The 57671-nt window shown below is 61.0% G+C and carries 46 protein-coding genes and 1 riboswitch (2 of these 47 cut by a window edge); of the genes, 14 read left to right on the top strand and 32 right to left on the bottom strand.

The genetic code is table 11. The annotated features are described in order from the left end of the window. A protein-coding gene (locus ACYYKW_RS03530) for an AhpA/YtjB family protein (RefSeq protein ID WP_464989426.1) crosses the window boundary here: on the top strand, positions 1–289 show its 3' portion. It extends 1217 nt beyond the left edge of the window; the window shows 289 of its 1506 coding nt (coding positions 1218–1506); its start codon lies beyond the left edge, outside the window; its stop codon occupies positions 287–289. 363 nt (positions 290–652) lie between these two features. Here ACYYKW_RS03530 and ACYYKW_RS03525 read toward each other — a convergent pair whose 3' ends face one another. From ACYYKW_RS03525 to ACYYKW_RS03485, 9 genes are all read right to left on the bottom strand, one after another. Then, a complete protein-coding gene (locus ACYYKW_RS03525; protein WP_090280706.1) occupies positions 653–1366 on the bottom strand; it encodes a PqiC family protein in 714 nt (237 codons plus the stop codon). Between the two features lie 167 nt (positions 1367–1533). Beyond that, entirely contained in the window at positions 1534–3807 is a 2274-nt protein-coding gene (gene parC / locus ACYYKW_RS03520; protein ID WP_464989425.1) for a DNA topoisomerase IV subunit A, read from the bottom strand. A gap of 7 nt (positions 3808–3814) precedes the next feature. Further along, positions 3815–4339, bottom strand: a complete 525-nt coding sequence (locus ACYYKW_RS03515) for a retropepsin-like aspartic protease family protein (RefSeq protein WP_093105455.1) — start codon at positions 4337–4339, stop codon at positions 3815–3817. Then, positions 4336–5325, bottom strand: coding sequence for an esterase-like activity of phytase family protein (locus tag ACYYKW_RS03510; RefSeq protein WP_464989424.1), 990 nt, complete (start codon positions 5323–5325; stop codon positions 4336–4338). The genes ACYYKW_RS03515 and ACYYKW_RS03510 overlap by 4 nt, the downstream gene beginning before the upstream one ends. Then, positions 5325–7232 carry a DNA topoisomerase IV subunit B gene (gene parE, locus ACYYKW_RS03505; RefSeq protein ID WP_093105463.1) on the bottom strand — a complete coding sequence of 636 codons (1908 nt, stop codon included), beginning with the start codon at positions 7230–7232 and terminating at the stop codon, positions 5325–5327. Before parE ends, ACYYKW_RS03510 begins: the two co-directional genes overlap by 1 nt. Before the next feature lie 41 nt (positions 7233–7273). Further along, positions 7274–7882 carry a YqiA/YcfP family alpha/beta fold hydrolase gene (locus ACYYKW_RS03500; protein WP_464989423.1) on the bottom strand — a complete coding sequence of 203 codons (609 nt, stop codon included), beginning with the start codon at positions 7880–7882 and terminating at the stop codon, positions 7274–7276. A 320-nt stretch (positions 7883–8202) separates the two neighbouring features. Continuing rightward, a complete protein-coding gene (gene cpdA, locus ACYYKW_RS03495) occupies positions 8203–9018 on the bottom strand; it encodes a 3',5'-cyclic-AMP phosphodiesterase (RefSeq protein WP_090280690.1) in 816 nt (271 codons plus the stop codon). Positions 9019–9118: 100 nt separating this feature from the next. Further along, a complete protein-coding gene (locus tag ACYYKW_RS03490) occupies positions 9119–9571 on the bottom strand; it encodes a DUF1249 domain-containing protein (RefSeq protein WP_090280686.1) in 453 nt (150 codons plus the stop codon). Then, on the bottom strand, positions 9562–10179 hold the full coding sequence (locus ACYYKW_RS03485; protein WP_464989422.1) for an NUDIX domain-containing protein: 618 nt from the start codon (positions 10177–10179) through the stop codon (positions 9562–9564). The genes ACYYKW_RS03490 and ACYYKW_RS03485 overlap by 10 nt, the downstream gene beginning before the upstream one ends. A 229-nt stretch (positions 10180–10408) precedes the next feature. Here ACYYKW_RS03485 and ACYYKW_RS03480 point away from each other — a divergent pair, with 229 nt between their 5' ends. Further along, the gene (locus ACYYKW_RS03480) at positions 10409–11155 is read left to right on the top strand and encodes an RsiV family protein (RefSeq protein ID WP_464989421.1); all 747 of its coding nucleotides are present in this window, start codon (positions 10409–10411) and stop codon (positions 11153–11155) included. On the opposite strand, the gene cytX is transcribed toward ACYYKW_RS03480, so the two are convergent. Both cytX and thiC read right to left on the bottom strand, forming a co-directional pair. Next, entirely contained in the window at positions 11124–12416 is a 1293-nt protein-coding gene (gene cytX / locus ACYYKW_RS03475; protein WP_464989420.1) for a putative hydroxymethylpyrimidine transporter CytX, read from the bottom strand. The two genes, ACYYKW_RS03480 and cytX, sit on opposite strands and share 32 nt — an antisense overlap. A 104-nt stretch (positions 12417–12520) precedes the next feature. Continuing rightward, positions 12521–14410 (bottom strand): phosphomethylpyrimidine synthase ThiC, encoded by a 1890-nt coding sequence (gene thiC, locus ACYYKW_RS03470; protein ID WP_464989419.1) that lies wholly within the window; start codon positions 14408–14410, stop codon positions 12521–12523. Positions 14411–14557: 147 nt separating this feature from the next. Further along, positions 14558–14663, bottom strand: a riboswitch (TPP riboswitch). A 206-nt stretch (positions 14664–14869) separates the two neighbouring features. On the opposite strand from thiC, the gene ACYYKW_RS03465 reads away from it, so the two are divergent. Next, positions 14870–16303, top strand: coding sequence for a TolC family outer membrane protein (locus ACYYKW_RS03465; protein ID WP_090280671.1), 1434 nt, complete (start codon positions 14870–14872; stop codon positions 16301–16303). Between the two features lie 54 nt (positions 16304–16357). Here the strand turns inward: ACYYKW_RS03465 and waaA are convergent, their stop codons facing one another. Both waaA and ACYYKW_RS03455 read right to left on the bottom strand, forming a co-directional pair. After that, entirely contained in the window at positions 16358–17632 is a 1275-nt protein-coding gene (gene waaA, locus ACYYKW_RS03460) for a lipid IV(A) 3-deoxy-D-manno-octulosonic acid transferase (RefSeq protein ID WP_464989418.1), read from the bottom strand. 11 nt (positions 17633–17643) lie between these two features. Further along, positions 17644–18540 carry a LysR family transcriptional regulator gene (locus tag ACYYKW_RS03455; RefSeq protein ID WP_464989417.1) on the bottom strand — a complete coding sequence of 299 codons (897 nt, stop codon included), beginning with the start codon at positions 18538–18540 and terminating at the stop codon, positions 17644–17646. Positions 18541–18647: 107 nt separating this feature from the next. Between ACYYKW_RS03455 and ACYYKW_RS03450 the strand changes: the two genes are divergently transcribed. The 4 genes from ACYYKW_RS03450 to ACYYKW_RS03435 all read left to right on the top strand — a co-directional run bounded on the left by ACYYKW_RS03450 (position 18648) and on the right by ACYYKW_RS03435 (position 22079). Continuing rightward, positions 18648–18980: a DMT family transporter gene (locus tag ACYYKW_RS03450; RefSeq protein ID WP_464989416.1), complete on the top strand. Its 333-nt coding sequence runs from the start codon at positions 18648–18650 to the stop codon at positions 18978–18980. Between the two features lie 114 nt (positions 18981–19094). Further along, a complete protein-coding gene (locus ACYYKW_RS03445; protein WP_464989415.1) occupies positions 19095–20270 on the top strand; it encodes an NAD(P)/FAD-dependent oxidoreductase in 1176 nt (391 codons plus the stop codon). Continuing rightward, on the top strand, positions 20267–21079 hold the full coding sequence (locus ACYYKW_RS03440) for an aldo/keto reductase (RefSeq protein ID WP_464989414.1): 813 nt from the start codon (positions 20267–20269) through the stop codon (positions 21077–21079). Before ACYYKW_RS03445 ends, ACYYKW_RS03440 begins: the two co-directional genes overlap by 4 nt. A gap of 31 nt (positions 21080–21110) precedes the next feature. Further along, complete coding sequence (locus ACYYKW_RS03435) at positions 21111–22079, top strand: metal ABC transporter ATPase (RefSeq protein ID WP_090280655.1); 969 nt, start codon at positions 21111–21113, stop codon at positions 22077–22079. A 1-nt stretch (position 22080) separates the two neighbouring features. Here the strand turns inward: ACYYKW_RS03435 and ACYYKW_RS03430 are convergent, their stop codons facing one another. The 7 genes from ACYYKW_RS03430 to msbA form a co-directional block, all read right to left on the bottom strand. After that, a complete protein-coding gene (locus ACYYKW_RS03430; protein ID WP_464989413.1) occupies positions 22081–22881 on the bottom strand; it encodes a hypothetical protein in 801 nt (266 codons plus the stop codon). A 56-nt stretch (positions 22882–22937) separates the two neighbouring features. After that, complete coding sequence (locus ACYYKW_RS03425; protein WP_464989412.1) at positions 22938–23624, bottom strand: hypothetical protein; 687 nt, start codon at positions 23622–23624, stop codon at positions 22938–22940. A 1-nt stretch (position 23625) separates the two neighbouring features. Continuing rightward, the gene (locus ACYYKW_RS03420; protein WP_336355867.1) at positions 23626–24600 is read right to left on the bottom strand and encodes a glycosyltransferase; all 975 of its coding nucleotides are present in this window, start codon (positions 24598–24600) and stop codon (positions 23626–23628) included. Positions 24601–24729: 129 nt separating this feature from the next. Then, on the bottom strand, positions 24730–26151 hold the full coding sequence (hldE, locus tag ACYYKW_RS03415) for a bifunctional D-glycero-beta-D-manno-heptose-7-phosphate kinase/D-glycero-beta-D-manno-heptose 1-phosphate adenylyltransferase HldE (RefSeq protein ID WP_093105520.1): 1422 nt from the start codon (positions 26149–26151) through the stop codon (positions 24730–24732). Positions 26152–26215: 64 nt separating this feature from the next. Further along, positions 26216–27616, bottom strand: coding sequence for a PIG-L deacetylase family protein (locus ACYYKW_RS03410; RefSeq protein ID WP_464989411.1), 1401 nt, complete (start codon positions 27614–27616; stop codon positions 26216–26218). Positions 27617–27620: 4 nt separating this feature from the next. Continuing rightward, entirely contained in the window at positions 27621–28517 is an 897-nt protein-coding gene (locus ACYYKW_RS03405) for a GNAT family N-acetyltransferase (protein ID WP_464989410.1), read from the bottom strand. Beyond that, positions 28511–30331 carry a lipid A export permease/ATP-binding protein MsbA gene (msbA, locus tag ACYYKW_RS03400; protein WP_464989409.1) on the bottom strand — a complete coding sequence of 607 codons (1821 nt, stop codon included), beginning with the start codon at positions 30329–30331 and terminating at the stop codon, positions 28511–28513. Before msbA ends, ACYYKW_RS03405 begins: the two co-directional genes overlap by 7 nt. 125 nt (positions 30332–30456) lie before the next feature. Between msbA and ACYYKW_RS03395 the strand changes: the two genes are divergently transcribed. Then, positions 30457–31110: a protein kinase family protein gene (locus tag ACYYKW_RS03395; RefSeq protein ID WP_090280631.1), complete on the top strand. Its 654-nt coding sequence runs from the start codon at positions 30457–30459 to the stop codon at positions 31108–31110. Positions 31111–31113: 3 nt separating this feature from the next. Here ACYYKW_RS03395 and ACYYKW_RS03390 read toward each other — a convergent pair whose 3' ends face one another. The 11 genes from ACYYKW_RS03390 to glnE form a co-directional block, all read right to left on the bottom strand. Next, a complete protein-coding gene (locus ACYYKW_RS03390; protein WP_464989408.1) occupies positions 31114–32559 on the bottom strand; it encodes a hypothetical protein in 1446 nt (481 codons plus the stop codon). A gap of 59 nt (positions 32560–32618) precedes the next feature. Then, positions 32619–33527, bottom strand: coding sequence for a glycosyltransferase family 2 protein (locus ACYYKW_RS03385; RefSeq protein WP_090280625.1), 909 nt, complete (start codon positions 33525–33527; stop codon positions 32619–32621). Then, complete coding sequence (locus ACYYKW_RS03380; protein ID WP_090280623.1) at positions 33520–35274, bottom strand: carbamoyltransferase family protein; 1755 nt, start codon at positions 35272–35274, stop codon at positions 33520–33522. The genes ACYYKW_RS03385 and ACYYKW_RS03380 overlap by 8 nt, the downstream gene beginning before the upstream one ends. 116 nt (positions 35275–35390) lie before the next feature. After that, entirely contained in the window at positions 35391–36860 is a 1470-nt protein-coding gene (locus ACYYKW_RS03375; protein WP_464989407.1) for a lipopolysaccharide kinase InaA family protein, read from the bottom strand. After that, on the bottom strand, positions 36860–37612 hold the full coding sequence (locus tag ACYYKW_RS03370; protein WP_093105547.1) for a lipopolysaccharide kinase InaA family protein: 753 nt from the start codon (positions 37610–37612) through the stop codon (positions 36860–36862). Before ACYYKW_RS03370 ends, ACYYKW_RS03375 begins: the two co-directional genes overlap by 1 nt. Beyond that, a complete protein-coding gene (locus ACYYKW_RS03365) occupies positions 37609–38343 on the bottom strand; it encodes a lipopolysaccharide kinase InaA family protein (protein WP_090280612.1) in 735 nt (244 codons plus the stop codon). The genes ACYYKW_RS03370 and ACYYKW_RS03365 overlap by 4 nt, the downstream gene beginning before the upstream one ends. Then, on the bottom strand, positions 38343–39149 hold the full coding sequence (gene rfaP, locus ACYYKW_RS03360) for a lipopolysaccharide core heptose(I) kinase RfaP (RefSeq protein ID WP_093105551.1): 807 nt from the start codon (positions 39147–39149) through the stop codon (positions 38343–38345). Before rfaP ends, ACYYKW_RS03365 begins: the two co-directional genes overlap by 1 nt. Continuing rightward, positions 39149–40270: a glycosyltransferase family 4 protein gene (locus ACYYKW_RS03355; protein ID WP_336355873.1), complete on the bottom strand. Its 1122-nt coding sequence runs from the start codon at positions 40268–40270 to the stop codon at positions 39149–39151. The genes rfaP and ACYYKW_RS03355 overlap by 1 nt, the downstream gene beginning before the upstream one ends. Next, entirely contained in the window at positions 40270–41331 is a 1062-nt protein-coding gene (gene waaC / locus ACYYKW_RS03350; RefSeq protein WP_093105561.1) for a lipopolysaccharide heptosyltransferase I, read from the bottom strand. Before waaC ends, ACYYKW_RS03355 begins: the two co-directional genes overlap by 1 nt. Position 41332: 1 nt before the next feature. Continuing rightward, a complete protein-coding gene (gene waaF, locus ACYYKW_RS03345) occupies positions 41333–42367 on the bottom strand; it encodes a lipopolysaccharide heptosyltransferase II (protein ID WP_090280601.1) in 1035 nt (344 codons plus the stop codon). Between the two features lie 176 nt (positions 42368–42543). Then, on the bottom strand, positions 42544–45483 hold the full coding sequence (glnE, locus tag ACYYKW_RS03340; protein ID WP_464989406.1) for a bifunctional [glutamate--ammonia ligase]-adenylyl-L-tyrosine phosphorylase/[glutamate--ammonia-ligase] adenylyltransferase: 2940 nt from the start codon (positions 45481–45483) through the stop codon (positions 42544–42546). A 384-nt stretch (positions 45484–45867) separates the two neighbouring features. Between glnE and aceE the strand changes: the two genes are divergently transcribed. The 5 genes from aceE to msrA all read left to right on the top strand — a co-directional run bounded on the left by aceE (position 45868) and on the right by msrA (position 55970). After that, complete coding sequence (gene aceE / locus ACYYKW_RS03335; RefSeq protein ID WP_090280595.1) at positions 45868–48513, top strand: pyruvate dehydrogenase (acetyl-transferring), homodimeric type; 2646 nt, start codon at positions 45868–45870, stop codon at positions 48511–48513. 11 nt (positions 48514–48524) lie between these two features. Further along, positions 48525–50483, top strand: coding sequence for a dihydrolipoyllysine-residue acetyltransferase (gene aceF / locus ACYYKW_RS03330; protein ID WP_464989405.1), 1959 nt, complete (start codon positions 48525–48527; stop codon positions 50481–50483). A gap of 274 nt (positions 50484–50757) precedes the next feature. Further along, positions 50758–52155 carry an alkaline phosphatase D family protein gene (locus tag ACYYKW_RS03325; RefSeq protein WP_464989404.1) on the top strand — a complete coding sequence of 466 codons (1398 nt, stop codon included), beginning with the start codon at positions 50758–50760 and terminating at the stop codon, positions 52153–52155. A gap of 243 nt (positions 52156–52398) precedes the next feature. Further along, entirely contained in the window at positions 52399–55095 is a 2697-nt protein-coding gene (locus ACYYKW_RS03320) for a putative bifunctional diguanylate cyclase/phosphodiesterase (RefSeq protein WP_203420454.1), read from the top strand. Positions 55096–55304: 209 nt separating this feature from the next. Continuing rightward, entirely contained in the window at positions 55305–55970 is a 666-nt protein-coding gene (gene msrA, locus ACYYKW_RS03315) for a peptide-methionine (S)-S-oxide reductase MsrA (RefSeq protein ID WP_464989403.1), read from the top strand. A gap of 129 nt (positions 55971–56099) precedes the next feature. Here the strand turns inward: msrA and ACYYKW_RS03310 are convergent, their stop codons facing one another. Next, positions 56100–56939, bottom strand: coding sequence for a 23S rRNA (adenine(2030)-N(6))-methyltransferase RlmJ (locus tag ACYYKW_RS03310; RefSeq protein ID WP_464989402.1), 840 nt, complete (start codon positions 56937–56939; stop codon positions 56100–56102). Between the two features lie 332 nt (positions 56940–57271). Between ACYYKW_RS03310 and ACYYKW_RS03305 the strand changes: the two genes are divergently transcribed. After that, on the top strand, positions 57272–57671 hold the 5' portion of the coding sequence (locus ACYYKW_RS03305; protein WP_464989401.1) for a hypothetical protein. The gene runs 17 nt beyond the window's last position; only the first 400 of its 417 coding nucleotides appear in the window; the start codon lies at positions 57272–57274; its stop codon lies beyond the right edge, outside the window.

Below are 57671 nucleotides of genomic sequence, written 5' to 3'. Positions count from 1 at the left end.
CACCCTGCAATTGCAATTGGGCCTGACGCTGGGCGACGAGTTGTTCGGCCTGAGCCAGATCGACCTGCTGCTGACCGATTCGGCGCAGGATGCCCTGGCGCTGTCGCAACACAGCCGCAACCTGCTGCTGGTCGAGCGCAAGATCAGTGACGATGCGCTGATCCGTCAGCGTGCACGGATCCGCCCGATCGCCAGCCCTGAGGGTGCTTGCTGCGTCGAACGGTTGATGGAACCGTATCCGTCGATGCTCGAGCGGCAACTGGCGCGGATGCATGAGCGCCGGGCTTAAGCTTCCGGCCTGAAATACGAAAAGCCCGCAGATGAGGGATTGTCTGCGGGCTTTTTTGTGGGTGGCGTTTGTTAGAGTCTTGTTCATCTCAAAAAGCCCCTCACCCTAGCCCTCTCCCAGAGGGAGAGGGAACTGATTGGGGGATATTCGAGAATGACGCCGACCTGAACGCTTGACTGTGAATCTATATCGCCAAAATCTTTCAGATCGACGTATGACGCAAGACACCTCGGTCAGTCCCCTCTCCCTCTGGGAGAGGGCTAGGCGGGCGGCGTTCCGATGAGGGGCTTTTGATCCTGTCTACCAAACCCCAGACACAACAAAGCCCGCACAAGGCGGGCTCTGTTCTGACTCGAATCAGGCTTAGAAGCGAAACACTTCCATATCCGTACGAATCGGCGATGCCATCGGAATCTTCGGCTGCTTTTCAGCTTCGGCCGCCGGTGCCGCCGGTTTGGCGTCCCGCTTGCGCGGCGCTTCGGCCACCGGTGGCTGATTGGCCAACGGCTTGAGCGCCACCGACAACTGCTCGGCCAGACGCTGCAGCAGGATGCCCTGGGCCTGCACCTGCGACGCGGTGCTGCCGGCATGCAACTCCTGCAGATGAACGATGCGGTTATCGCGCACCTGACCGCGACGGTCGATCAAGCGCCACTGCGCATCGAGAATCGCCGGTTGCTTGGCACCGGAATCCAGTCGCGTGATCGTCAGCAAGACTTGCACATCCGGATTGAAACCGGTCGTCGCCGGCGCCAGCACCACACGCTGGCTGTCCAGATGACCGGCAACCTGACGCATGAGCAACTGATCGATATCCGACGAAAGGCTGCCGGCCCAGCGACCGTCCGTCGCTGCCTGCAGGCTGCCGTCGGGCTGGCGCTGCAGCAAAGTCTCTCGCTGCAGGTAGTCCGCTACGACTACCGGCCCCAGTAAAACCGCCATGCCCGCGCTTTGCGCAGGCTGAGCCGGACTTCCGCTGTCCAGCTGATACAGCGACACCGGCTGGTGTACGCTGCAACCCGCCAGGCCAAGAACGCCGGCAAGCAACAAAAAAAGAGGAAGGCGCAGAGCAGTCATCATCCCGTCCAGGTGGCCGCCACAAGGCTGACCACAGTGAAAATACTCAATAAATATGAAGAACGCTCGGCCACGCCGGCGCTTGAAAGGCCATATCATCCGTGAATATGCGTTCCGACTCCAGCGCCAAAGTGTCGATCTACGCGTTAAATCGTAGATCGAGCTCTCTAGGACGCCTGATTGAGGTTTTCGACGAGCAGCGCATCGACCCTCTGAAAGCCCCTCGGCAGTTTATTTCCGCGACGCCCACGCTCACCTTTGTAGTGTTCGAGGTCATCGGCCTTCAGTGACAGGGTACGCTTGCCGGCCTGCAACACCAGGGTGGCGCCTTCCGGAAGGACGGCGATGTCCGTCACGTATTCCTCGCGGCTGGCGACACGTTCACCGGAGATACCGATGATCTTGTTGCCCTTGCCCTTACCCAATTGTGGCAGATCGCTGATTTTGAAGATCAGCAGGCGACCTTCGGTCGTGACCGATGCCAGCCAGTTCTGTTCACGGTCGGCGACGGGACGCGGGGCGATGACCTTGGCGTTGTTCGGCAGGCTCAACAAAGCCTTGCCGGCCTTGTTCTTGGCTTGCAGGTCTTCGCCCTTGACCACGAAGCCGTAGCCGGCGTCGGAGGCGATCACGTACAGCGCGTCGTCTTCAGGCATCAGCACGCATTCGAACGAGGCACCCGGCGGCGGCGTCAGACGACCGGTCAACGGTTCGCCCTGACCACGGGCCGACGGCAAGGTGTGCGCGGCGACCGAATAGCTGCGGCCGGTCGAGTCGATAAACACCGCAAACTGGTTGGAACGCCCCGCTGCCGAAGTCTTGAAGCCGTCACCGGCCTTGTACGACAGGCCAGTGGCGTCGATGTCGTGGCCCTTGGCCGAACGCACCCAGCCTTTTTCCGACAGCACCACGGTGACTTTCTCGTTCGGCAGCAGATCGTGCTCGGTCAGCGCCTTGGCTTCGGCGCGCTCGACGATAGGTGAACGACGGTCGTCGCCGTAGGTTTCAGCGTCCTTGAGCAGTTCGGTGCGCACCAGCTTCTTCAGCTTGGCTTCGCTGCCCAGCAGCGCTTGCAGCTTGGCTTGTTCCTTGAGCAGTTCGTCCTGCTCGTCGCGCAGCTTCATTTCTTCCAGTCGCGCCAACTGACGCAGACGGGTATCGAGAATGTAGTCCGCCTGGATTTCGCTGAGGGCGAAGCGCTCGATCAGCTTGGCTTTGGGGTGCTCCTCGGTTCGGATGATGTGGATCACTTCATCCAGGTTGAGGTAGGCAATCAGCAAACCGTCTAACAGGTGCAGGCGGCGCTCGACTTTGTCGAGGCGGAATTGCAAGCGGCGACGCACGGTCAGCACGCGGAATTCCAGCCACTCGACCAGCAACGCGCGCAGGTTCTTCAACTGCGGCTTGCCATCCAGACCGATGATGTTGACGTTGACCCGGTAGGTCGACTCCAGCTCGGTGCTGGCGAACAGGTGCTGCATCAGCGCGTCGTGATCGACGCGGCTGTTGACCGGGATGATCACGATGCGGCATGGGTTTTCGTGGTCGGACTCGTCACGCAAGTCAGCGATCTGCGGCGCTTTCGACGGTTTCGCCTGCATCAGCGCGGCGATCTGCTCCAGCACTTTCGCACCGGAGACCTGATGCGGCAGCGCGGTGACGATAATGTCGCCGTCCTCGACGTGGTACACGGCGCGCATGCGCACCGAGCCCTTGCCGGCTTCGTACATCTTCAGCAGGTCGGCACGCGGCGTGATGATTTCCGCTTCGGTCGGATAATCCGGGCCCTGAATATGCTCGCAGAGCTGTTCGACCGTGGCTTTCGGTTCGTCGAGCAGGCGCACGCAGGCGGTGGCGACTTCGCGCAGGTTGTGCGGCGGTACGTCGGTGGCCATGCCCACGGCGATACCGGTGGTGCCGTTGAGCAGAATGTTCGGCAGGCGCGCCGGCAGCACCAGCGGTTCCTGCAGGGTGCCGTCGAAGTTCGGGCCCCAGTCGGCAGTGCCCTGGCCCAGTTCGCTGAGCAGCACTTCGGAATAGCGCGACAGCCGCGCTTCGGTGTAACGCATGGCGGCGAAGGACTTCGGATCGTCCGGCGCGCCCCAGTTACCCTGGCCGTCGACCAGCGTGTAGCGATAGCTGAACGGCTGGGCCATCAGCACCATCGCTTCGTAGCACGCCGAGTCGCCGTGCGGGTGGAACTTGCCGAGCACGTCACCGACGGTACGCGCCGACTTCTTGTGCTTGGAATCGGCATCCAGCCCCAGCTCGCTCATGGCGTAGACGATACGCCGCTGCACCGGTTTCAGGCCGTCGCCGATATGCGGCAGCGCGCGGTCCATGATCACGTACATGGAGTAGTTGAGGTAGGCATTTTCGGTGAAGTCAGCCAGCGACCGGCGTTCTACGCCGTCTAAGCTGTCTGCAAGGATGTCGCTCATGCGGGCCTCATCGGTTCGTTGTCTGGCGCAGCAGCATGGTGCCACCGCGCTGAGTAAATTCAAGTCTGTTCAGGGCGCTCATGCCGAGCAGCACCTGATCGCCATGCAGCCCCGGCGCCACCAGTGCGCGAACGTCGCGCAAAACGATGTCGCCCAGTTGCAGGCGGGCAATTTTGGTTCGGTAGCCCTGGCTGAGGCCGTTGGCCGTGCTCAGGGTCACACCGAAACCTTCTTCCAGTTTCAAACGCTTGGCCAGATCCGCCGGGATCGACACATCGGTCGCACCGGTGTCGAGCATGAACTCCACTGGTTCGCCGTTGATCTGGCCGCTGGCGACGAAATGCCCTTGAGCATTGCTCGCCAGTTTCACTTCGATAAACCCTTCGCCCTGCTCCGACGTGACGACGATGTTCGGATTCTGCTGGCGCTGTTCCCACTGGCCGAAAAAACGCGTGGCCAGAAACAGCGCCGCGCACCAGGCGAGCACCATCAGCACCCGCCCGGCGCGTTTGCCCGGTGGCTGCTGGCTCATGGCCGGGCACCCCAGCCGCCATCAGGCGCGGCGAAACGCCAGACGATCGGGCGGACCTCACCGTCGGCACGCGGTCCGAAATTATTGTCGACGCCTACCCAGGCTCCATCGGCGTCGATGATCAACGCTTCCTCCAGCCCGTAGTTCTGCGAGTAACGGCGATTGGCCTGCAAGAGTTCGGCGGCGTACGACCAGCACTGTTCGACCTTGGCGGTCTGCGCATCGCGACGACAGATCTGGAACGCGTTGCGCTCAAGGGTAAACAGCTTGCCGTTGAACAACGCGATGTCGGAAAAGTCGCGATTCACCGCTCTGGCGTGGGGAAACTGCGGCGGCTGCATCTCTTTGCCGCCCTCGCTGAGCAGCACGCAGCGCCCCTCGCAATCCCACACCGTCTGCTGACGCTTGATCAGCAGCAAACCGCGGCTTTGTCGTTCGGCGGCCAGCCACATCTGATCGCCTGCCGGGTTGATCGCCAGACCTTCGAAAATCGCATTGAAGTGCAGCAACATCCCGCTGGCCCGCGCTTCACGCACCATCAACGGTGAAATCTTCAGCCAGTTGGCGGGGCCGATGAGGGGCACCTGCAAAACCGCCGCATGGCCTTCGCTGACCAGATAGCGATTGCCCGCGCTGTCGCAGCTGATGCCTTCGAAATCCAGATCGCCACCGCGCACGAACGACGCCGCCCAGTTGCGCGAGCGCAATCCCCATGGCAAACCGGTATCCGGCACCAGCGGCACGTCGATGCGCTTGGCTTCGGCCTGCCAGACCTGAGCGCCGGTATCGAGTCGATAGATCTGATCGTCATCGCGATCCGATACCGCCCACAGTGCGTCGCCGCACATCGCCAGCCCCGACAGATTGCCGCCGCGCATGCCCTCAACGGCATGCTCGGAGAGCACGCGCAGCTCCTGCAACGGCTCGGCCGACACGCTCATCGCACTCAGCAGCAACGCACACGCCAGGGCCCAGCCACAACGCATCAGGCCAGCACCTCGGCGAGGTTGCCTTTGGATTCGAGCCAGGATTTACGGTCGCCGGCGCGTTTTTTCGCCAGCAGCATGTCCATCATTTCCGAGGTCTCGGCGAAATCTTCGCCGAGCGTCAACTGCACCAGGCGCCGGGTGTTCGGGTCCATGGTGGTTTCGCGCAGTTGCGGCGGATTCATTTCACCCAGACCCTTGAATCGGGTGACCTGTGGCTTGCCGCGCTTCTTCTCGGCGACCAGACGATCAAGAATGCCGTCGCGCTCGGCCTCGTCGAGGGCGTAATAGATTTCCTTGCCCAGGTCGATGCGGTACAGCGGCGGCATCGCTACGTAGACGTGACCGGCATCGACCAGCGGGCGGAAGTGCTGGACGAACAACGCGCAAAGCAGCGTGGCGATGTGCAGACCGTCGGAGTCGGCGTCGGCGAGGATGCAGATCTTGCCGTAGCGCAGCTGGCTCATGTCCGCCGCGCCCGGATCGACGCCGATGGCCACGGCGATGTTGTGCACTTCCTGGCTGGCGAGCACTTCGCTGCCGTCGACTTCCCAGGTGTTAAGGATCTTGCCGCGCAACGGCAGGATCGCCTGGAATTCCTTGTCCCGCGCTTGCTTGGCGGAACCGCCAGCGGAATCACCTTCGACCAGAAACAGCTCGGACCGCATCGGGTCCTGCCCGGCGCAGTCGGCCAGTTTGCCGGGCAGCGCCGGGCCTTGGGTGACGCGCTTGCGCTCGACTTTCTTGCTCGCCTTGAGGCGACGGCCGGCGTTGTTGATCGCCAGTTCAGCCAGGGCCAGACCGGTTTCCGGGTTGGCGTTGAGCCACAGGCTGAACGCGTCCTTGACCACGCCGGAGACGAACGCCGCGGCTTCACGCGACGACAAGCGCTCTTTGGTCTGGCCGGAGAATTGCGGTTCCTGCATTTTCATCGACAGGACAAAAGCGATGCGCTCCCAGACGTCTTCCGGCGCCAGCTTCACGCCTCGCGGCAGCAGGCTGCGGAATTCGCAGAATTCGCGCATGGCATCGAGCAGGCCCTGACGCAAACCGTTGACGTGGGTGCCGCCCTGCGCCGTCGGAATCAGGTTGACGTAGCTTTCCTGCACCGCGTCGCCACCTTCGGGCAACCACAGCAGCGCCCAGTCGACCGCTTCCTTATTACCGGCGAACGCGCCGCAGAACGGCTCGTTGGGCAGACGTTCGAATTCGCTGACCGCATCGACCAGATACGAGCGAAGGCCGTCTTCGTAATGCCATTCGACTTTTTCGCCGGTGCCTTTGTCCTCGAAGCTGACCAGCAGCCCCGGGCACAGCACAGCCTTGGCCTTGAGCACATGCTTGAGGCGGCTGATGGAGAATTTCGGTGAATCGAAGTATTTCGGGTCCGGCGCGAAGTACACGCTGGTGCCGGTATTGCGCTTGCCGACGGTGCCGACGATTTCCAGTTCGGAGGCCTTGAAGCCGTCCTTGAAGGTCATCTGGTATTCATTGCCGTCGCGTTTGACACGCACGCGCACTTCGGTCGACAGCGCGTTGACTACAGAAATACCCACCCCGTGCAGACCGCCGGAGAACTGGTAATTCTTGTTGGAAAACTTGCCGCCCGCGTGCAGCTTGGTGAGGATCAGTTCGACGCCTGACACGCCCTCTTCCGGGTGGATGTCGACCGGCATGCCGCGGCCGTCGTCGCTGACTTCCAGCGAGTGGTCGGCGTGCAGGATGACCTGCACCGATCTGGCGTGGCCGGCCAGGGCTTCGTCGACGCTGTTGTCGATGACTTCCTGGGCGAGGTGGTTCGGCCGACTGGTGTCGGTGTACATGCCGGGGCGTTTGCGCACCGGGTCGAGGCCCGAGAGGACTTCGATGGCGTCGGCGTTATAAGAGCTAGCGCTGGGAGTGGCCATAGGGTCTCGTCGTCAGTCATTCATTGAATAGGGGCAAGACTTCACAGTGCGGTGAAATCGATTGCCTGATACATATCGGCGCCAATGCCGGCAAAACTCAGCAATGCCGGCAATTGCCCGGCAAAGCCCTGGAAACTGTGATCGCCGCCGGCCTGGATACGCAGGGCACAGGCGCGGTAATACTGCTGGGCGAGGCGATAATCCAGCGTTTCGTCGCCGGTTTGCAACCAGACCTGATAGCGCTGCGCATCCTGCGGTGCTGGCACTTCCAGTTCGGCCAGCGCCATAACGTGGTCGTGGGTCAGGTCCCAGGTTTCATCGGTATACAGGTTTTTCTGCGGGCCCAGATAGCCGTCGAACATCCGGTGCGGGCTGACCGCCGGGTTGACCAGCAGGGCTTTCAGGCCATGGCGCTCGGCCAGGTGAGTGGCATAGTAGCCGCCGAGCGAACTTCCCACCAGCAGCGGCCGGCCCAGTTCGGCAATCGCTTGCTGCAATTGACCGATGGCCTCACGCGGATGGTGATGCAGGGCCGGCACTCGCAGTTGCTCGCTCAAACACAGCCGCTCCATCACCGTTACCAGCTGACAGGCCTTCTTCGAGGCCGGCGCGCTGTTGAAACCGTGGATATAGAGGATCGAACCGGACATTTGAGCTCCCTGGCTGTCGGCGAAAGATAGCGGAGTTTACAGGGAGAAGCGCCGGGATTGGGGGTGGGCTCGATAATTTGGTGTGACCGCAAGAGCCGCCCTCACCCTAGCCCTCTCCCGGAGGGAGAGGGGACTGAATGGGGGATATTCGAAAGCTACACCGACCTGAACGCTTTGCTGTGAATCCATAATCGCCACCGCTGTTTCAGGTCGATGCATAGCCAAAGACACCGCGGTCGGCCCCCTCTCCCTCGGGGCGGTCCGACGTTTCGGGAGGGCTGGGCGGGCGGCGTTCCGATGAGGGGCTTTTGATTGTCGGCTCAGTAGCCGTTGGAGCCGTAGTCGACTGTGAACTTGAAGTCGGTAACTCTTTCGACCCCGGTTTCCAGCCGCCCATCCGGCCACAGCCGCAACCAGCGATACCCCGGCGCCTGCTCACCGACCTTGAAATCCACACTGCCCGGCTCGAACTGGATGCAGGTCGAGGGCGAGGCCAGCAAGCGAACGCCATTGCGCTCGCGGTCGATTTCCTGATGCACATGCCCCCACAACACCGCCCGCACCTGCGGAAAGCGATCCAGTACTTCGAAAAACGCCTCGGGATTACGCAAACCGATCGGTTCCATCCACGCGCAGCCAATCGACACCGGATGATGGTGAAAACACACCAGATGATGGCGCTCCGGCGCTTCGCTCAGCGAGCGGGCCAGCAGTTGCAATTGATCGTCCTGCAGATAGCCCGGCACCGATCCCGGCACGGCTGAGTCGAGCAGCGTCACCCGCCAGTTGCCGATATCGACCACCGGCTCCAGCAGCGTACTTTGCACCGCTGCCTGCGCCATGATCACCGGTTCATCGTGGTTGCCGGGGATCCAGCGCGCTGGCGCGTCGATCTGCGCGCTCATCTGGCGAAACTGTTGATACGACTCCAGCGTGCCGTCCTGGGAAATATCGCCGGTGGCCAGCAGCAGATCGATCTGCGGCTGCTGCCCCAGCACCAGATCGATGACCTGTTGCAGGCTCTCGCGGGTTTTCATGCCCAGCAGCGCACCGTCCGCTTCAGCGAACAGATGGCTGTCGGACAACTGCACCAGCAGCGCCGGATCGGCGGTGGTCAACGTGGATACGCTCGGCAAAGGCGTTCTCCCAAGGCAAAAGCACGGAATCGGTCAGGTGCCGCAATTATGCTGGGGGTTCAGGCAAAGAGGAAACCGGCGAACCGGACGCAGTTCACAACTAGCGTACGACTTCGTACTCATGCCCCAACGCCAGGCAATGGCTCAGCCATTCCCCCAGGAACAGATTGAGCTGAGCCTTTTCATCCGGCTGGTACATCGAAGCATTCGGGTAAGGATAGATGCCGCGAAAGCGTCGTGCATGTTCGGCACTGACCACTTCGGCCATGCGGGCGTCGTGATAGACCTGCACTTCCAGTTGTGGCACCGGCAGCCAGGGCAGGCTGTGTTCCTGGCGCACCTGCAACGTCGTGGTGTACGGGCAGGTCTGCAGCACTTCGAGGGCGAGCACGCCGAGCATCTGCTCGCCCTGGGTCACGGCGATGCGCCGTGCTTCGGGCTCGCTGCGCATGTCCGGCAGCAAGCGCATCAGGCGCGCGTAGTTGGCCTCGCAGGCAGCTTGCAGGCCCACGAGGTCGACTCGATAACGATCGCGCAACTTGTTTACAACCATAACCCCCTCACTTCGGCGCGGTTCAGCGCCAGCCACTGCAAGGCGATGATGCTCGCCGCATTGGCAATGCGTCCGTCACGGACGGCCTGCGAGGCATCTTCAAAAGCCCAGACCGTGACGCGGATATCTTCTGCCTCTTCTTCCAGGCCATGCAGACCGCCCACACCCTCGGTGCTGCAACGCCCCAGATACAAATGCACGAATTCGTTGCTGCCACCCGGCGAGGGGAAATATTTGGTCATCGGCCACAGCGCCTTGATGTCCAGACCAGCTTCCTCCTGCGCTTCGCGGTGAGCAACTTCTTCCGGTTGTTCATCCTTGTCGATCAGACCGGCAACCAGTTCGACCAGCCACGGATTGTCGGCCTTGCCCATGGCGCCGACGCGAAACTGCTCGATCAGCACCACTTCGTCGCGCTGCGGATCGTAGGGCAGCACGCACACGGCGTCGTGGCGAACAAAAATTTCCCGGTTGATCTCGCGGCTCATGCCGCCGGCGAACAGCTCATGGCGCAGGTGCACACGATCAAGCTTGTAGAAGCCCTCGTAGCATTTTTCGCGCCGCACGATATCGACGGCGGTCGGAATGGCATTGGCAAAATCGGTCATGAGCATCCTCTCTACTACAAGTCCATGACGAGGTTGCGCCGGGTGACCGGGCGACCTCGACTTCGCGCCATCCTAACGCGCCCGCACCGTTTGATGCAGCCCCTTTACCGTCAGCGGGATGGACGGTGACGGCGAAACCCACTCTAATTAGCTTAGTGGCGAACTGACTGCTTCGTTGAGAGTCGAAGCGGTAACTTTTTTGCCTTCCCCTGCTTTCGAAAGGACGCCCATGTCGCTTTTCAAAATTGCCTCTGTGGCCGCAATCGCCCTGACTCTGGGCGCCTGTGCCAGCCTGTTCCAGCCCAACTACCGTACGCCGCTGGAAACCAAACGCGATGCCTCGGAACAGCTCAAACCCGGCTGCGCCAACCCTGAATGCCCACTGGTGAACATCGATACGTTGCGGTTCCCGGACGAGCCGGCACTGGACGGCATCATCGAAAAACGCCTGCTGCAGATGACCCGCACCGAGAAGAACGCCCCGGTCGCGCCGACACTGGAGGCTTATCGCGATCAGTTTCTGGCCAGCGCCGGCCCGCGCTACAGCAGCTACCTGCAAGCGAAAGTACGCGAGCAGCATGACGGCTTGGTGATCATCGAGCTGTCGAGCTACCTCGACACCGGCGGTGCCCATGGCACACCGGGTCGCGGTTTCATCAACTATTCGCGCCAGCAGCACAAGGTGCTGAACCTGTCCGACATGCTGCTGCCGGGCCAGGAAGAAGCCTTCTGGAAAGCCGCGCAGGTCGCGCACAACAGCTGGCTGATCAGCACCAAGCTCGATCAGGAGCCGGAATTCGTGGCGAACTGGCCGTTCGTGAAAACGCCGAACGTGGCGCTGACCTACGGCGGCGTGATCCTCAAGTACGACGTGACCACCATTGCGCCTTACGCGCTGGGCCACGTCGAACTGAAGATTCCTTATCCGCGCCTGAACGGCATTCTCAAGCCTGAGCTGTTTCCCGGCCGTAACTGAAGGCCCGGCCCAGCACCAGTTGCAACAGCCCTGCCAGCACCAGCGCCGGCAGGGTCGCGCCGACATCCGGATACAGATTCGCCAGCAAGTGGTAAGTGCTCACGCCACCCAGCCACGCCAGCAACGCCGGCCAGCGCAACGCGGCTGACGCCACCTGGGCACTGCGCTTGCGCAGGATGAAGTGATCGACCAGCACCACGCCGAACAGCGGCGCAAACACCGAGCCGATCAGCAAGAGGAAATTCTGGTACTGCGCCAACGGCGCCAGCAGTGCGATCAGCGTGCAGATCACGCCGATGGCCAAGGCCAGATGCTCGACTTTCAGGCGCAACAGGATCCCGCTCGATACCGCGGCCGAATGAATGTCGGCGAAGGCGTTTTCCGACTCGTCCAGCAGAATCAGCAGCAGCGGAATGCCCAGCCCCGCACCGGCCAGTGCCAGCAGCAGCGCGTTGACTTCACCGCTCGGCGCGAAGGCCAGAGTGTAGGCAACGCCGAGGCTCATCAGCCAGAAGTTGCCGATGAAGAAACCCACAGCGGTGCCGCCGAAGACGTTCTTCGCGCGCTTGCCGAAACGCGAGTAATCGGCAATCAGCGGCAGCCACGACAGCGGCATCGCGATGGCAATGTCGAAGCCCACGGCAAATGGCATCGAACCGTCGCCGGCGCGCGCCCACAATGCAGCCAGATCGGCTTTGGCGAACAGGTTCCAGGTCAGCCAAAGGCAGGCCGCGAGCAACAGCCAGATGCCCCACTTGCGCAGGATCTGCCGCACAAACGTAAGCGGTCCACTCACTGCCAGCAAGGTCGCCAGCGCACCGAAAAACAGGGTCCACAGGATCGGATTGGCCCACAGCGAACCTTCGCTGAACGCGCGAGTGCCGAGCAGGCTGGCAGCGTCGCGCATGACGATGATTTCGAACGAGCCCCAACCAACCAATTGCAGCAGATTGAGCAGCGCCGGCAGGCTCGCACCTTTGCTGCCGAGGCTGAGCTTCAGCGCAGCCATCGACGACAAGCCAGTGTCGCTGCCGATCACGCCGACAGCGGCCAGCAACAGCACGCCTACCAGCGTGCCGAGGAAGATCGCCAGCAGCGAGCCGGACAGGCCCAGACCGGGTGCGAGCAAGGCGCCGGTCTGCAAGACCATCAGGCCGATGCCGAGGGAAAACCACAGGGAAAACAGATCGCGACCGCCGAAGACACGCTTGTCGGCGGGTACGGCGAGGTCGGGAGAATAGGTACCGGGTTGAATGCTCAAGGGGGTTGATCTCACAGTAGTGATAGCTACAAGTTGCAAGCCACAAGCTGCAAGAAAAAGCAGGTTTCGCAACTGCTTTTATCTTGCAGCTTGCAGCTTGCCGCTTACACTTTTTTATAAAGCTGACTGCCTTCCTGCTTGAACCGCTCGGCCTGTTCCGCCAGGCCTTTGGCAACGTCCACGTCGACTGCGTCGATGCGCTGGTTGGCCGCATATTCGCGGACTTCCTGGGTGATTTTCATCGAGCAGAATTTCGGCCCGCACATCGAGCAGAAATGCGCGACCTTGGCCGAGTCCTTCGGCAGGGTTTCATCGTGGTACGAACGAGCGGTATCGGGGTCCAGACCAAGGTTGAACTGGTCTTCCCAACGGAATTCGAAACGCGCCTTGCTCAAGGCATTGTCGCGAATCTGCGCACCCGGATGGCCTTTCGCGAGATCGGCAGCGTGCGCGGCGATCTTGTAAGTGATGATCCCGGTCTTCACGTCATCCTTGTTCGGCAGGCCCAGGTGTTCCTTCGGCGTCACGTAGCAGAGCATCGCGCAACCGAACCAGCCAATCATCGCTGCACCGATGCCCGAGGTAATGTGGTCGTAACCCGGGGCAATGTCGGTGGTCAGCGGGCCGAGGGTATAGAACGGCGCCTCATCGCAGCACTCGAGCTGCTTGTCCATGTTCTCTTTGATCAACTGCATCGGCACGTGGCCCGGGCCTTCGATCATGCATTGCACGTCGTGCTTCCAGGCGATCTTGGTCAGCTCGCCGAGGGTTTCCAGTTCGCCGAATTGCGCTTCGTCGTTGGCGTCGGCAATCGAGCCCGGACGCAGGCCATCGCCCAGCGAGAAGCTGACGTCGTAGGCCTTCATGATTTCGCAGATTTCGTCGAAGTGCGTGTAGAGGAAGTTCTCTTTGTGGTGCGCCAGGCACCACTTGGCCATGATCGATCCGCCACGGGAAACGATGCCGGTCACGCGCTTGGCAGTCAGCGGCACATAACGCAGCAGTACGCCGGCATGGATGGTGAAGTAGTCGACGCCCTGCTCGGCCTGCTCGATCAGCGTGTCGCGGAACAACTCCCAGGTCAGGTCTTCAGCGACGCCATTGACCTTTTCCAGCGCCTGGTAGATCGGCACGGTACCGATCGGCACCGGCGAGTTGCGGATGATCCACTCGCGGGTTTCGTGAATATGCTTGCCGGTGGACAAGTCCATCACCGTGTCCGAGCCCCAGCGAATGCCCCAGGTCAGTTTCGCCACTTCTTCTTCGATCGACGAGCCCAGCGCACTGTTGCCGATGTTGCCGTTGATCTTCACCAAAAAGTTACGGCCGATGATCATCGGTTCCAGTTCGACGTGGTTGATGTTGGCCGGAATGATTGCGCGGCCGCGGGCGATTTCTTCGCGGACGAACTCAGGGGTGATTTCTTTCGGGATGCTCGCGCCGAAGCTGTGGCCGGCGTGTTGCTGCTTGAGCAGGCCAGCCGCGCGGGCCTCTTGCAGCTTCATGTTTTCGCGGATGGCGACATATTCCATCTCGGCGGTGATAATGCCTTTGCGCGCGTAGTGCATCTGGCTGACGTTGGCCCCGCCCTTGGCCCGGCGCGGGTTGTTGACGTGAGCGAAACGCAGCTTGGTCAGCTCGGCATCGGCCAGACGCTGCTGACCGAAGTTCGAACTCAGGCCGGGCAGACGCTCGGTGTCGCCACGGTCGTCGATCCACGCCGAACGCACATCGCTCAAGCCTTTGCGCACATCGATGACCACGTTCGGATCGGTGTAGGGACCGGAGGTGTCGTAGACGGTGACCGGCGAGTTGATTTCGCCGCCGAAGTCGGTCGGGGTCACGTCCAGGCTGATTTCGCGCATCGGCACGCGGATGTCCGGGCGCGAGCCCTGAACGTAGACTTTTTGCGAACGGGTGAACGGCTTGACCGATTGCTCATCGACCTTGGCCGAGTCACTGAGGTTGATCGCGTTTTTTTCTTTTGTCGTCATCACGGGCTCTCCAGACAGCATCCAGCAGTGGATTGTCGGAGCAGAACCTGAGAGGCACGGACGCACCAGAACCGGTGCTGTGCATTCGTCATGGGGGCGTTCGATTGTCGAACAATTTCCCGGACGAAGCACAAGAGGACTCGCCGGGTGACGAGAAATCTTGTTCCCTACGCAGGCGCTAACCTGATCAGGTTCAACGGGATCCGAAATTATTCGATCTCAGCCTCATAGCAAGGCACCCCGACAAGAACACGGCCAGTCTAGACACAACCGTCAAGGAACGCCAACACCGCAGCGAACGCCGTGATGAATGGCGTAAATACACCGGTGTACCCGATTGTTGCCGAAGCGATGCGCAACTACACTCGCTATGCCTTGCCCTGCCTTGACGCTGTGCAGGCCGCGCCTTACCTTTGGCGCCCGGATTATTTCCATAATATTAATGCTAGGGATCGCCTCATGCTGCGCAAACTTTCACTGGCTGTGGCCGTGTCTTGTGCGTCCAACGCAATGGCCTGGGCAGCCGAAGCGCCCTTGTCGACCAAAACCGATCTGGTCAGCGTCTATCAGGAAGCGGTCGACAACAATGCCGATCTGGCCGCCGCCCGCGCCCAGTACGGCGCGCAAAAAGAAGTGGTGCCACAGGCCCGCGCCGGCTTGCTGCCGAATCTGTCCGGTGGCGCCGAAGTCGCCGACGTGCGCACCTCGATCGATCAGCCTTCGGCTATCGCCAATCGCAGCGCTCACTCGTATCAGGCGACCCTCGCCCAGCCGCTGTTCCGCGCCGATCGCTGGTTCCAGTATCAGGCCGCCAAGGACGTCAATGAACAGGCCGCCCTGCAACTCTCGGCGACCGAGCAGAACCTGATCCTGCAAACCGCCGAAAGCTATTTCAATGTGCTGCGCAGCCAGGACAACCTCGCCTCGACCAAGGCTGAAGAAGCCGCGTTCAAGCGTCAGCTTGACCAGTCCAACGAGCGCTTCGATGTCGGCCTGTCAGACAAGACCGACGTGCTGCAATCGCAAGCCAGTTACGACACCGCGCGGGCCAACCGCATCGTCGCGCAGCGCCAGGTCGATGATGCGTTCGAAGCGTTGATCACCCTGACCAACCGCCAGTACAACTCGATTCAGGGCATCGTCCACACGCTGCCGATTCTGCCGCCGGCGCCGAACGACGCAAAATCCTGGGTCGACACCGCAGCGCGGCAGAACCTCAATCTGCTCGCCAGCAACTACGCAGTCAGCTCCGCAGAACAAACCCTCAAGCAGCGCAAGGCCGGGCACTTGCCGACCCTCGATGCCGTGGCCAAATACGAAAAAGGCGATAACGACGCGCTGGGCTTTGCCAACCCGAACTCCTTCGGTGCGCCTTATGGCGGCAACGTCGAACAGAGCACCCTGGGCTTGCAACTGAGCATTCCGATCTACAGCGGCGGGCTGACCAGTTCGCAAGTGCGTCAGTCCTACGCACAACTCGATCAGAGCGAGCAGCAGCGCGAATCGCTGCGCCGTCAGGTGGTGGAAAACACCCGCAACCTGCACCGCGCGGTGAATACCGACGTCGAGCAGGTGCAGGCGCGCCGCCAGTCGATCATCTCCAACCAGAGCGCGGTGGAAGCCACGGAAATCGGTTATCAGGTCGGCACGCGCAACATCGTCGACGTGCTCGACGCCCAGCGTCAGCTGTACACCTCGGTGCGCAACTACAACAACACCCGCTACGACTACATCCTCGATAACCTTCGCTTGAAGCAGGCGGCGGGCACGTTGAACCCGGGGGACCTGCAAGACCTGCGGCGCTATCTGAAAGCCGACTACAACCCGGACAAGGATTTCCTGCCGCCGGATCTGGCCTCAGCGGCCGAGGCGCAATTGAAGGCCCGGCCTTGAAATGAAAAAAGATCGTCCGAGGCATGCCCCGGACGATCTTTTTTTATGCCGCGCTTATTTGATCAGCCTGCCCAACCCCTCCAGCAACCGCAGCAACGCGCCCTGATTACGGCGCATCACCGCCAGCCCGGCCTCGGCCATGCGCTGCGCATCGCGCGGCAATTCGAACAAACGCTGCACTTCGACCGCCAACCCCTCAGCATCGTCCACTTCGGCCAGCGCCCCGGCTTCGCGCAGTTGCGCGGCGATGTCGAGGAAGTTGAACAGGTGCGGGCCGCTGATGACCGGTTTCGCCAGCGCTGCCGGCTCGAGCAGATTGTGCCCGCCGTTGGCCACCAGACTGCCGCCGACGAAGGCGCTGTCGGCCAGGGCGTAGAGAAACAGCAGCTCGCCCATGGTGTCGCCGAGCAGTACCGAGGTCTGCGCATCGACATGGGCGCCGGTCGAACGGCGTACCGTGGCGAAACCTTCGCGCTGACACAGGTCGAACACCGAATTGAAACGTTCGGGGTGGCGTGGCACCAGAATCAACAATGCATCCGGATGATTGGCCAACAGGCGACGATGGGCGTCGAGCACCACTGCGTCTTCGCCTTCGTGGGTGCTGGCGGCGATCCACACTGGACGATCCTGCGCCTGCCACTGGCTACGCAGTTCGGCGGCGCGTTGCAGCAGTTGCGGGTCGATGGTCAGGTCGAACTTGATCGAACCGGTGACCTCGACGGTTTCCGGACGCGCGCCGAGATCGCGGAAGCGCTGGGCTTCGGCTTCGGTCTGCACCGCAAACAAACTCATTTCAGCGAGCATCGGCGCGGTCAGTTTGCTGAAGCGGCCGTAGCCTTTGGCAGAGCGCTCGGACAAGCGTCCGTTGGCCAACGCCACCGGTATCCCGCGCTTGGCACACTGGTGAATATGATTGGGCCACAACTCGGTTTCCATGATCACCGCGAGTTTTGGCTGAACGCGATCCAGAAAGCGCGCCGCCGCGCACGGCAGGTCGTACGGCAGATAGCAATGCTGGATGCGCGGCTCATTGGCGAACAAGGCCTGAATCCGCTCCGAACCGGTCGGGGTCATGCAGGTCACGGTGATCGGCAACTGCGGATAACGCTGCAGCAAGGCGCGGATCATTGGCGCGGCGGCAATGCTTTCGCCCACCGACACGGCGTGAACCCAAATGCCGCCGGGCTGCAGTGTCGGCATGTTGCAGGAGAAACGTTCGCCAATCCGTTTGGCATACGCCGGCGCCTTGCGCGCGCGCAGCCAAAGCCGAATCGCCACCAATGGCAGCCCCAGGTAAAACAGCGCGGTGTACAGAGTTCTATTCATGGCGGCGGAGTTTATCGACTTTTGTCGCCGATCGCGCGCAAGTGCACGGCAAAACGTTCGGCCAGCCAGCGCGCGGCCGGGCCGAGCGGCTCGTCACGGCGCCAGACCAGTTCCACCACCAGTGCTGGCGGCGTCCATTCGCTGGCCAGTTCGACCATTTGCCCTTGATAGGCCGAATACTGCACCACATGGCGCGGCAACCAGGCCCAGCCAAGGTTGCGCACCAGCCATTCGGACATCACATAGAAACTGTCGGCGCGCCACACTTGCGGGCTGGCCGCTTCGTTGCCGGGGTAGACGCTGGTTTGCGTCGACATCAGCAATTGCCGGTGCTGCGCCAATTGTTGGCAGGTTACGTAAGGCTGCGACGCCAATGGATGATGGATGCCGCACACCGTAACCATTTCCACACTGCCGAGCACACGCCGTTCGAGCGCTTCAGGAATTTCATCGTGATAAAACAACAGGCCGAGATCGGCGCGGCGGTCGACCAGTTTGTGTGCGACTTCGCCTTGGGCTGCGCTGGTCAGTTGCACTTCGAGGCTGGGAAACTGCTCGGCCAACTCACCGAAACTTTCCACCAGCGCCTGATACGGCATCGCCTCATCCTGCGCCACGCGCAACTGCGCTTCCTGGCCGCGCAGCATCGCCATGGCGCGGCCGTTCAGACGTTCGCACTGGCGCAGCACTTCCCGGGCTTCTTCCAGCAACGCTTCCCCCGCCTCGGTGAGCGTCGGCTGACGCCCGCTGCTGCGTTCGAAAAGGCTCACGCCCAAGTCAGCTTCGAGCATGGCGATCGTGCTGCTGATAGCTGATTGCGCCTTGCGCTGCTGACGCGCCACGGCGGAGAACGAACGCTGTTCGGCGACCTCTACAAATACGCGCAACTGGTCCAGATTCCATTGCATGTGGCTTACCAACCCATCTACAGAACAGATAGGTAATGACTTTACCGCATCTGGCGAATCCCTAGAATGCCGCCTCAGTGAGCAAAATTTTATCGAGGATTGAAACCATGAACGCCTACGCCTACCTCGCCATCGCAATCTGCGCCGAAGTGATCGCCACCGTGTCGATGAAAGCCGTCAAAGGCTTCAGCACGCCGCTGCCGTTGATTCTGGTCATCGTCGGCTATGCGATCGCGTTCTGGATGCTGACGCTGGTGGTACGCACCGTGCCGGTCGGCGTGGCCTACGCCGTGTGGGCGGGAATGGGCATCGTGATGGTCAGTGTCGCAGCGCTGTTTCTGTACGGGCAGAAACTGGATTTACCGGCAATGCTGGGGATGGCGCTGATCGTACTGGGCGTGGTCGTCATCCAGCTGTTTTCCAAAACCGCCGGCCACTGAGGGCAGCAACAAGCTTCCAGCGATAAGCCGCAAGCGACCGATTTGACGCTTCAGGTTGCAGCTTGCAGCTTGAAGCTTGAAACTTGCAGCTTCTCTATACCCCGAGGTCGCTGCATGCCATCCGTTATTTCCACCGACGTTCTGATTGTCGGCGCTGGTGTCGCCGGCCTCTGGCTGAACGCGCGTCTGCGCCGTCAGGGTTTTTCGACCGTGCTGGTGGAAAGCGCCAGCCTCGGCGGCGGGCAAAGCGTGAAGTCGCAGGGAATCATTCATGGCGGCGCCAAATATGCCTTGCACGGCGCGTTGACCGGGGCGTCGGAAGCGATCGCTGATATGCCGCGGCGCTGGCGCGAAGCCCTGGCCGGCAACGGCGAGCTGGACCTGACCGGCGTGCGCCTGCTGTCCGAAGCCCATTACCTGTGGTCACCGGGCACACTTGCCGGCAACCTCACCAGTTTCTTCGCCAGCAAAGCCGTACGTGGCCGCGTCGATCAGGTCAAGGGCGATGAACTGCCGCCGGCCCTGCGAGACAAACGCTTCAAAGGCAAGGTTTATCGTCTTGCCGAACTGGTGGTCGACGTGCCGAGCCTGATCCAGCGGCTGGCCGACCTGGCCGGCGATGGCTTGCTCGCCGGGCAGACCATCGAACCGCTGCTCGAGGATGGCGTGCTGGTCGGCCTGACGGTTGACGGCCGCGCCATCCGTGCGCAGCGCATCGTCCTCAGTGCTGGCGCCGGCACTGCACAGTTGCTCGAAGCGCTCGGCCTCAGCCAACCGGCGATGCAACGGCGGCCGCTGCACATGATCCTCGCCAAAGGCCCGGGCCTGAAACCGCTGTACGCCCACTGTCTGGGCGGCGGCACCAAACCCCGTATCACCGTGACCACCCACCCGGCCGCTGATGGTCAGTGGGTCTGGTACATGGGTGGCGATATCGCCGAGAGCGAAGGCGTGCATCGCGAGCCGGCCGAGCAGATCGCCACCGCGCAAAAGGAAATCGCTCAGCTGCTGCCGTGGATCGACCTCAGCACCACGCAATGGGCGACCCTGCGCGTCGACCGCGCCGAGCCGCTGCAAACCGGGCTGACGCGGCCAGACAACGCCTTCCTCGCCGAACAGGGGCGTCTGCTGGTCGGCTGGCCGACCAAACTGGCGCTGGCGCCGGACTTTGCCGATCGGGTCATCGCCGCACTGGAACGCGACGGTATTGCGCCGCAAGTCACCGAACCGCTGCCGCTGCTGCCCAAACCGCCGCTGGGCGTTCCGGCCTGGGAGCAACTGCTGCCATGACCATCGCCAATTTGCATGATCTCCATCGCCCACTGGGCAGCCTGGGCCTGACGGTTTCGCCGCTGGGTCTGGGCACGGTCAAACTCGGCCGCGACCAAGGGGTGAAATACCCCAACGGCTTTCAGATTCCCGACGACGATGCCGCACGCATGCTGCTGCGTCAGGCCCGCGAGCTGGGCATCAACCTGATCGACACCGCCCCGGCCTATGGCCGCAGCGAAGAACGCCTCGGCCCGTTGCTGCGCGGCCAGCGCCAGGACTGGGTGATCGTCAGCAAGGTCGGCGAGGAGTTTGCCGACGGCTTGTCGCGCCACGATTTCAGCGCAGCGCACACGCGAATGTCGGTAGAGCGCAGCCTGCAACGTCTGGAAACCGATTTTATCGATCTGGTGCTGGTGCACTCCGATGGTAACGACCTGGCGATTCTTGAGCACGAAGAGGTTTACGCAACGCTCGGGGCGCTCAAGGCCGAAGGCAAGATTCGCGGCTTCGGCTTTTCCGGCAAAACCGTCGAAGGCGGTCTCAAGGCACTCGAGCAAGGCGACTGCGCCATGGTCACCTACAATCTGAACGAACAAAACGAGAAGGCAGTCATTGACTATGCTGCTGCCCACGGCAAAGCCATTCTGGTGAAAAAAGCCTTGGCCAGCGGTCACGTCTGTCTGAGTCCGGGCGTGGATCCGGTGCGGGCCAGTTTCGAGTTGCTGTTCGCGCAAGCTGGCGTAGCCAGTGCTATTGTCGGCACGATCAATCCGCTGCACCTCGCCTACAACGTTGCGACCGTTGCCCAAGTCCTTCGTGGTCACTGACGCCGCTTCGCGGCCTTAAGCAGGAGCCGATATGCCGCGCACGCTCATCCGCAAGAACCCGAGCAACTTCAAGACCCTGCCGCTGTTCGTCGAAGCCACTGCCGAAGGCCTGAGCTACCAGAGCGTCGGCATGCCGCTGAATTTCGCGCAGACCCTGCAGCGACGCAAACCGGTGAGCGTGGCCGATGCCGAGCACTTCTCGCTGGAACTTGCCAACCTTGGCGTCTCGGTGCGCCTGACCCTGCACTGGCAGAATCGCGATTATTGGGTGCTGGTGCGCCAACGCCGGCAGGATCGTGGCGACGTGGTGCTGAAATTGATTTCCGGTTACGTACCGGCCCACGAACTGAACATCCCGCTGCACACCGCCATCCAGGAAATTGCTGAGGAGTGTCTGCTGGAAACGCCGGAAGGCTGGCTCGGCGGACGTTTCAACGACACTTGGCTACCAGCCCCTTACTCGGCGGCTCTGCATTATCGCGAGGCCCTGCCGTTTCGCCTGACGCCGCTGTCCGGCTCGGCACGTCCGGTGCGTTGCGCCAGCCTGCAACTGCTCGAGCGACCGCGGGCCTATGTGCACCTGCCGACCGCTTCCCTGCAATTGATCTACGACTTGCGCCTGGACGTGCCCAAGGAAGCCAAGTCTCTGAGCCTGTTCCACGTCGATGAACGGCTGGAAGGTGATCAACTGGTGGCCCGCCTCGATCGCAAGCGCCCCGACCTCTACCTGATGCCGCTCAAGGACGGCGCGCCAGTGGCCGAGTTGTACACGCTCAAGCGCGACAAGCTGGTTCCGGCCAGTACCCGCGGGCTTTATCTGGCCGAGAGCTTTGCCACTCAGCAAGGCTGGGTGGTGCGCGAGGAGCGGATTCGCTGGAAGGACTGGCTGGTGCAACAAGGGCTGCAACCGGCCAAAGCCCCGCGTTCAGGGCTCAAGCAGTTGAGCATCAAGGCGCTGCGGCTGGTGGGCCTGGGCAAAAAGAAACCGGCCAAGTCATGAGTCAACGCCGGCGGTCGAACCAGGTGCGCAGCGTGGCGAAGAAATGGAAGTAGCGGTTCTCGCGCTTGCCCATGCCACGCTTGGGCGAGAACGACTCTTCGGCGAAGGCGCCGGTAATGCGTACCCGTGACGCCTGCGTCGGCAGCGTGCAGATTTTCGCCCCGGCCTGCTGCAGCGCGTATTTGAGCAAGCGTTCGGAGTGCAGCTTTCTGCCGGTGGCTTTGCAGAAGTCAAAGATCCGCTCGATGCGTTTGCCATACGCAACGTACGTATCGCGTCCGCATACCGCGAATCGATCATTCAGCCCGCCCCACCACTGCCAGTCAGGAACGTAGGCGTGGTGCCGCCGAGCCTGGGCGTGATTGAACACGTAGCCGGGCAATGCCGTGTGGAAGAAGTTGTCCGGGCGCACGTACACCACGAAATCCGGCGCGAAGGCTTCGATCATTGTGGTCACGGTGTGCAGCGAATTGAGCTGGTAAATCAGATTGCGCAGCGACGCATAGTCATCGGCCCAGGTGTCACCGAGCGACTTGACCCGTTCAAAATTCCAGCGTTCCAGCACGCCTTCGGTCGACGTCAGCGTGCCGGTCATCGCCTCGAAAGGCTGGTAGTTGTCAGCCGTCAGCGCGCCTTTTTCACCGGAGCGCGCGTTCTGCACTTCATCAACCTGGTACAGATGGTAGAAGCACTGCACTTCGCTGCCTGCCGGCAACTGCGCCAGGACATTCTGTTCAATGGAGGGAAAACAGATCTGCGAATTTCTCGGGATTCCGAAAAAAGCCACGGCGATTTTCAACACTCAACAGCACCTTTTGATAGTCGTTCGGGCCTGCCGGCATCCGGATACGATGTTGCTTACTTTCGTCGAAACAGCTTTTGCCACCAGCGCTGCGGTTGCAGCGCTATGGCGACGATATTCGATTGGCGCAGCCAGTCGCGCTCGTAGTCCCAGGCGTGCCCACCCCAGAGTTTCCCGGCCTCGTTGGAAAAACCCAGGGTCAGCAACTCATAGCCATAGCCGGCCTCGCCCCGTAGCCAGTCAAACAGCACCAGCGTATTGAACCCGGTAGATGGCCCGACATAGCGTTTGCCGCCCGGACGGTCAACCGGGTAGTGCCACAGCGGCGGCAACGGGATGCGGTCCCAGTACATGGCCACGCGCGGCAACGGACACATCGGCGCAGCGCAGCCCACCAGCATGCTGAAACAGCGTTCGCCCGAGCTTTCGAACATGTGCTGTACGTGAGGCCCGTAGGGCAGTCCAAAAAAGTACGCGTCCGGGGCGTTGTAACCGTGCACGAAGACATTGACGCTTTGCTCGTTGAGCAGCGTTGCCTTGATGCAGGTATTGAAGCTGACCACGACGTCATCGGCACCGATGTTCAGCGCCTGGAAATCCGCCGCGGTGATGGCCGGGTTATTGGCGATCAGCACCACCCGCGCCGCACGACCCAGGCAGTCGCGCAGCTCTGCCGGCAATGCCTCGAAGACCGCCTGATCGCCACCAGGCAGCGCATCCAGCGCCATGGGTTGCTCCTTCATTTCAGACAGGCACCTTCATTCCGTAACGCACCTTCACCCACCATTGCGTGAATGCCGACGGTGGTTGCCATGGGCGCATTTCGCGCTGGATTTCTGCCGCCAGGGCTTGCCCGACACGGGCAAACGAATAGCGGCTCTCGGCAAACGCCTGGCCATTGCGGGCAATGCGCTCGGCCAGCTCGGGATCGCCCTGCAGCAGCTTGATCTTTTCCACCGCTTCTTCTTCGCTGCGATAGAACACGGTGTTGTGCATGTCTTCGAAACCGAGCAAGCGGTCTTCTTCGCCCTGGCTCCAGGCCAGCAGCACGCAGCCGCAGGCCATGGCCTCGAAGTTCTTGATCATGAACTCGTTCATGCCGATGTCGGCACTGACGAAAATGCGGATGCGGTTGAGGGTTTGCAGGTATTCCTCACCAGACTTCGTTCGGGTCACCAGCATTCCGGTCCGCCGTGAAAGCGACTCGAGCATGGCCTTGCGTTCGGCGTACTCGGTGCTTTTCAGGCTGCCGAGAAAACCGATGGGAATGTCGCGCTCGACGTCGGTGTTGTGCAGCATCTGCTCGTCATAACCCTTGGAGACGAACACCGTATCGATGCCCTCGGCGAGCATCTTGCGTGCGACCACCGCCCCGGAGACCAGCGCCCGGCAACTCGGCAACCGCCGGTACAACCGCGAATACACACCGCGGTATTTACTGGCCGGCATGTAGTTCTGATAGGCGTCGTGTTCAAGGAAAACCAGCCCCGGAATGCACTTGAGCACCCGCAACTGCGGGGCCAGGCGTTTGACACGGGAGAAAATCACCACACGATCGAAGGTCTGATACTCCACCGAGGCCAGAAACGGCCCCAGGTTCATCTGCTGCTGTTTGGTCAAACGATGGATGACACATTCATCACAGTTCTGCTGCACGATGTCGTAGAGCCGGTCAAGAATGACCCGCTGTTCGTCCATCACCAGGAGCATGACTTTCATAGGTTATTGACCACGCGACATTGGCAGGCACGCGCAGCGGATTCAAACCTGCCAACTTCAACGGAAACGGTGAGATCCCCAAGGCAAAATCCGTTCACACGCAGTACACAACGGTAAAGATTCATCGGGTCAGCGACTGCGGATCTTCTCGACAATCGCAGTCGTCGAGCTGTTTTCCACCAGTCCCAACACCTTCACGGTGCCGCCGTAAGCGCTGACGATATCGGCGCCGACCACCTGATCGATGCCGTAATCGCCACCTTTGACCAACACGTCCGGCTTGACCTCGCGCAGCAGGTTTTCCGGGGTGCCTTCAGAGAAGCTGATCACCCAGTCCACCGCACCCAGCCCGGCAAGGACCGCCATGCGCCGATCCACGCTGTTGATCGGCCGGCCTGGCCCCTTGAGGCGGCTGACCGAGGCGTCGTCGTTGACCGCGACGATCAAACGATCGCCCTGCGCTCGCGCCTGCTCCAGATAGGTCACATGCCCGGCATGCAGAATGTCGAAGCAGCCGTTGGTGAAAACGATTGTCTCGTTGTGCGCGCGGGCATCGGCCACCGCCAGCAGCAATTGCTCAAGGCCCAATACACCGCGCTCGGAACCCTCTTCACGCTGGATCGCGCGACGCAGTTCCGGGGCACTGATGGCGGCCGTACCGAGCTTGCCGACCACGATGCCGGCGGCCAGATTGGCCAGCGCGACCGCATGGGGCAGGTCTTCACCGGCGGCAATCGCTGCGGCCAGAGTGGAAATCACCGTGTCACCGGCACCGGTGACGTCGAATACCTCGCGGGCTCGCGCTGGCAGGTGCAGCGCCGGTTGGTCCGGGCGCAGCAGGGTCATGCCGTGCTCGCCGCGGGTGACCAGCAGCGCACCGAGTTCGAGGTCGTGCATCAGCGTGGCGCCCTTGCTCACCAGCTCATGCTCATCGGCGCAGCCGCCGACAATGGCTTCGAATTCGCTGAGATTGGGAGTGATCAGGCTGGCACCACGATAGATCGAAAAATCCTTGCCTTTCGGATCAGCCAGCACCGGGATGTTCTTCGCGCGGGCGGCCTGGATGAGCGCCTGATGATTTTTCAGCGCGCCTTTACCGTAATCGGAAAGTACCAGCACCTTGATGCCTTCGAGCAAGTCATCGACCTGCGAGCCCAGGGCCAAAGCATCGGTGGCGAACGGCTCTTCGAAATCGATACGCAGCAATTGCTGGTGCCGGCTCATGACCCGCAGCTTGACGATGGTCGGCTGGTGCGCAATGCGCTGGAACAATGCCCGTACGCCCGCCCCCTTGAGACTGTTGCTCAGGCTGTCGGCGGCTTCGTCGTCGCCGGTCACACCCACCAGCGAGGCCGGCGCACCCAGCGCGGCAATGTTCAGGGCAACGTTGGCGGCACCGCCTGGACGGTCTTCGATTTGCTCGACCTTGACCACCGGCACCGGCGCCTCAGGGGAAATCCGTGAGGTTCCGCCATGCCAGTAGCGGTCGAGCATGACATCGCCGACTACCAAGACCGGGGCTTGATCGAAACGCGGCATGGACAACTTCATGGAGCAACCCACATACAAAATGAACAGGGGCGCGATATTACCACAGGGTAAAGCGCCGTCCGCCTCATTCTGAAAGGTCGCGCACCCAGAACAATTCATGACGCCGCACAGCCTTGCGGAAAAACTCGTTACTGCCTGTGACAGGCCAGCGCCGGCCCGCCAGACCCTGCTGGATCCAGCGGCGCAGTTTGCGCTTGAACACCTCGGCGCCCTGCAGATCATGCTCCATGGCCAGTGCCATGGCCTTGTCCAGTTGCACCGGCGCCGACAGCTGCGGGCTCCACAAGCGATCGGCCGGCAATGGCTCGATGGCCGGCGGCAGCGCAATACCGCAACCTGCAGGGCCCATCGGCCAGCGATCGTTGTCGTGCAGATGGTTGGCGTACATCAGCAGCGTGTTTGGCTTCCACTGACTGCGGCTGACCGCCTCGAGCAACGCTTGCGTCGACGCGACATGATCACTGTGCGGATCGAGTTCGGGATGCGGTGTCACCAGCACTTCGGGTCGATAGTGCTCAAGCAGCGCAGTCAGATCGCCGAGCAGATTCTCCCAGGTCGGCTGACCGTCGCTATCGGCGGGCAGGCGCAACGGATTGTGCCGCCGCACACTGCGCACGTCGCTTTCCTGCGATTCGCGCGAGCCGAACGCTGTCGTTGGCGCTGCGGCCATCGCCGGCAGTTGCAGACAGTAATAACCCAGTTGCACGCAGCGCTCTGCGGGCACGCCGCCCCAGAGCGGAATCACCAGGCTGTCCCAGCTGCGCAAACGCCCCTTCAGACGCGCCGCTGCGGCTTGATCGAGCCCCAGCCGTTGATAATCCTCGGCCTCGATTTCGCCTTGGGTCAACGTGACGATGCTGACGTCATCGCAACGGCTGTAAAGGCCAAACGCTGCCAGCTCGGCGTCATCGGCATGCGGCGCGATGACCATTACCCGTTGCTGGCTGAAATCGGGGTTGGCCATGATCCACAGCACACCCGTGTTCGCTGGCACGCAATGGTGGCCGCGCAGGGTCAGCGAACCTTGCGCCAAGGCCATCTCCTGCCCGGACAGATTGAGGAAGCGCCGACCACGCACTCCGCGCTCGAATTCCTGACGGTCATCACCGACCTGAACATATGGGTCGAGCCAGCGCCCCAGCGAGGTCGACTTCAGCTCCAGTTCCAGCACCAGCGTCTCGCCCGGTGCCAACGGCTCGCTCAGGCGCACCAAACCGCCGTCGACGCTCACGGTTTGCCGCGCGGTCTGTGGGGGGAAGTTGTATTGATAGTCGTCAGACGGCCGATAGAACAGATGATCGGCGAACCACGCCTCATGAGCGATCCACGCCAGCACCAGCAACAGCGGCACCAGCCACCATTTGACCAGAACCCCGATCAGCAACAGCGCCAGCAAAAAGCCGATCAGGAACAGGCGCTTGTTGCGCCGGTGGGCCTTGAGGAGTTGCTGCTTGCGTGCGCTCATCGATTCAGACCTTGTAGACCGGCACCGTGTGGCACCAGCGATCCTTGTATTCCCGGTCGGCACGGCCGAACGAATAACGCAGCGGCTTGCCCAGCGCCTGGGCATCCGCCCACGCCTGCTGGGTGTTGACGAAACTCAGCACGCTGCCGGGGCTGAATTCGCGGCTTTGCGGATCGACGCCACCGTTGATGTACTCCAGCGAAACCCACCGTGGGGCCTCGACGCGATACAACACCTGAATGGCCACCGGTGCCGAATCGAGCATCGCCACCGAGCCGGTCATGAACTCGCGCAACAAGCTGAACACTTCGACCAGCCCGGCCTTGCCCGGCACTTCAAAACCCCAGCGGCGCTGAAACAGATCGCCGTAAGCGGCGGCCTGCTCCTGCGCGGTAAAGTCGGACATCGGCACCAGCGACCCGCCCGCCTCTTCCAGCAGACGCTGCTCGCGGCGCTGGTTGTAGCGGAATTTCTTCGAATACTCTTCCGGCAATCGGGCCAGGGCCAAGCCTTCAGGCTGCGGTTTCAACGTGCTGATCTGCGTGGCATTGAGCTGCGACACGTAAGCCATGCGCTGGCGCACCGGCACAACCGCCTCAGCAGCAATCGGCAGAATGATTTCCGCATTGCCCATGTCGAGCAAGCCGCGCTTGCCCTCGCGCTTGAGCACTTCCTTGGACAGCGCCACGTGCCGGCCCCAGCACGGCACGGCGGCGACGATTTCGCCGCCGACCAGCCAGCCCAGATAGCGCAACTCGATATCCACGAAGCTCGACAAGCGCTCGACCACGTCGGGATGCGTCGCGAAACTGCCGCCGAAGCGCTGCCAGGCCCGGGCATAGCTGTCGCGGTCGATCTCGGTCCAGCCACGCTCACGAAAGCTGCGAAACACCGTCAGCATACGTTGGTCGCGTGGGTCGGCTGAGGTTCGTCACCTTCTTCGAATTCCTTGGCATGCAGACGAGCGTAATAGCCGTTCTGCTCGAGCAACTGCACATGGGTGCCACGCTCGACGATCCGCCCTTCGTCCATGACCAGAATCAGGTCGGCTTTTTCGATGGTGCTCAAGCGGTGCGCGATGACCAGCGTGGTACGGTTTTGCACAACGTGATCCAGCGCCGCCTGAATGTGCCGCTCCGATTCGGTATCGAGGGCCGAAGTGGCCTCATCGAGAATCAGCAACGGCGCATCCTTGAGCAAGGCGCGGGCGATGGCGATGCGTTGACGCTGACCGCCGGACAACAGCACGCCGTTTTCACCGACCATGGTTTCGTAACCCTGAGGCATCTTGGCGATGAACTCGTCGGCGTAGGCCTCGCGAGCCGCGCGCTTGACTTCATCCAGCGGCGCACCGGCGAGGTCGCCGTAAGCGATGTTGTTGGTGACCGTATCGTTGAACAGCGTCACGGCCTGGGTCACCAAGGCGATCTGGCGGCGCAGGCTGCGCAGGGTGAAGTCCTGGACTTCGACACCATCGAGCAGAATCTGCCCGTGCTCGTGCTGGTAGAAGCGCGGAATCAACCCGGCGAGAGTCGACTTGCCGCTGCCCGAACGCCCGACCAGCGCAACCATCTGCCCCGGCTCGACGCTGAAGCTGATGTCGTTGAGCACCGGCTTGTCGGTGTCCGGGTACTGGAAGCTGAGGTTGCGCACTTCCAGGCGTCCTTCGAGACGATCGCGCTCGACGGTGCCCTGATCCACCTCGGCCGGCTCATCCAGTTGCTCGAAAATGCTCTCGGCACCGGCCACGCCTTTCTGAATCGTCGAACTGACTTCCGACAACTGCCGGATCGGCTTGGGCAACAGGCCCGCCATGGTGATGTAGGCCACCAGATCGCCAGGCGAGGCATCGCCGCGAAGGTAAAGCACGAGGAACATGACTACGGCCATGGCGCTGTACGTGACCAATTGCAGCATCGGCGTGTACACCGCGCCGGTCTTGGTCATCGTCAGTTGCTTGTCGGTATTGCTCTGGCTGGCATCGCGAAAGCGTTGCTTCTCATAGCTTTCACCGCCAAAGCTGCGCACGACGCGATAACCATGGATGGTCTCGGAGGCCACATGCGTGACGTTGCCCATCGACACCTGGATCTTCTTGCTCTGCTTGCGGAATTTCTTGCTGGTGCTGTTCACCATGATGCCGATGACTGGCAGGATCGCCACCATCACCAGGGTGAGCTTCCAGTTCATCCACAACAACGTGCAGAACAGAAAGATCACGGTCATGCCTTCGCGGATGACCACTTTGATCGCGTCCGTTGCCGCGCCGGTGACCATGGTCACGTTGAAGGTGATGCGCGAAATCAGATGACCGGAGTTGTTCTTGTCGAAGAAGCGGTTGGGCAACTCCAGCAGTTTGTTGAACAGCACCACCCGCAGGTCATGCACCAGTCCCAGAGAAACCCGGGCGAGAAAGAAGTTACCCAGATACGAACCCACGCCCTGCAACAGGGCGATGAACACAATCATCAGCGGCACGGTTTGCAGCAATTGCAAATCGCCCAGATAAGGGTTGCCCGGGAACAGGCTGGCTTCAGGATTGGCCAGCCCGTCGACGAAGTACTTGAGGATGTAGGCGAGCATCGGCTGGGTCGATGCGAAAATCAGAAACCCGACGATGCTGAGGAGAAAGAGACCGGCATAGGGCCGCACGTAAGCCAAAAGGCGGAAGTAGATCGCCAGCGTTGACTGGGCTTTCGGTTCAGGACTGCTCATGGTGATCCGCACAATTCAGTGAGGCGGGGATGATATCACAGGCCTTTTTTCCCCGATAAACATGACGGCGCGCCAGCCTTTGACCAAGTCGGTTAAGATACGCCGCTAACGATGGGGAGCCCGCTATGCAATCGATTGACCACAGCACTTACGAGGCACTGCGCAAAGGTGCACAGGTTCTGGAGGCCGACGGTTCCGGCGACAAGGTGCTGAGGCTGGCCGACGGCCGCATGCTCAAACTGTTCCGTCGCAAGCGCTTGCTCAGCTCGGCGCTGTTCTTCCCCTACGCGCAGCGCTTTGCCAACAACACCCGGGCGCTTCAGCAACGCGGCATTCTTTGCCCGCAAGTCATCGCGGTCTATCGCATCCCGAGTATCGAGCGCGACGGTGTTTACTACAGTCCACTGGAAGGCAGCACGGTGCGCCAGCTACAAGGCTCTGCCGAGGATGGCGATTCACTGAGAAAGCAGTTGGGCAGCTACTTCGCCCTGCTGCATGAAAAAGGCGTGTATTTCCGATCGCTGCACTTCGGCAATGTGGTGCTGACCCCGGACAACCAACTGGGCCTGATCGACATCGCCGATCTGCGCTGCCAAAAACGAGCCCTGAGTGACAGCAAACGCCTGCGCAACTTCGCGCACTTGCTGCGCTATAAGGAAGACCGTCATTGGTTGCTCGGCGACGATGCCGGCGACAGTTTTATCGAAGGCTACCGCCAGGCGCTGCCGAGCAACCGCCAGGCGCCACTGATCTCGCGCCTGCGGCCGTTGCTGGTGTAAGCCTCAGCGTCCGATGACCACGATCGCAGCACCCTTGCGATTCTCGAAGTGTTCGAGCACGCACATCCGATGCGCCGCCAGCCACTCCTTCAGCCACGGCTCATCACCCTTCGCCTCGATCACGAAATAGCGGAATTTTGCTGCATGCGTCGGCGACATCGCTTCTTCGCGGGTCAGGCTGGGTAGCACATAACCGCGACCGGCGTAATAACTGATCCGGCCGTCTTCGAAGTAGGTCGGCACGCCGCGCTCGATGTGGCTTGAGGCCCAGCGCCCAGCGGCAACGTAATGCGTTTTGCCGGCCCCGGTAGACACCACGTTCGCCAGCATCATCAGCAAGCCCAGAACCACCAGAGCCTTGCCCAGCCGCGGAAACTGGCGAACGAACGCCGCCAGCCCCATCGCCATCACCGGCACGAACAACAGGTTGAGGAAGCTCAAGTAGCGGGCGTTCATGAACTGCTGCTTGATGAAAAACAGCACCAGCACCACCACATACAACAACGCCGCCCAGGCGAACGGGCGGTAATCGCGCCAGTAAGTGCCGAGCACGCCCCAATTGCGGCGCAGTACGAACGGCACAGCGAACGGCCCCATCAACTTGACGAACGAGATAGTCATCGTCGCCAGGATGCCAAAAAAGATGATACGGCCAGCTTCGTCCCGGGAGTATTTGTTGATCAGCGAATTGCCGAACTGATCGCACAACATCTGAAACGAGGCGAACACTCCGCGAGGCTCGATCATGTCCAGATAAAGCACGACCCGCGCCGACATCAACACACCCGTTACGACCACCAACAGCAGGCCTGCCATCGGCAGAATCGAGAACTGCACGAATTGCATGCGACGGTTCGGCGTCCACAGATTGGGCAGTTGCCAGAGTGCCAGAGCCGGCACCAGCAGCAGCGCCTCAAGGCGAAACAGCGCTGCAGCAGCAATCGCCAGATGAATGGCGGCCGCCCACAGCCAACCGCCGCGCGATTGCCAGCGCGACGCGAGCCAGAGCGTCAAGGTGCAGAAAAACCAGAAGCCGCATTCGCGGATGATGTCGTTTCGAAAGGCGTTGACCGCCGGCATCGCCAGCACGACAAGGCAGGCCCACCGCGCCAGATCAGGCGAACGCTGGCGCACGCAATCGACCATCAACGCGCTGGTACCGGCGAAAAACAGACCGCACCAGAGATATGCACTCAGTTCCAGCGGCAAACGCAAAACACTGTGCGTGGCGGCGAGCAATAACGAAAACCACGGCCAGTCGAACGTAGCCCACGCCACATTGGGCCCGAGCTCGGTGACCTGTTGTGCAATATCGATGTACAGCGCGGCATCACGCCCCACCGTCGCCGTGCCCAACACAGCGATCAGCGATAACAGCACACTGCCAAAGAATGCCAGCCCTACAGGATATCCATCGATGATCCGGGAGACTTGAGCCCCAATCTTCATGCTCACAACCCTCACCCAGCCACCTCATCCATAATCAGGTACACACTCTTCCCTGCGATTTACCGAAATAATGATCGCAATGCCTTTCGCGCGTAGGACCAACGCTTGATCGTGCGCCAGTCAGCACGCAAGGCCTTTAAATAGAAGTCCTTGGCCAATTGGTATTCGCCGTGCGAGTAGCAATCGCGAAACAAGGACAGACAACGCTGTGCCAGAAATGCCTGACGCAAATCCTGCATCTGTTCAGGCATGCGCCGGCGGGAGAACACTTCGTTGACCACCTGATCGGTGCCGGCCGCAAGGCTTTGGCGCAAATCATGGCGCATGCTGTCCGCATGCTTGTGAATGAGCGCCAACGGTTCGTTCACGACGCTGCATGGAAAACGCGCCAGAACCTGGGCAAATACCGGCAAGTCTTCAACGTTGCGCAGATGCTCAGGATAATTGCCCGGGCCGAAAACGCTGCGATGCATCGCACACGCGCCATTTGAAATAGACACGGTCTTGTCCAGCAAGTAACCCTGCAACCGCTGTCGCGGCGCCGCCGGCAGTGGCCTGACGGCCTGCAAGCTACGCTTGCCATCAGCGAACACTGACCAATGCGACCCGATCACCATCCGGCTTTGCGGGTTACCGGTGATGTGTTGCGACAGCGCCGCCAATGCGCCGGGCGCCATCTCATCATCGGAATCGAGAAACACCAGAAACTGCCCGGTGGTTTCCTCGATGCCAAGATTGCGCACCGAGGACAATCCACCATTGCTTTTGCGCAGCGCACGAAAGCGCCCGCCATGCTTGAGCAAGAGCTGTTCGACGACCTGAGGCGTGTCGTCCGTCGACCCATCGTCAATGACCAGTAAATCCGCCACCGCCTCGTCCAGCTGCGCCAACACCGACTCCACTGCACGTGAAAGCGTTCGCGCGTAGTTGTAGACCGGAATGACGACGCTGATCAGTGTCTCAGTCAAGTTCGTATCCTTTCACACCCTCTTTCACGACCAGAATATCTTCCATGATCAGGTATTCCAGATCCGAACCGAAAAACATGTTCAGCGCATCGGTCGGCGAACAGATCATCGGCTCGCCACGACGATTGAGCGAGGTGTTCAGCGATACACCGTTGCCGGTGAGGTTTTCCAGCGCCTTCATCATGTCGTAGTAGCGCGGGTTGTATTCGCGTTTGAGTACCTGGGCGCGAGAAGTGCCGTCTTCGTGGACAACTTCCGGTACGCGGGTTTTCCACTCTTCAGCGACTTCGAAGGTGAACGTCATGAACGGTGCCGGATGATCGATCTTGATCATCTGCGGCGCAACGGTGTCGAGCATCGACGGGCAGAAAGGCCTCCAGCGCTCGCGGAACTTGATCTGGTGGTTGATCCGGTCGGCCACGCCGGCGACGCTCGGGCAACCGATGATCGAACGACCACCCAAGGCACGCGGGCCGAACTCCATGCGCCCCTGAAACCAGGCGACCGGGTTGCCGTCGACCATGATTCTGGCGATCTGCTCCGGCATGTTGTCGAGCTTGCGCCAGGCCGGCTTGTTGGCGTGACGGGCGCACGCGGCGATCACGTCTTCGTTGCTGTAGGACGGACCGAGATAGACGTGTTCCATCTTCTCCACCGGTACGCCACGGGCATGCGACACGTAGGCGGCGGCGCCCACTGCGGTGCCGGCATCGCCGGAGGCAGGCTGCACGAACAGCTCCTTGATGTCGTCGCGGGCGATGATTTTCTGGTTCAGCTTGACGTTCAACGCACAGCCACCGGCGAACGCCAGCTTGCCGGTTTCCTTGAGCACGTCGCCCAGATAGTGGTCGATCATCTGCAACGCCAGCTTCTCGAACAGCGCTTGCATGCTCGCGGCGTAATGGATGTAAGGCTCGTCAGCGATATCACCTTCGCGCTTCGGGCCCAGCCATTCGATCAGCTTCGGTGAGAAGTAAAAGCCTTTGCCCTTCTCCTTGTAGCGACGCAGGCCGATCACGTTGGCGTAGTCGGTGTTGATCACCAGCTCGCCGTTCTCGAACGAGGCCAGACGTGAAAAGTCGTACTTGCTGGCATCACCGTAGGGCGCCATGCCCATGACCTTGAATTCGCCGTCGAGCATTTCGAAGCCGAGGAACTCGGTGATTGCCCCGTACAGACCGCCGAGGGAGTCCGGATCGAAGAATTCCTTGATCTTGTGGATCTTGCCGTTTTCGCCATAGCCGAAGAAAGTCGTGGCGTACTCGCCCTTGCCATCGATCCCGAGAATCGCGGTTTTTTCCTTGAAACCGGAGCAGTGGTAAGCGCTGGAGGCGTGGGCCAGATGATGCTCGACCGGCTCGATCTTGATCTTTTTCGGATCGAAACCCAGTTGTTCAAGGCACCAGACGATCTTGTTGCGGTAGCGCTTGTAGCGGCGGTTGCCCATCAGGATCGCATCGAGGGCGCGATCCGGGGCGTACCAGTAGCGCTTGGCGTAGTGCCAGCGGGCCTTGCCGAAGAGGCTGATCGGGGCAAACGGGATCGCGACCACGTCAACATCGGACGGCTTGATGCCGGCCTGTTCCAGACAGAACTTCGCCGACTCGTAGGGCATGCGGTTCTTTGCATGCTTATCGCGTACGAAGCGCTCTTCCTCAGCCGCCGCCACCAGCTTGCCGTCGATGTACAAGGCTGCTGAAGGGTCATGGCTAAGGGCGCCGGACAGGCCAAGAATCGTCAATGCCACAGGGGTCTAGCCTCTTAAGTCTGCGTACAGGCGCGATGCGCCTTGAAAAATTGATGTATCCCCGCACAGGCGAGAGACAGCTAAAGCGCGGGATTATAGCGTAAACGAGAGGGGAATTACCCTGTGCGATTGGCCGAGGATGAATCGGCCACCTCATTCGGTAACCGCTGATCGATGACCCGATACAATGCACTGCCTTGCGGCCAGTTACGCATGAATCGCGCGCGGTCACGGACGTAAGCCTGCGCGAAACTGCCGACAGAGCCGTGCTGGCACATCGAGTCCAGATCGATCAATGCCCAGCGATCCTCCTGCCAGAATACGTTGTGGCCCTTGAAATCACCGTGACTGATGCGCTCGCTGATCAATTGCGCGAACAGCAGATCCAGTGCCTGCAGTTCCGCCTCGGGGGCTTCGCCACTTTCGACATAAGGCGCAAAGCGCTCGATGATGTCCGGTCCCGGCAGGAACTCGGTCACCAGACAGGCGCGACCGCGCAGCCAAAGAAAACGTTTTTCCAGCACGGCCAGTGGTTTGGGTGTGGCGATCCCGAGAAACGCCAGGCGATTGCCTTCGCGCCATGAGTGCCACGCACGGCTCGGCCGCCAGAAGCGCTTGAGCCAGTGCGCGAATCCCTTGATGTTATAGCGCTTGATCACCAGCGTGCGCTCGCCCACCTGAACCTTGCCGACGCTCGCCGCGCCGCCGGTCTTGTAGAGATGCCCCTGATCAAGCAATGCATCGGCCTGCTCCAGCACCGGCACCATCGCCGCTTCTTCTTCGCGGCGGATCGCCCGCAGGCCGAATGCGCCGCGCCGTACGCTGAACAGCGTACATTCGCGGCCGACCTTGAGCAGGAAGTCCTTCAGTCGCCAACGGCGCACTTTGTCGATCTGTTTCTGCAAGGCTTCCAGCGGCAACGCGTGCTCGCTGTTGCTCAGCAGGTAATACACCAGCAACTCTTCGGTGAACGGTTCAAGCGTCTTGGGCAACTGGGCGAAAAACACCCCGAGGTTTTCCAGAACCTTTTGCCGCGACAACGGTTGCCCGGCGGTTTCCGCGCGAATACCGGCGCCGTCGATCAAGTACAACTGGCCGCCATGGCGCAGCAGATTGTCCAGGTGCAGGTCTTCCTGCCAGAGGCCTTTGCCGTGCAATTGGCCAATCGCGCCCAGCGCCTCGGCCAGCACCGCGGACTGCTCGTCAGCTAAAACCGGCAGGGACTCGACTTGCGCCCAGGCGTCGCCAAGGCTTTCAGCGTTTTCAAGAAACTCGAAGAGCAGCCAGCCGCCCTCGCCACTGGTCAACCCATCGGCCAGCAGCAGCGGTGTGGTCATGCCTTGCTCAGCCAGCAGACGCACGCCTTGCAGCTCACGCTGAAAATGCCGCGCGGCCTTGCTGCCAACCAGCAGTTTGGCCAGCACCGGCCGGCCGCGCCAGACGCCGGCGCCCACATAACGCTGCCCCGGCAATACCCGCAGCAGACTCAACAGTTGCAAGTCGGCACTGCCGGCGGCATCGGCCAGCGTTACTGTCAGCGGCAGCGCCGGGGTACGCCCTACATTGGCCAGTTCGGACAATCGCATCAGCGCGTCTCCTTGTGCGTGCGACGCGCGGTCAGCCGGGCAAGCCAGCTGTCGACCAGCGAGCTGTCGCCAGGCTGATCCAGATAAGCGGCCAGCAACTCGCGCAGTTGCGCCTCGGTCCACTGCGGCGCACGGCGCTGCAGCGGCTCCAGATCCTTGATGCGGTCGCGCACGCCAAACAGCAACGGCCGGGTCTTTTCCAGATCGATCAATTGCGCCTGGTATTCGTCACCCACGGCCCGCAAGAAAATATGCTTGGGATAAAAACAACCGTGCACCTGACGCACACCATGCAGGCGCTGCGCCAGCTGCCCGCAGGCACGCAGGATCGCCGACTGCTGCGCGCGGTCGAGTTGCGCCCAGCGTTGCAACAGCGAATCCAGATCGTTCCAGCCGTCCAGCGCGCGGGTCAGCAGAATCGCGCGAACCTCACCGTTGACCTTGCGCTCACCGAAAAACGCCGCTTGCAGCGCCGGTATGCCGAGCTTGCGATAGCGGCTGATGTTGCGAAATTCGCGGGCAAAACTGGGCTCGCCGAACGGCGCATGCAGCGTGCGCGTCAGATAGTTGCTCTGGCGCTTGAGGTAATACCCCTGCCCCTCCAGATTCAGACGAAACACACTGCTCCAGCCACCGCCGGCGGTATTGGGTTCGTCCACGGCCTCAAGCTCTTTTGCCCACAGCGCATCAAAAGTGTCCAGGCCATGACGCGCCAGCAGTGCGCGGTCATCTTCGGCCAGAAAATCAGTCATTCACGTCCCTCGAAAAATCTCACCACGTGCCGAATCCGCTTCTTGTCGGCGCTATCAAGCCGATCGCACTGGCGATACTGCTTGTAAAAGCGCAGGCGCTGGGTGTTCGACAGGTGATATTTGGCGAGCTTGTCGAGACAGGCCAGATCCTTGGTGATCCGATACTTGAGCCAGAAGCCACGCCAGAACTCGCCATTGGGGCAGTCGATCAGAAAGATGTGCGCCTGATCGTCAATCAACAGGTTGCGCCATTTCAGATCGTTATGGGTAAAACGGTGATCGTGCATTGTCCGGGTATAACCGGCCAGTTGCTGACTGATGCCGTCGACCCAGGCGCGATCCTTGAGTTTCGGGTCCTTGCGTTCGGCAAGCGCAGAGAGGTCTTCGGTATGCGGCAGTTCGCGGGTGATCATCGCGCCGCGATCATACGCTGCACCGCGTCGCTCAAGACCCCAGGCGACCACTTCGGCAGTGGGAATGCCCCACTTGGCGAAGCGCTTGAGGTTCTGCCACTCCATCTTCACCCGCGGCTTGCCGAGGTAACGGCGCAAGCCTTTACCGGCGCCGACGTAGCGTTTGACGTAGTAATTGACGCCGTTGCGCTGCACGCGAATCACCTCGGACAACGGGTCGCGGGTCAGGCGCTCACCTTGCAGGGCAAACACCGCTTCGAGACTGCCGAAATCTTCGGCGAGGTCGCTGTAGGCCGGCTCCAGAATCCACCCCGCCATCAGAGCGCATCCCCGTAACGCTGTTTGCGTGCGTAGAGCTTGTCGGCCTTGCCTTGCAACCAGTTCAGCAGCGGCGCTTCTTCGGCAAGGATCTGGCGCAGCGGCTGCTGGAAATAGTCCTTGAGAAAACGCAGCTTGTCGCGGCGGGTCAGGCCGATGTCCAGCGCGGAAAAGTACAGCGCCGCCAGATCCTTGTTGCGCCAGCGCTGGGTAATCGCCGTGCGGGTCTGCGCGCGGTGCAGATCGATCACCGACAGCTTGAAATCTTCCGGCGTCACCGGTTTATCGGTGTGCAGCAGGAAGTGACAGATGTAGCAATCGCGGTGATTGACGCCGGCACGGTGCATCATGCCGGTCATGCGTGCGACCTCGGCAATCAATGCGCGCTTGAGTTTTGGCTCGGGCGGCTGCTTGACCCAGTCGATGCTGAAATCTTCCAGGCTGATGGTCGGCGCCAGTTCTTCGGTAACGATGAACGAATGCTGATCCGCCGGGTTGCTGCCCTTCTCGCCATAGGCGACAGCGGTCATGGTCGGCACGCCGACTTCCTGCAGACGCTGAATCGCCTGCCATTCCTGGCCCGCGCCGAGCACCGGCAGCTTGGCCGTCAGCAGGTTCTTGAAGATTTCGCCCCAGCCGATGCCACGGTGGATCTTCACGAAAAATCCGTGGCCATCGACTTCCGTGCGCAGTGTCCGGCGCGCTTCCAGCTCGCGGTATACCTCGCCCTGCAAGCCTTCGACTTCGGCGAACGGATCGCGTCCGGCCCAAAGGCTTTTGAACGGTTCAGCCAGCATCAACTTCATTAAGCGTGCTCCGCCAGAATCACATCGGCCGCGTGCTGCGGCATGCTGTAAAGGTCGGCCGTCTCGGCGAAGGCCAGACCATTGCGGCTCCAGGCCGCCCGTGCAGCGTCGTCGCTCAACATGTCAGTCAGGTATTGCGTCAACTGCGTCTGCTCGAAGGGTTCGTCCAGTACTCGCCCGGCGTCGGCCTCGGCGATGTAATGGGCATAACCGCAGACCGCGCTGACCAGTACCGGCAGGCCGGCGACCAGCGCTTCAAGCAGCACAGTGCCGGTGTTCTCGTTGTACGCAGGGTGGATCAACAGGTCGGCGCCGAGCAGAAAACGCGGGATATCGCTGCGGCCCTTGAGGAACGTCACGTTGTCGCCAAGGCCCAACGTCGCGCTCTGCATCTGGAATAACTTGGGGTCATCCTGGCCGATTACAAACAGCCGGGTGCGTTTCTTCAGTTCCGCGGGTAGCGCGGCGAGCGCCTTGAGGCTGCGATCGACGCCTTTGGTCTTGAAGCCGGAACCGATCTGCACCAGCAGCAGCTCGTCGTCCCCGAGATTGAATTCAGCACGGAAACCGGCGCGAATTTCATCGGCATTCGCCGGGCGTCGACGGTCCTGGGCAATGCCCGGCGGCAGCAGATGGAAGCGTTCGAGCGGGGTGTCGTAATGCTTGATGAACAGCGGCTGCTGCACTTCGGAAATCATCAGCACTTCGGTTTTCGCGTCTTTCGCGAACACGGCGCGCTCGTACTCGGCGAAGTGGCGGTAACGGCCCCAACGCCGGTACAGCGAGTTGCGCAGATTCTGTGCTTTGTCTTCGAAGCAGCCGTCGGCCGCGTAGTAGACGTCGAGTCCGGGCATCTTGTTGAAGCCGATCAGCCTGTCGACCGGACGCCTGGCAAGATCTGCTTGCATCCACGCACTGAGCTTTTCGTTGCGGCGATGGTTGAACAATGCCTTGACCGGCGCTACCAGCACTTCGAAGCCCGGCGGCACGTCGCCTTCCCAGATCAGCGTGTAGACGCGGATCTGATGGCCGCGCTGCTGGCATTCGAGGGCGATGCGCATGAAGTCGCGCTGCAAGCCACCGAACGGGAAATATTTGTACAGGACGAATGCCAATTGCATCAGCGCAGCTCCTCAGCCATTAACAACGTGCTCAGTCGGCTGGCGACACGCTCGGGGTTTACACGCGTGAAGCACAGTGGCTGTTCACGCTTGAGGTCAAACTGACGGGCATCCTGCGCGGTCGGTTGATAGGTACATTTCTTCTGCATGCACGGCGCGCACGGAAAATCGCTGGCCAGGTGAATCTGCAGTTTGCCGTAAGCGCCGGTCAGGCCCGGGTTGGTCGGGCCGAACAGCGAGAGGGTCGGCACGTCCAGCGCCGCGGCCAGATGACCGAGGCCGGTGTCCACTGCGACGCAGGCTTGCGCGCCGGCAAGGACTTTGCCGACGCCGGCCAGATTCAGCTTTGGCAGCACTTCGGCATGTTTGAAGCCAGCGGCGATTCTTTCGGCTCGCGCTTTTTCCTGCTCATTGCCCCACGGCAGCTTCACGCCGACGCCAAGGTAGCCGACCCGTTCGGTCAGCTCGCGCCAGTAGATTTCCGGCCAGTGCTTGGTGTCCCAAGTGGTGCCATGCAGGAACACCACGAAAGCGTTCTTGCGCGGCAGCTCGACCAGGCGCTCGACGTTGAGGCCATAATCGCCCAGGCCTTTGGGCAGGTCATAGCCCAGCGCGATGGCGAACAGTTGCCGTACCCGCTCGACGGCGTGCTGCCCACGGGCCACGGCCAGTTTGCGATCATAGAAACGCGCCGCCAGCGGCTCACGGGCCGAGGTTTTATCGAGGCCGGCGACCGGGGCTTTGACGTAGCGGGTCAGCCAGGCACTTTTCAGCAGGCCTTGAGCGTCGATCACCAGATCGTATTTATTGGCGCGCACGCTTTGCTTGAAGCGCTTCCATTCGCCGCTGGTGAGGGTCTTCCACAGATTCTTGCGCCAGCGGCGGATCGCCACCGGGATCACTTTGCCGACCGCCGGGTGCCAGGTCGGAATCTCGGCGAAGCCTTCCTCCACCACCCAGTCGAACTTGATTCCGGGGATCGCCCGGGCCGCGTCGGTCAGCGCCGGCAACGCGTGAATCACGTCGCCCAGCGATGAAGTCTTGATCAACAGTACCCGCAACTTAATGAACCTCGACCACGGAGCCGTGCAACTTGTGCAAGGCGTCGTTGACGGCGTCCGGCATCAATTGGCGCAGGCAGTTGTAATGGCCGAATCGGCACGTACGGTCGAAGCACGGGCTGCATTCGATGCCCAGGCGCACCACTTCGACCTGCTCGGCCAGCGGCGGGGTGAAGCCCGGCGAAGTCGAACCGTAGACGGCGACCAGCGGGCGGTTCAACGCAGCGGCGACGTGCATCAGGCCGGAGTCGTTGGACACCACCGAGTCGGCACACGACAGCAGGTCGATGGCTTCGGCCAGCGAAGTACCACCACTGAGATTCACCGATTCCTCGCGCAGGCCCGGAATCAAACGCGCGCGGATGTCTTCGCCGACCGCGTGATCGTTTTTCGAGCCGAACAGCCACACTTGCCAGCCTTCGCGAATGCGCGCTTCGGCGACCTTGGCGTAGTGCTCGGACGGCCAGCGCTTGGATTCGCCGAACTCGGCGCCGGGGCACAGGGCCAACACCGGGCGGTCGAGGCTCAGGCCGAACTTGGCCAGCGCCGCTTCGCGGGTCTGCGGATCGATTTGCAGGCTCGGCCGCGGGTAGGGTTTCGGCAATTCAGCGTTCGGCTCGTAGGCCAGGGCCATGAAGCGCTCGATCATCAGCGGATAACGTTCTTTATCCAGCGTGCGCACGTCGTTGAGCAGGCCGTAACGAAACTCGCCGCGCCAGCCGGTGCGCTTGGGAATGCCGGCAAAAAACGGCACCAGCGCCGACTTCAACGAGTTGGGCAACAGGATCGCCTGATCGTACTGCCCGGCGAGGGATTTGCCGATGCGCCGACGCGTCGCCAGTTCCAGCGCGCCGTGGCCGAGCGGAAAACTCAAGGCCTTGCGCACTTCGGGCATGCGCTCAAGGATCGGCCGGCTCCACTCGGGCGCCAGCACGTCGATTGCGCATTGCGGGTGGCGCTGCCTGAGACACTGAAACAGTGTCTGCGCCATCACCATGTCACCGACCCAACTGGGCCCAACGATCAAAATATTCATGTGCTTTCCAAAAACGAACCGGGGAGGCAATTACGCCTCCCCGCCTCGAGAATCACTGAGGGAGCGGCGCTGCTCGCGATGGGGTCGTTACATTCCACAATGATGTCGTCTGATACTCCGCTATCGCGAGCAGGCGAAGGCCTACAGGGTTTTGCATTCATCCATACATCTGTGGATCAGCTTAGCCCCAACTCACGCCAGATTCGCATGACCTGTCGGCGCTCTTCGACAAACTGGTCGCCCGGGATCACCCCGGCGTCCTTTTGCAAGGCCTGCCGGTGCGCGGCCGAGCGGTAGGCTTTATAGGCCTCGCGCAGCAGGCTGGCATCTTCGGCAGGCATCAGCCCTGCGTGTTCCAGCTCTTCCAGAATGCGGATGTTATCGGTCCAGCGCAGCAGCGGCGGGTGGCTTTGCGACCACGCCAGAGCCGCGTATTGCACCATAAATTCAATATCGACGATACCTCCGGCGTCCTGCTTGAGGTCGAACGAGGCTGTGGCCTCGAAGGCATTGGCCGCCGTGCCGGCCGCGGTGCTCCTGGTGCCGAGGTTGTCGCGCATCTTCGCGCGCATCTCGCTGACCTCCTGCTGCAGCTTCGCCAGATCACGGACCTTGCCCAATACCTGCGCGCGGACTTTCTCAAACGCCTGACCGACATCCTGACTACCGACCAGCACCCGCGCCCGCACCAAGGCCTGATGTTCCCAGGTCCAGGCTTCATTTTCCTGATAGCGCGCGAAAGCGCCGAGCGAGCTGACCAGCAACCCCGCCGCACCGGAGGGCCGCAGCCGCATGTCGACCTCATAAAGCTGGCCGGAGTTGGTCTGCGCCGTCAGCAGATGGATGATCCGCTGCCCCAACCGCGTGAAGAATTGCGCACCGTCAATCGACTTCGGTCCGTCGGTTTCCGCCTGCGGATCGCCGTCGTGAATGAACACCAGATCCAGATCCGAACCATGCCCCAGCTCCAGACCGCCGACCTTGCCATAACCGACAATAATGAAGCCGGGGTCGCACGGGGTGCCGTCGGTGCGCAGCGGCGTGCCGTATTTGGCCACCGTCTGGCGCCAGGCCAGAGCCAGTACCTGTTCGAGAATCGCTTCAGCCAGCCAGGTCAGGTAATCGCTGACTTTCATCAGCGGCAGGCTGCCGGCGATTTCCGAGGCGGCGACGCGCAAGCGGTGCGCCAGTTTGAAATGGCGCAGGGCTTCCATCTGCTGCTCGAGGTCGTCTTCGGGAATCCGCGTCAGCCGTTCGCGCAACTCGGCGGCCAGCTCCGGCGCCAAGGGTGGCTTGAACAGGCGGCCCTCATTCAGCAACTCGTCGAGCAACAGCGGGAAGCGGGTGATCTGTTCAGCGATCCAGGGACTCGCCGCGCACAGCGTCAACAAACGCCGCAGGGCACCGGGGTTCTCGGTCAGCAGCACCAGATAAGCCGAACGCCGAGCCACCGCCTCGACCAACGGCAGCACCCGTTCAAGCACCAGATCCGGATTGTCATGCTCCACCGCCTGTGCGAGCAGACGCGGAATGAACGCATCGAGTCGCTCTCGTCCCAAACGCTGCATCGCACGCAATTGCGGACTGCTGCGCAACCCGGCCAAGGCTTTCAGGGCTTTGCTCGCATCGGCAAAACCGGCTTCCTGCAACTGACGGCAGGCTGCTTCTTCGTCCTGCGCCTCTTCCCAAAGTGGCAGCCATTCACCGCCGACCACCACTTCGTTTTCGGCGCCCTCTTCTTCGTCGGGATCGGCGATCACCTGGGCGAAATGCCAGGCCACCCGGCCGCGCCAGAACATCAGTTTCTCGTGGAAAGCGTCCCAATCGGCGAAACCGAGCATGAAGGCAATGCGCGCCTGATCCTGTGCGCTGTCCGGAAGCATCTGGGTCTGGCGGTCGGCGATCGCCTGGATCGCATGCTCGGTATAACGCAGGAATTCGTAGCCTTCACGCAGCTCACTGACCACCGCCGGTGGCAGATAACCCTGCCCCTCCAGTGTGCTCAACACCTTTAATAGAGGGCGCTGTTGCAGGCTCAGGTCGCGCCCGCCGTGGATCAACTGAAAGGCCTGGGCGATGAACTCGACCTCGCGGATGCCACCAGAGCCCAGTTTGATGTTGTCGGCCATGCCCTTGCGCCGCACTTCCTGCTGGATCAACTGTTTCATGGTACGCAGCGCTTCGATCGCCGAGAAGTCCAGATAACGCCGATAAACGAACGGCCGCAGCATGTCGAGCAATTGCGCACCCGCGACCTGATCGCCGGCCACCACCCGCGCCTTGATCATCGCGTAGCGTTCCCAGTCGCGGCCCTGATCCTGGTAATACTGCTCCAGCGCGTTGAAGCTCAGCACCAGCGCGCCGGACGAACCGTACGGACGCAAACGCATGTCGACACGGAACACGAAGCCGTCAACGGTCATCGGGTCGAGCGCCCTGATCAAGCGCTGGCCGAGACGGATGAAGAACTCCTGGTTGTCCAGCGAGCGCTTCACCCCGACGGTCTCGCCGCCTTCGGGATAGGCAAAAATCAGGTCGATGTCCGACGACAGGTTCAATTCGACGGCGCCGAGCTTGCCCATGCCGAGAATGACCATTTGTTGCGGCAGACCGCTGCGGCGCCCGGTCGGCGTGCCGAACTGTTCGCAATGACGGCTGTACAACCACTGACAGGCTTGATCGATGGTGGCATCGGCCATGTCCGAAAGATCGCGACAGGTCTGCACCAGATCGGCCTGGCGGGTGAGGTCACGCCAGATGATCCGCACCTGATGCCGGGCGCGCTGGCGGCGCAGGGCGCGGCCGAGTTCATCTTCGCTCTGCGCGGCATTTACCGCAGCAGCAATTTGCGTGCACAGTTCGCCCGGCGCAAACGCCCGGTCGAGTTCACCGGACTGCACCAGCGACAGCAACATCAAAGGGTCACGAACGCTCTGTTCAATGACAAACTCGCTGGCGGCGCTGACGCGGGCGAACTGCGCCCAGCGCTCGGGCGTCCAGTTCGCCAGACCGTGATCGTCATCCAGCGTGGCGACGGCCGTACGGAACGACTGCTCGGATCGATTGACCAACGGCAGGAGAATGGCGGGCAGTTCGGCAAGCACGGGCAGGGTCATGGTCTATCCTTGATCGGCGTGTAAATGGCCGCTTGTAGTGATTGGCGAAAAGCCGCTACCCGCCGGAGTGTCGAACAAAAGTTAGAAATAGCTGAAAATTCATTGTCATTGGCAGCGAATATCAAAGTTTCACCTTTTTCGGATGGCAAAAGACCAACCTTAACGATTATTCTCACAACGCAGTTGGAGGCCACGAGCCATTCTTCTGTAGTTTTACTACTCGTCTATACATTCGAAAGGCTGAAATGCCGGAAGATTTGTAGTAAAACTACACGCCGCCGGAACAACCTGTCGGCAATCCAAGAATTTTAAATCGTCTGCCCACAAGGCCAGTCGCAAACTCAGGCAACCGATTCTGGAAGCCTTTCCGCCCTGGAGCAAGCCATGCAAGACCTCGATCCCGTCGAAACCCAGGAATGGCTGGACGCCCTGGAATCGGTTCTCGACAAAGAAGGCGAAGACCGTGCTCACTATCTGATGACCCGTATGGGTGAACTGGCGACCCGCAGCGGTTCGCAGCTCCCTTACGCCATCACCACGCCTTACCGCAACACGATTCCCGTTACCCACGAAGCACGCATGCCTGGCGACCTGTTCATGGAACGCCGCATTCGCTCGCTGGTACGCTGGAACGCGATGGCCATGGTAATGCGTACGAACCTGAAAGATTCTGACCTGGGTGGTCACATCTCCAGCTTCGCTTCCAGTGCGACCCTGTATGACATCGGCTTCAACTACTTCTTCCAGGCCCCGACCGACGAACACGGCGGCGACCTGATCTACTTCCAGGGCCACACCTCGCCAGGCGTTTACGCCCGTGCCTTCATGGAAGGCCGCATCACCGAAGACCAGATGAACAACTTCCGTCAGGAAGTCGATGGTCAAGGCCTGTCGTCCTATCCGCACCCGTGGCTGATGCCTGACTTCTGGCAGTTCCCGACCGTATCGATGGGTCTGGGCCCGATCCAGGCGATCTACCAGGCACGTTTCATGAAGTACCTGGAACACCGCGGTTTCATTCAGCCGGGCAAACAGAAAGTCTGGTGCTTCCTGGGCGACGGCGAGTGCGACGAGCCGGAATCCCTGGGCGCAATCTCCCTGGCCGGCCGCGAGAAGCTGGACAACCTGATCTTCGTCATCAACTGCAACCTGCAGCGCCTCGATGGCCCGGTTCGCGGCAACGGCAAGATCATCCAGGAACTCGAAGGCGTGTTCCGCGGTGCACAGTGGAACGTGACCAAAGTCATCTGGGGCCGTTTCTGGGACCCACTGCTGGCCAAGGACGTCGACGGCATCCTGCAGCGTCGCATGGACGAAGTCATCGACGGCGAGTACCAGAACTACAAAGCCAAAGACGGCGCGTTCGTTCGCGAGCACTTCTTCAACACGCCTGAACTCAAGGCAATGGTTGCCGATCTGTCCGACGACGAGATCTGGAAGCTCAACCGTGGCGGCCACGACCCGTACAAGGTCTACGCGGCGTACCACGAAGCGGTCAACCACAAAGAACAGCCAACCGTCATCCTCGCCAAGACCATCAAGGGTTATGGCACCGGTGCCGGCGAAGCGAAAAACACCGCGCACAACACCAAGAAAGTCGATGTCGACAGCCTGAAGTTGTTCCGCGACCGCTTCGACATCCCGGTCCGTGACGAAGAGCTGGAGAACCTGCCGTTCTTCAAGCCTGAGCCAAACAGCGCCGAAGCCCGCTACCTCGCCGAGCGTCGCGCCGCACTGGGCGGTTTCGTACCGCAGCGCCGCGCGCAGAGCTTCAGCGTACCGACTCCTGATCTGGACACCCTCAAGGCTATCCTCGACGGTTCCGGCGACCGTGAAATCTCCACCACCATGGCCTTCGTGCGGATCCTCGCGCAACTGGTCAAGGACAAGGAAATCGGCCCGCGCATCGTGCCGATCATCCCGGACGAAGCCCGTACCTTCGGTATGGAGGGCATGTTCCGACAGCTCGGCATCTACTCGTCCGTCGGCCAGCTCTACGAGCCAGTCGATAAAGACCAGGTGATGTTCTACAAGGAAGACCAGAAAGGTCAGATCCTTGAAGAAGGCATCAACGAAGCAGGCGCCATGAGCTCGTTCATCGCCGCCGGTACTTCGTACTCCAGCCACAACCAGCCGATGCTGCCGTTCTACATCTTCTACTCGATGTTCGGCTTCCAGCGTATTGGCGATCTGGCCTGGGCTGCCGGCGACAGCCGTACCCGTGGCTTCCTGATCGGCGGCACCGCCGGCCGTACCACCCTGAATGGTGAAGGTCTGCAGCACGAAGACGGTCACAGCCACCTGCTGGCCGCGACCATCCCGAACTGCCGCACCTACGATCCGACCTACGGCTACGAGCTGGCGGTGATCATTCAGGACGGCATGAAGAAGATGACCGAAGAGCAACAGGACATCTTCTACTACATCACTGTGATGAACGAGTCGTACCAGCAGCCAGCCATGCCGGCCGGTGCCGAAGAAGGCATCAAGAAAGGCATGTACCTGCTTGAGGAAGACACCCGCGACGCGGCGCACCACGTGCAGCTGATGGGCTCCGGCACCATCCTGCGTGAAGTGCGTGAAGCGGCGAAGATCCTGCGTGAAGAGTTCAACGTCGGCGCCGACGTGTGGAGCGTTACCAGCTTCAACGAACTGCGTCGCGACGGCCTGGCCGTAGAGCGCAGCAATCGTCTCAAGCCTGGCCAGAAGCCTAAGCTGAGCTACGTCGAAGAATGCCTGAACGGTCGTAAAGGTCCGGTCATCGCCTCTACCGACTACATGAAGCTGTTCGCCGAGCAGATCCGTCAGTGGGTACCGTCCAAGGAATTCAAAGTCCTGGGCACCGACGGTTTCGGCCGCAGCGACAGCCGCAAGAAACTGCGTCATTTCTTCGAAGTCGACCGTCATTTCGTGGTGTTGGCAGCCCTGGAAGCACTGGCTGACCGTGGTGATATCGAACCTAAAGTCGTGGCTGAGGCCATCGTCAAGTTCGGCATCGACCCGGAAAAACGCAACCCACTGGACTGCTGAGGAGACATTTTGTGAGCGAACTCATTCGCGTACCTGACATCGGCAGCGGTGAAGGTGAAGTAATTGAACTGTTTGTAAAGGTCGGCGACCGCATCGAAGCCGACCAGAGCATCCTGACTCTGGAATCGGACAAGGCCAGCATGGAAGTGCCGGCCCCGAAAGCCGGCGTCATCAAAAGCCTGAAAGTGAAGCTGGGCGACCGCCTGAAAGAAGGCGACGAACTGCTCGAGCTGGAAGTCGAGGGCGCTGCTGAAGCGGCACCTGCTCCGGCGGCGGCTCCGGCTGCCAAAGCTGAAGAAAAACCGGCTGCGGCACCTGCTGCTGCCGCACCTGCCGCTGCACCTGCTGCCGCTTCGGTACAGCAAGTGCACGTGCCGGACATTGGTTCGTCGGGCAAGGCGCAGATCATCGAGATTCAGGTCAAGGTCGGCGACACCGTCGAAGCTGATCAATCGCTGATTACTCTGGAATCCGACAAGGCGAGCATGGAAATCCCGTCGCCTGCCGCCGGCGTGGTCAAGGCCATCAGCGTCAAGCTCAACGACGAAGTCGGCACTGGCGACCTGATTCTGGACCTGGAAGTGGCGGGTGCTGCGGCGCCTGCTGCGGCCGCTCCGGCTCAGGCTGCCGCGCCTGCTGCCGCCGCTGCGCCAGCGCCGGCTGCTGCTGCTGCTCCGGCGGCACCGGTCGCCGACAGCGTTCAGGACATCCACGTGCCGGACATCGGTTCGGCCGGCAAGGCCAAGATCATCGAAGTGCTGGTCAAGGCCGGCGACACCGTCGAAGCCGACCAGTCGCTGATCACCCTGGAATCCGACAAGGCCAGCATGGAAATTCCATCGCCTGCCGCTGGCGTGGTCGAAAGCGTTTCGATCAAGCTGGATGATGAAGTCGGTACCGGCGATCTGATCCTCAAGCTGAAGGTCAAAGGCGCTGCGCCTGCTGCAGCTCCAGCTCCGGCGGCCGCTGCAGCACCGAGCGCTCCGGCACCTGCCGCTGCTGCCGCACCTGCTGCTGCCGCTCCAGCTGCCGCACCGGCCAAGCCAGGCGCGAAAGTTCACGCAGGTCCGGCCGTGCGTCAACTGGCCCGCGAGTTCGGCGTCGAGCTGAGCGCTGTCGGCGCCAGCGGCCCGCACGGTCGTATCCTCAAGGAAGACGTGCAGACCTACGTCAAAGCGATGATGCAGAAGGCCAAGGAAGCACCGGCCGCTGCTGCTGGCGCAACCGGTGGCGCGGGTATCCCGCCGATTCCGGTCGTCGATTTCAGCCGTTTCGGCGAAATCGAAGAAGTGCCGATGACTCGCCTGATGCAAGTCGGCGCTGCCAACCTGCACCGCAGCTGGCTGAACGTGCCACACGTCACGCAATTCGACTCGGCAGACATCACCGAGCTGGAAGCCTTCCGTGTGGCGCAGAAAGCCGTGGCCGAGAAGGCTGGCGTCAAGCTGACCATCCTGCCGCTGCTGCTCAAGACCTGCGCGCATCTGCTCAAGGAGCTGCCGGACTTCAACAGTTCGCTGGCGCCAAGCGGCAAAGCGATCATTCGCAAGAAATACGTGAACATCGGCTTCGCCGTCGACACTCCGGATGGCCTGCTGGTGCCGGTGATCAAGAACGTCGACCAGAAGAGCCTGCTGCAATTGGCAGCCGAAGCGGCTTCGCTGGCTGAAAAAGCCCGCACCAAGAAGCTGTCCTCGGACGAGATGCAAGGCGCCTGCTTCACCATTTCCAGTCTCGGCCATATTGGCGGCACCGGCTTCACGCCGATCGTCAACGCGCCGGAAGTGGCGATCCTCGGTGTGTCCAAGGCAACCATCCAGCCCGTCTGGGACGGCAAAGCCTTCCAGCCGAAACTGATGCTGCCACTGTCGCTGTCCTACGATCACCGTGTGATCAACGGCGCCGCTGCCGCGCGCTTCACCCAGCGTCTGGGCAGCCTGTTGGGCGACATCCGCACCATCCTGTTGTAATCCAAACGGCCCTCCGGCAACGGAGGGCCGCTTGCTGCACCCTTTCGAGCGCCACACGCTCGTACCTCAACCCCGTCATCTGGCGGGGCTTTTTTTTGCCTGAAGAAAAACCTTTTCCTTCCTTTTCCTACAAGTCGCGTTGATATCGGCCACAGCACTGGTCGGCTTGTCACCGATCTTTTATGTCCGGCACGCAACTAACCTAGGCACAGCCACCGCAACTAATAAAAGTTAGCAAACCCAGTTAATTCAAGTTACTTCGAATGGATTCGACATGTTAAAACCAACTATCGGGCCGATCGTCGGCCACGTTACAACCAATCATGCACGTGTATTTCTGCGTGGCGACCGTCAGAACAATTCGCGAGTGTTTGCCGCAGTACGTTATCGCCCAGCTGGTGCACAACAATGGTCAAAAGGTATCTTTGCGCATCTGAGCGCTACACGCGACGTGTCACATGTGTTTGCCCTCAACAACTTGAGTACAGACACCGAATATGAATATCAGGCCGGCTGGTTCAGTCCGATGAGTCCGGTGCATACGCCGGACAGCGTCGCCGAGCTGCCGCTGCAATGGCCGCGAGAGATCTATCGCCTGCGTACCCGCTCGAGCAAGCCGATGCAGCCCCGGGCCTATATTGTCGGTTCGTGTCGCTATTTGCGCATGACCGCGGGGATTGCCTCACTGCCACAGCTGGGCGACCGGATCTTTGCTTCGATCAATCAAGTGATCGAGGGTATTGAGCCACCGATCAGTGCAGTATTGATGACCGGTGACCAGATCTATGTCGACGATCTGAATCGCATTGCGCCGGATCGTGAGTATCAGGATATTCTCAGAAAATACCGTGCGGCGTTATCGCAACCTAATATAAAACGGCTGATGTCCGGCACTTCGACTTACATGATTCTTGACGATCACGAAATCGAAGATAACTGGCCGGCCAATGCCAATAAATCCGACGTTGACTTGTTCCGCAACGCGATGGCGGCCTATGAGTTGTATCAGGCCAGTCACAGCCCGGTACATCCATTGACAACTAACGGCGAAATCAATCGCTCTTCGCTTGAGCATTACTGGTATCAGTTCAGCGACGGCGATATCGAATGGTTCGTGACGGACAGTCGTACCCGGCGCAACTTGTCGGCCGATGATCGGCGCATTCTCGATGAAGCTCAGGAACAGGCCCTGCTCAAATGGCTGATCCACAGCGAAGCGCGGGTCAAGTTTGTGGTGACCAGCGTGATGTTCTATCCGGACCGCAAACTTCATGGCGATGACGCCTGGAAAGCCTTTCCGGAACAACGCCTGCGCCTGCTGGAAACGATTCGCACTCGACGGATCATGAACGTTGTGTTCATTTCGGGTGATGTTCACGGTTCGCTGACCGCGCGCCTGAGCCACAGCGAAGACCCGGACTTCGAGGTGCACACGGTAGTGTCATCGCCGCTGTGCAACAGCAAACTGCTGCCGTATGCCAAAGCGTCGACGTTCATTCTCGATCAGCCACTGGTGCGCACAGCCGCCGGGGATTATCGGCATGAACTGACCAGCACGGTGGTCAGTGAGGACAATTTTGCCCACCTGGTGGTCGAGGCCAGGCAGATCCAGGTCAACTATCACGACCGTGACGGCAAACGCCTGCAATCAATCGTCATTTCCCTACGCTGATCAGTGGGTGCACTGGGCGCCGTTGCTGAGCATCAACCGCTCTGGAACGGCGCTCTGTCATGCTCCGCGCATTAGTTTTGTGCACTGGCTGGAGAAATGTTCAGTCCAGCCGACATATTCTTATAGCACTTGGCCTTCATCTCTCTTGTCAGTCGGGGCCGCAATGATGCAACCTTGCCGCAGGCAACAGTTAAGAGGGCGCGAGCCCGGCGCGTTCAGCATATTTCCAAGCGAGTTCCCTTCATGAAGAGCCAACCCGATGCCGCCAGCCGTATGGCGGCCGAGGTAGTGACGCAGTTGCCTGTGCCCTCGCGGCTCGGCATGCTGCGTTTCGAGCGCTTGAATGAAGCCAGTTGGGCCATGTTGTTTCTCGATCCCAACTGCGAACGCCAGTTCGGCCAGCCGGCGGTCGAGCTGTGTGCGCTGGTCGGCTCGCCGTATGCCAGCCTGATGGAACCGGAAGCGCGCTATCAATTGCATGATGCGATCCAGCAACAGCTCACCGTCAGCCCGCATTATCTGGTGCGCTACACCCTGCACACCGCCTCCGGGGTGCTGAGCATTCTGGAGCTGGGTGAAGCCTATAAACAGCACAATCGGCATCTGCTGCGCGGTTACCTGCTGGCGGTCGACGACGTATTCAGCGAGCCGCCGCTACTGCCCTCTGTCGACCTCGAGACGCAGAACTCGCGGCTGCAGATCGCCCTTGAACTCAATCAACGTGCGCAGCAGGAACAACTGCAGCATCTGGAGCGCGTGCGCGCCCAGCAGGAGCTGATTCTGCTGCTCGCCCGTCAGCGCTACAGCACGCACAATTCCTTGCAGGAAGCTGCCGAGCTGATCACCCGCTGCGCATGTGATATCTATGAAATCGACTGCGCCAGCCTGTGGAATCTCGAGGGCAATCTGCTGGTGCCGATCTCGGCTTACCATCGCGCGACCCAGGAATACATCCTTCCGGACGTGATCGATATCGGCAACTTCCCCGACTACCTGGAAGCGCTGCATGGCAGCCGCGCCATCGACGCCCACAACGCGATGCGCGATCCGCGTACCCGCGAGATGGCCGAAGCCCTGCGCCCGCGTGACGTCAATGCCATGCTCGACGCAAGCATCCGCGTCGACGGCCAGGTGGTCGGCGTGCTCTGCCTGGAGCAGACCGGCGTCACCCGCGCCTGGCAGTCCGACGAGATCGCGTTTGCCGGTGAGCTGGCCGATCAGTTCGCGCAAGTCATCAACAATCACAACCGCCGCACCGCCACCAGCGCCCTGCACCTGTTCCAGCGTGCGGTCGAACAAAGTGCCAACGCCTTTTTGCTGGTCAACTGCGACGGTGTGGTCGAGTACGTCAACCCGAGCTTCACAGCGATCACTCAGTACTCCACTGAAGAAGTCCACGGCCAGCGCCTGTCGGAACTGCCGGCGCTGGAAAACCTCAGCGAACTGCTGTTCGACGCGCCCTCGGCGCTGGCCCAGAGCAACAGCTGGCAGGGCGAATTCAAAAGCCGCCGGAAAAATCTCGAACCGTACTGGGGCCAGTTGTCGATTTCCAAGGTGTACGGCGACAACCGTGAGCTGACGCATTACATCGGCATCTACGAAGACATCACCCAGACCAAACTGGCGCAGCAGCGCATCGAGCGCCTGGCTTATACCGACAACCTGACCAACCTCGGCAACCGTCCGGCCTTCATCCGCAACCTCGACGAGCGCTTCGCCCGTGACAGCGATACGCCGATCAGCCTGCTGCTGGTGGACATCGACAACTTCAAGCGCATCAACGACAGCCTCGGCCATCAGACCGGCGACAAACTGCTGATCAGCCTGGCCCGGCGTCTGCGCAACAGTCTCAGCCCAAGCGGCAGTCTGGCGCGCTTCGCCAGTAACGAATTTGCCGTATTGCTCGACAATACCGACCTCGAAGCGGGGCAGCGGATTGCCAGCCAGTTGCTGCTGACCCTAGACAAACCGATGTTCGTCGATAACCAGTTGATCAGCGTCACCGGCTCGGTCGGCCTGGCCTGCGCACCACTGCACGGGCGCGACCCGCAGACGCTGATGCGTAACGCCGGTCTGGCGCTGCACAAGGCCAAGGCCAACGGCAAACACCAGTTGCAGGTGTTCACCGAAGCGCTGAATGCCGAGGCCAGTTACAAACTGTTTGTCGAGAACAACCTGCGCCGCGCCCTGACCCAGAACGAACTCGACGTGTTCTATCAGCCCAAGCTGTGCCTGCGCAGCGGTCGCCTGCTGGGCATGGAAGCGCTGCTGCGCTGGAATCACCCGGAACGCGGGATGATTCGCCCGGATCAATTCATCAGCGTCGCCGAAGAGACTGGCCTGATCATTCCGATCGGCAAATGGATCGCCCGTCAGGCCTGCCGTATGAGCAAAGCCCTGACCGCTGCCGGCCTGGGCAATCTGCAAGTGGCGATCAACCTGTCACCCAAGCAGTTTTCCGATCCGGACCTGGTCGCCTCCATCGCCAACATCCTCAAGGAAGAAGCGCTGCCGGCCAATCTGCTCGAGCTGGAACTGACCGAAGGCCTGCTGCTGGAGGCCACTGAAGACACGCACTTGCAGCTCGATCAGCTCAAGCGTCTGGGCCTGACCCTGGCCATGGACGACTTCGGTACCGGCTATTCATCGCTCAGCTATCTGAAAAAATTTCCGATCGACATCATCAAGATCGATCGCAGCTTCATCCACGAAATCCCCGACAATCAGGACGACATGGAAATCACCTCAGCGGTGATCGCCATGGCCCACAACCTGAAACTCAAGGTGGTCGCCGAGGGCATCGAGACCGCCGAGCAACTGGCATTCCTGCGTCGTCACCGCTGCGATGTCGGCCAAGGCTACCTGTTCGACCGGCCGATTCCCGGCGCCGAACTGATCCCGGCGCTCAAGCGCTATCCGCGCGGGCCGCTCTGCCTCTGATCCACCGCAGTCCTCCTGCAGGAGTGGGCCTGCTCGCGATAGCGGTCCGTCTGTAACTTCTCTGCTGACTGACCCACCGCTATCGCGAGCAGGCTCACTCCTACAAGAGCGGTTGAGTACCCGTACATTTTGGGTAGTGATTAACCGGGCATCATTGGGCACACTGGCGGTCTGACTTTTCACATCCAACCTGACTGAGAGGAACGATCATGGTTCTGCGCTCGGAAATTCTGGTGAACAAAAACGTGCTTCCAACCAAAGAACAAGCCCTGCCCGGCCGCGAAACCGCGATGACCCTGCCTGAAAAGCATTTCGTCTTCGAAGACACCCCACTGCTCGGCCCGTTCTTTCAGGACGTCGACTTCGCCATCTTCGGCCTCGGCTGCTTCTGGGGTGCGGAACGGCGCTTCTGGCAGCGCGAAGGCGTGGTCAGCACGGTGGTTGGCTACGCTGGCGGCTTCACGCCGAACCCGACTTACGAAGAAGTCTGCTCAGGCCTGACCGGCCACGCCGAGGTGGTGCTGGTGGTGTATGACAAGGCCAAAGTCAGCTACGAAGAACTGCTGGCGATGTTCTGGGAACTGCACAACCCGACCCAAGGCATGCGCCAGGGCAACGACATCGGCACGCAGTACCGCTCGGTGATCTACGCAACCTCTCCCGAGCAACTGGACGCCGCACTGAAAAGCAAAGCGCTGTACCAGGCGGAACTGGCGAAGGCCGGGCTGGGCGAAATCAGCACCGAAATCGACCAGGCGCCGACCGTGTATTTTGCCGAGGCGTATCACCAGCAGTATCTGGCGAAGAATCCGGAAGGATATTGCGGGATCGGCGGCACCGGCGTGTGTATGCCGGCGAGTCTGGCGGGCAACTAACACCGACTGATCGTTGCCACGCTCTGCGTGGGAATGCAGACCGGGACGCTCCGCGTCCCAACAGCGGACGCAGAGCGTCCATTGAGGCATTCCCACGCGGAGCGTGGGAACGATCAATCTTGCTGTTTATCAGCTTTCCGCGATCAGCCAATCCATCTGCCAGCCACCCTGAGTCTGGCCAAGCTTCTTCGACAACCACGGCAGCAACTCGCGCAATTCTTCCTCCAGCCCCCACGGCGGATTGGCAATCGCCAGACCGGAGCCGTTCAGGCTGTTCGGCGTATCCAGCGGATGCACCAGCAGTTCCACGCGCAACAACTTCGGCGCACCGGTGCCGGCCAGGTCCTGATAGAAACGCCGCAACGCGCGCTGATCCTTGACCGGGTACCAGATCGCCGCCACGGTCTGGCGCATGCGCCCGATCGCCTCTTTCATCGACGCTGCGCAGCGCTGCATTTCATCGAGTTGTTCAAACGGCGGATCGATCAACATCACCGCACGCTTTTCCTGCACCGGCAACATCGCCCGCGCGACATGCCAGCCTTCGCCCAGATGCACTTTCACCCGGCGATCACCGGCCATGTTGTCTTTGAGCAGCACACCATCTTCAGGGTGCTTCTCATTGAGCATCACCCGGTCCTGTGGGCGGGTCAGACGCCGCGCCAGCTCCGGCGAACCAGGGTAATAGCGCAACTGGCCATCGGGGTTCATCTCATGCAGCACGTTCATGTAGTCAGCGGTCAGCGCCGGCAGATCCGGTTGATCCCACAAGCGCGCGATGCCTTCCAGGTACTCGCCGGTACGGTTGGCCTGATCGCCCTGCAAGTCGTACAGACCGATGCCGGCGTGGCTGTCGAGATAGGCAAGCGGCTGCTCCTTGCGCGACATCAGGGCGATGAGGCGGGTCAAGGTCAGGTGTTTGAACACATCGGCGTGATTGCCGGCATGGAAGGCGTGACGATAATTCATGGCTGCTCCTGCGAAGGGCGCAAAGTTTACCTTTTACCGCGTGGCAAGTCAGGGGTTGGCGGCCGAGCGGACGAAAGCCTGGCCCTCTCCCGGAGGGAGAGGGCCAGGGTGAGGGGACTGATTGAGGTGATCTTGCGGCTTATGTCGATCTGAAAGATCAGCGCGAACTTAAGCCTGGCGAAGCAAAGTGCGCCGCTGAAGTCGCAGGTCGGCGCACCTCACCCAGACAACTCGATCAGTCCCCTCTCCCTCTGGGAGAGGGTTAGGGTGAGGGTTTTTGCTTTTAACGCAGTTACACTTGCGAAAAATCAGAGACAGGAAGTCAAAAACTCATGCGATACCCGTTCATTTTCCTACTCGGCGTGCTAAGCCCATATCTCGCACTTGCCGACGAAAACCGCACCGATCAAGCCAGACAAACGCTTAAGAACTACGGATTGAGCGAGTGCATACTCAAGCCATTCAATCAAAAGTCTGCGCTGGAGCATGACATCGAAATGTCCGCCGGCGCCTACTCGCACTTTGGCAAAGGCATGCACACCGTCATGGAAAATGAAGATACGCATAAGGTTTTACACGATCCCTATAAAGAAACCAGAAACTATATGTTTGCGGCTTCTGACCAGATATCTGCCAACAGAGATTACTCGGACAAAAAAATGATATTCCATGGTTGCCTACAGGTGTACAACTCAGAAGCGTTCGACCGTTTTATCCGGACTCAGGATGCTT

It is taken from the genome of Pseudomonas sp. 15C, from assembly GCF_055484735.1.
Note: the sequence above shows the minus strand (reverse complement) of the source record. Positions and strands in the feature narration are given on the sequence as shown.

Excerpts from the sequence above, each read along its gene's own strand:
- ACYYKW_RS03420 (WP_336355867.1), bottom strand. The coding sequence starts at position 24,600 with ATGAAAGTCATGCTCCTGGTGATGGACGAACAGCGGGTCATTCTTGAC.
- ACYYKW_RS03310 (WP_464989402.1), bottom strand. The coding sequence starts at position 56,939 with ATGAATTATCGTCACGCCTTCCATGCCGGCAATCACGCCGATGTGTTC.
- parC (WP_464989425.1), bottom strand. The coding sequence starts at position 3,807 with ATGAGCGACATCCTTGCAGACAGCTTAGACGGCGTAGAACGCCGGTCG.
- ACYYKW_RS03410 (WP_464989411.1), bottom strand. The coding sequence starts at position 27,616 with ATGAGCGCACGCAAGCAGCAACTCCTCAAGGCCCACCGGCGCAACAAG.
- ACYYKW_RS03320 (WP_203420454.1), top strand. The coding sequence starts at position 52,399 with ATGAAGAGCCAACCCGATGCCGCCAGCCGTATGGCGGCCGAGGTAGTG.
- hldE (WP_093105520.1), bottom strand. The coding sequence starts at position 26,151 with ATGAAGTTGTCCATGCCGCGTTTCGATCAAGCCCCGGTCTTGGTAGTC.
- ACYYKW_RS03445 (WP_464989415.1), top strand. The coding sequence starts at position 19,095 with ATGCCATCCGTTATTTCCACCGACGTTCTGATTGTCGGCGCTGGTGTC.
- glnE (WP_464989406.1), bottom strand. The coding sequence starts at position 45,483 with ATGACCCTGCCCGTGCTTGCCGAACTGCCCGCCATTCTCCTGCCGTTG.
- ACYYKW_RS03405 (WP_464989410.1), bottom strand. The coding sequence starts at position 28,517 with ATGCTGACGGTGTTTCGCAGCTTTCGTGAGCGTGGCTGGACCGAGATC.
- aceE (WP_090280595.1), top strand. The coding sequence starts at position 45,868 with ATGCAAGACCTCGATCCCGTCGAAACCCAGGAATGGCTGGACGCCCTG.
- ACYYKW_RS03485 (WP_464989422.1), bottom strand. The coding sequence starts at position 10,179 with ATGACCGATTTTGCCAATGCCATTCCGACCGCCGTCGATATCGTGCGG.
- ACYYKW_RS03490 (WP_090280686.1), bottom strand. The coding sequence starts at position 9,571 with ATGGTTGTAAACAAGTTGCGCGATCGTTATCGAGTCGACCTCGTGGGC.
- waaF (WP_090280601.1), bottom strand. The coding sequence starts at position 42,367 with ATGAATATTTTGATCGTTGGGCCCAGTTGGGTCGGTGACATGGTGATG.
- ACYYKW_RS03395 (WP_090280631.1), top strand. The coding sequence starts at position 30,457 with ATGCAATCGATTGACCACAGCACTTACGAGGCACTGCGCAAAGGTGCA.
- ACYYKW_RS03375 (WP_464989407.1), bottom strand. The coding sequence starts at position 36,860 with ATGCGATTGTCCGAACTGGCCAATGTAGGGCGTACCCCGGCGCTGCCG.
- ACYYKW_RS03365 (WP_090280612.1), bottom strand. The coding sequence starts at position 38,343 with ATGGCGGGGTGGATTCTGGAGCCGGCCTACAGCGACCTCGCCGAAGAT.
- ACYYKW_RS03510 (WP_464989424.1), bottom strand. The coding sequence starts at position 5,325 with ATGCGTTGTGGCTGGGCCCTGGCGTGTGCGTTGCTGCTGAGTGCGATG.
- ACYYKW_RS03435 (WP_090280655.1), top strand. The coding sequence starts at position 21,111 with ATGCCGCGCACGCTCATCCGCAAGAACCCGAGCAACTTCAAGACCCTG.
- rfaP (WP_093105551.1), bottom strand. The coding sequence starts at position 39,149 with ATGAAGTTGATGCTGGCTGAACCGTTCAAAAGCCTTTGGGCCGGACGC.
- ACYYKW_RS03355 (WP_336355873.1), bottom strand. The coding sequence starts at position 40,270 with ATGCAATTGGCATTCGTCCTGTACAAATATTTCCCGTTCGGTGGCTTG.
- ACYYKW_RS03325 (WP_464989404.1), top strand. The coding sequence starts at position 50,758 with ATGTTAAAACCAACTATCGGGCCGATCGTCGGCCACGTTACAACCAAT.
- ACYYKW_RS03515 (WP_093105455.1), bottom strand. The coding sequence starts at position 4,339 with ATGAGCCAGCAGCCACCGGGCAAACGCGCCGGGCGGGTGCTGATGGTG.
- ACYYKW_RS03525 (WP_090280706.1), bottom strand. The coding sequence starts at position 1,366 with ATGACTGCTCTGCGCCTTCCTCTTTTTTTGTTGCTTGCCGGCGTTCTT.
- ACYYKW_RS03425 (WP_464989412.1), bottom strand. The coding sequence starts at position 23,624 with ATGAAGGAGCAACCCATGGCGCTGGATGCGCTGCCTGGTGGCGATCAG.
- ACYYKW_RS03440 (WP_464989414.1), top strand. The coding sequence starts at position 20,267 with ATGACCATCGCCAATTTGCATGATCTCCATCGCCCACTGGGCAGCCTG.
- parE (WP_093105463.1), bottom strand. The coding sequence starts at position 7,232 with ATGGCCACTCCCAGCGCTAGCTCTTATAACGCCGACGCCATCGAAGTC.
- waaA (WP_464989418.1), bottom strand. The coding sequence starts at position 17,632 with ATGAATAGAACTCTGTACACCGCGCTGTTTTACCTGGGGCTGCCATTG.
- ACYYKW_RS03500 (WP_464989423.1), bottom strand. The coding sequence starts at position 7,882 with ATGTCCGGTTCGATCCTCTATATCCACGGTTTCAACAGCGCGCCGGCC.
- thiC (WP_464989419.1), bottom strand. The coding sequence starts at position 14,410 with ATGACGACAAAAGAAAAAAACGCGATCAACCTCAGTGACTCGGCCAAG.
- ACYYKW_RS03390 (WP_464989408.1), bottom strand. The coding sequence starts at position 32,559 with ATGAAGATTGGGGCTCAAGTCTCCCGGATCATCGATGGATATCCTGTA.
- msrA (WP_464989403.1), top strand. The coding sequence starts at position 55,305 with ATGGTTCTGCGCTCGGAAATTCTGGTGAACAAAAACGTGCTTCCAACC.
- ACYYKW_RS03465 (WP_090280671.1), top strand. The coding sequence starts at position 14,870 with ATGCTGCGCAAACTTTCACTGGCTGTGGCCGTGTCTTGTGCGTCCAAC.
- ACYYKW_RS03455 (WP_464989417.1), bottom strand. The coding sequence starts at position 18,540 with ATGCAATGGAATCTGGACCAGTTGCGCGTATTTGTAGAGGTCGCCGAA.
- ACYYKW_RS03480 (WP_464989421.1), top strand. The coding sequence starts at position 10,409 with ATGTCGCTTTTCAAAATTGCCTCTGTGGCCGCAATCGCCCTGACTCTG.
- msbA (WP_464989409.1), bottom strand. The coding sequence starts at position 30,331 with ATGAGCAGTCCTGAACCGAAAGCCCAGTCAACGCTGGCGATCTACTTC.
- ACYYKW_RS03450 (WP_464989416.1), top strand. The coding sequence starts at position 18,648 with ATGAACGCCTACGCCTACCTCGCCATCGCAATCTGCGCCGAAGTGATC.
- ACYYKW_RS03370 (WP_093105547.1), bottom strand. The coding sequence starts at position 37,612 with ATGACTGATTTTCTGGCCGAAGATGACCGCGCACTGCTGGCGCGTCAT.